This is a genomic window from Pseudomonadota bacterium (assembly GCA_023229365.1).
GTDB lineage: Bacteria > Myxococcota_A > Polyangia > JAAYKL01 > JAAYKL01 > JALNZK01.
On the sequence record JALNZK010000018.1, the window covers coordinates 8,378 to 63,343 of the forward strand.

The 54,966-nt window shown below is 70.2% G+C and carries 43 protein-coding genes; 27 read left to right on the forward strand and 16 right to left on the reverse strand.

From position 1 onward, the window contains the following. Positions 1–237: 237 nt before the first annotated feature. The 5 genes from M0R80_11000 (at position 238) to M0R80_11020 (ending at position 4,962) form a co-directional block, all read left to right on the forward strand. The gene (locus tag M0R80_11000; GenBank protein MCK9460156.1) at positions 238–1,329 is read left to right on the forward strand and encodes a hypothetical protein; all 1,092 of its coding nucleotides are present in this window, start codon (positions 238–240) and stop codon (positions 1,327–1,329) included. Positions 1,330–1,393: 64 nt separating this feature from the next. Beyond that, positions 1,394–1,864, forward strand: coding sequence for a hypothetical protein (locus tag M0R80_11005; protein ID MCK9460157.1), 471 nt, complete (start codon positions 1,394–1,396; stop codon positions 1,862–1,864). An 83-nt stretch (positions 1,865–1,947) separates the two neighbouring features. Then, positions 1,948–3,003, forward strand: a complete 1,056-nt coding sequence (locus tag M0R80_11010) for a hypothetical protein (GenBank protein ID MCK9460158.1) — start codon at positions 1,948–1,950, stop codon at positions 3,001–3,003. Positions 3,004–3,114: 111 nt separating this feature from the next. After that, a complete protein-coding gene (locus tag M0R80_11015) occupies positions 3,115–3,708 on the forward strand; it encodes a hypothetical protein (protein MCK9460159.1) in 594 nt (197 codons plus the stop codon). Positions 3,709–3,771: 63 nt separating this feature from the next. After that, the gene (locus M0R80_11020; GenBank protein ID MCK9460160.1) at positions 3,772–4,962 is read left to right on the forward strand and encodes an ATP-binding protein; all 1,191 of its coding nucleotides are present in this window, start codon (positions 3,772–3,774) and stop codon (positions 4,960–4,962) included. Between the two features lie 41 nt (positions 4,963–5,003). Here M0R80_11020 and M0R80_11025 read toward each other — a convergent pair whose 3' ends face one another. The 3 genes from M0R80_11025 to M0R80_11035 form a co-directional block, all read right to left on the reverse strand. Beyond that, positions 5,004–5,642: a hypothetical protein gene (locus M0R80_11025; GenBank protein ID MCK9460161.1), complete on the reverse strand. Its 639-nt coding sequence runs from the start codon at positions 5,640–5,642 to the stop codon at positions 5,004–5,006. 111 nt (positions 5,643–5,753) lie between these two features. Further along, positions 5,754–6,659: a hypothetical protein gene (locus M0R80_11030; protein ID MCK9460162.1), complete on the reverse strand. Its 906-nt coding sequence runs from the start codon at positions 6,657–6,659 to the stop codon at positions 5,754–5,756. A 1-nt stretch (position 6,660) separates the two neighbouring features. Then, positions 6,661–7,596, reverse strand: coding sequence for a hypothetical protein (locus M0R80_11035; protein ID MCK9460163.1), 936 nt, complete (start codon positions 7,594–7,596; stop codon positions 6,661–6,663). A gap of 59 nt (positions 7,597–7,655) precedes the next feature. Between M0R80_11035 and M0R80_11040 the strand changes: the two genes are divergently transcribed. Continuing rightward, positions 7,656–8,939: an MFS transporter gene (locus M0R80_11040; protein ID MCK9460164.1), complete on the forward strand. Its 1,284-nt coding sequence runs from the start codon at positions 7,656–7,658 to the stop codon at positions 8,937–8,939. Here the strand turns inward: M0R80_11040 and M0R80_11045 are convergent. Next, positions 8,923–11,346, reverse strand: coding sequence for a PDZ domain-containing protein (locus M0R80_11045; protein MCK9460165.1), 2,424 nt, complete (start codon positions 11,344–11,346; stop codon positions 8,923–8,925). The two genes, M0R80_11040 and M0R80_11045, sit on opposite strands and share 17 nt — an antisense overlap. Positions 11,347–11,535: 189 nt before the next feature. On the opposite strand from M0R80_11045, the gene M0R80_11050 reads away from it, so the two are divergent. From M0R80_11050 to M0R80_11065, 4 genes are all read left to right on the forward strand, one after another. After that, a complete protein-coding gene (locus M0R80_11050) occupies positions 11,536–12,924 on the forward strand; it encodes an HTH domain-containing protein (protein MCK9460166.1) in 1,389 nt (462 codons plus the stop codon). 18 nt (positions 12,925–12,942) lie between these two features. Beyond that, positions 12,943–15,480 carry a protein kinase gene (locus M0R80_11055; protein MCK9460167.1) on the forward strand — a complete coding sequence of 846 codons (2,538 nt, stop codon included), beginning with the start codon at positions 12,943–12,945 and terminating at the stop codon, positions 15,478–15,480. A 244-nt stretch (positions 15,481–15,724) separates the two neighbouring features. After that, positions 15,725–17,650, forward strand: a complete 1,926-nt coding sequence (locus tag M0R80_11060) for a hypothetical protein (GenBank protein ID MCK9460168.1) — start codon at positions 15,725–15,727, stop codon at positions 17,648–17,650. A 41-nt stretch (positions 17,651–17,691) separates the two neighbouring features. Further along, positions 17,692–21,795 (forward strand): hypothetical protein, encoded by a 4,104-nt coding sequence (locus M0R80_11065; protein ID MCK9460169.1) that lies wholly within the window; start codon positions 17,692–17,694, stop codon positions 21,793–21,795. Between the two features lie 70 nt (positions 21,796–21,865). Here the strand turns inward: M0R80_11065 and M0R80_11070 are convergent, their stop codons facing one another. After that, positions 21,866–22,819 carry an RluA family pseudouridine synthase gene (locus M0R80_11070; protein ID MCK9460170.1) on the reverse strand — a complete coding sequence of 318 codons (954 nt, stop codon included), beginning with the start codon at positions 22,817–22,819 and terminating at the stop codon, positions 21,866–21,868. 100 nt (positions 22,820–22,919) lie between these two features. Here M0R80_11070 and M0R80_11075 point away from each other — a divergent pair, with 100 nt between their 5' ends. Then, the gene (locus M0R80_11075; GenBank protein ID MCK9460171.1) at positions 22,920–24,614 is read left to right on the forward strand and encodes a hypothetical protein; all 1,695 of its coding nucleotides are present in this window, start codon (positions 22,920–22,922) and stop codon (positions 24,612–24,614) included. A 29-nt stretch (positions 24,615–24,643) separates the two neighbouring features. Next, entirely contained in the window at positions 24,644–26,377 is a 1,734-nt protein-coding gene (locus M0R80_11080; protein ID MCK9460172.1) for a hypothetical protein, read from the forward strand. 71 nt (positions 26,378–26,448) lie between these two features. Here M0R80_11080 and M0R80_11085 read toward each other — a convergent pair whose 3' ends face one another. Continuing rightward, positions 26,449–27,798, reverse strand: a complete 1,350-nt coding sequence (locus M0R80_11085; protein ID MCK9460173.1) for a hypothetical protein — start codon at positions 27,796–27,798, stop codon at positions 26,449–26,451. 147 nt (positions 27,799–27,945) lie between these two features. On the opposite strand from M0R80_11085, the gene M0R80_11090 reads away from it, so the two are divergent. Beyond that, on the forward strand, positions 27,946–28,344 hold the full coding sequence (locus M0R80_11090) for a hypothetical protein (protein ID MCK9460174.1): 399 nt from the start codon (positions 27,946–27,948) through the stop codon (positions 28,342–28,344). 4 nt (positions 28,345–28,348) lie between these two features. On the opposite strand, the gene M0R80_11095 is transcribed toward M0R80_11090, so the two are convergent. From M0R80_11095 to greA, 3 genes are read right to left on the reverse strand one after another with little or no spacing between them, the layout of a single operon-like run. Then, positions 28,349–31,363, reverse strand: coding sequence for a sulfatase-like hydrolase/transferase (locus M0R80_11095; protein ID MCK9460175.1), 3,015 nt, complete (start codon positions 31,361–31,363; stop codon positions 28,349–28,351). Next, positions 31,363–33,813 (reverse strand): ATP-dependent DNA helicase RecG, encoded by a 2,451-nt coding sequence (recG, locus tag M0R80_11100; GenBank protein MCK9460176.1) that lies wholly within the window; start codon positions 33,811–33,813, stop codon positions 31,363–31,365. The genes M0R80_11095 and recG overlap by 1 nt, the downstream gene beginning before the upstream one ends. Before the next feature lie 28 nt (positions 33,814–33,841). Further along, on the reverse strand, positions 33,842–34,312 hold the full coding sequence (gene greA / locus M0R80_11105; GenBank protein MCK9460177.1) for a transcription elongation factor GreA: 471 nt from the start codon (positions 34,310–34,312) through the stop codon (positions 33,842–33,844). Between the two features lie 139 nt (positions 34,313–34,451). On the opposite strand from greA, the gene M0R80_11110 reads away from it, so the two are divergent. The 7 genes from M0R80_11110 to M0R80_11140 all read left to right on the forward strand — a co-directional run bounded on the left by M0R80_11110 (position 34,452) and on the right by M0R80_11140 (position 43,101). After that, the gene (locus M0R80_11110) at positions 34,452–34,844 is read left to right on the forward strand and encodes a response regulator (protein MCK9460178.1); all 393 of its coding nucleotides are present in this window, start codon (positions 34,452–34,454) and stop codon (positions 34,842–34,844) included. After that, positions 34,841–35,317, forward strand: coding sequence for a hypothetical protein (locus M0R80_11115; GenBank protein ID MCK9460179.1), 477 nt, complete (start codon positions 34,841–34,843; stop codon positions 35,315–35,317). The genes M0R80_11110 and M0R80_11115 overlap by 4 nt, the downstream gene beginning before the upstream one ends. Continuing rightward, positions 35,314–36,669, forward strand: a complete 1,356-nt coding sequence (locus M0R80_11120; protein MCK9460180.1) for a M64 family metallopeptidase — start codon at positions 35,314–35,316, stop codon at positions 36,667–36,669. The genes M0R80_11115 and M0R80_11120 overlap by 4 nt, the downstream gene beginning before the upstream one ends. A gap of 17 nt (positions 36,670–36,686) precedes the next feature. After that, a complete protein-coding gene (locus tag M0R80_11125) occupies positions 36,687–38,081 on the forward strand; it encodes an FAD-dependent oxidoreductase (protein MCK9460181.1) in 1,395 nt (464 codons plus the stop codon). Positions 38,082–38,184: 103 nt separating this feature from the next. After that, a complete protein-coding gene (locus tag M0R80_11130; protein MCK9460182.1) occupies positions 38,185–40,536 on the forward strand; it encodes a DNA translocase FtsK 4TM domain-containing protein in 2,352 nt (783 codons plus the stop codon). Between the two features lie 281 nt (positions 40,537–40,817). Then, positions 40,818–41,852: a hypothetical protein gene (locus tag M0R80_11135; protein MCK9460183.1), complete on the forward strand. Its 1,035-nt coding sequence runs from the start codon at positions 40,818–40,820 to the stop codon at positions 41,850–41,852. Beyond that, positions 41,818–43,101 (forward strand): MFS transporter, encoded by a 1,284-nt coding sequence (locus M0R80_11140; protein ID MCK9460184.1) that lies wholly within the window; start codon positions 41,818–41,820, stop codon positions 43,099–43,101. The genes M0R80_11135 and M0R80_11140 overlap by 35 nt, the downstream gene beginning before the upstream one ends. A gap of 112 nt (positions 43,102–43,213) precedes the next feature. Here M0R80_11140 and M0R80_11145 read toward each other — a convergent pair whose 3' ends face one another. Then, positions 43,214–44,482: a radical SAM protein gene (locus M0R80_11145; protein MCK9460185.1), complete on the reverse strand. Its 1,269-nt coding sequence runs from the start codon at positions 44,480–44,482 to the stop codon at positions 43,214–43,216. A gap of 49 nt (positions 44,483–44,531) precedes the next feature. Between M0R80_11145 and M0R80_11150 the strand changes: the two genes are divergently transcribed. The 3 genes from M0R80_11150 to M0R80_11160 are packed head-to-tail and all read left to right on the forward strand — an operon-like array spanning position 44,532 to position 47,182. After that, positions 44,532–45,245: a hypothetical protein gene (locus M0R80_11150; protein MCK9460186.1), complete on the forward strand. Its 714-nt coding sequence runs from the start codon at positions 44,532–44,534 to the stop codon at positions 45,243–45,245. A gap of 9 nt (positions 45,246–45,254) precedes the next feature. Continuing rightward, positions 45,255–45,926 (forward strand): ABC transporter ATP-binding protein, encoded by a 672-nt coding sequence (locus M0R80_11155; protein ID MCK9460187.1) that lies wholly within the window; start codon positions 45,255–45,257, stop codon positions 45,924–45,926. Continuing rightward, positions 45,923–47,182, forward strand: coding sequence for an ABC transporter permease (locus tag M0R80_11160; protein ID MCK9460188.1), 1,260 nt, complete (start codon positions 45,923–45,925; stop codon positions 47,180–47,182). The genes M0R80_11155 and M0R80_11160 overlap by 4 nt, the downstream gene beginning before the upstream one ends. Before the next feature lie 15 nt (positions 47,183–47,197). On the opposite strand, the gene M0R80_11165 is transcribed toward M0R80_11160, so the two are convergent. Further along, positions 47,198–47,728, reverse strand: a complete 531-nt coding sequence (locus M0R80_11165) for an ORF6N domain-containing protein (GenBank protein MCK9460189.1) — start codon at positions 47,726–47,728, stop codon at positions 47,198–47,200. Positions 47,729–48,025: 297 nt separating this feature from the next. Between M0R80_11165 and M0R80_11170 the strand changes: the two genes are divergently transcribed. Both M0R80_11170 and M0R80_11175 read left to right on the forward strand, forming a co-directional pair. Further along, the gene (locus M0R80_11170) at positions 48,026–48,562 is read left to right on the forward strand and encodes a hypothetical protein (protein ID MCK9460190.1); all 537 of its coding nucleotides are present in this window, start codon (positions 48,026–48,028) and stop codon (positions 48,560–48,562) included. 97 nt (positions 48,563–48,659) lie between these two features. Continuing rightward, positions 48,660–49,961 carry a glycoside hydrolase gene (locus M0R80_11175; GenBank protein ID MCK9460191.1) on the forward strand — a complete coding sequence of 434 codons (1,302 nt, stop codon included), beginning with the start codon at positions 48,660–48,662 and terminating at the stop codon, positions 49,959–49,961. Between the two features lie 2 nt (positions 49,962–49,963). On the opposite strand, the gene M0R80_11180 is transcribed toward M0R80_11175, so the two are convergent. The 5 genes from M0R80_11180 to M0R80_11200 are packed head-to-tail and all read right to left on the reverse strand — an operon-like array spanning position 49,964 to position 53,859. Continuing rightward, complete coding sequence (locus M0R80_11180; protein ID MCK9460192.1) at positions 49,964–50,632, reverse strand: ATP-binding protein; 669 nt, start codon at positions 50,630–50,632, stop codon at positions 49,964–49,966. Next, positions 50,632–51,369 carry an ABC transporter ATP-binding protein gene (locus tag M0R80_11185; GenBank protein ID MCK9460193.1) on the reverse strand — a complete coding sequence of 246 codons (738 nt, stop codon included), beginning with the start codon at positions 51,367–51,369 and terminating at the stop codon, positions 50,632–50,634. The genes M0R80_11180 and M0R80_11185 overlap by 1 nt, the downstream gene beginning before the upstream one ends. Beyond that, on the reverse strand, positions 51,366–52,382 hold the full coding sequence (locus M0R80_11190; GenBank protein ID MCK9460194.1) for an iron ABC transporter permease: 1,017 nt from the start codon (positions 52,380–52,382) through the stop codon (positions 51,366–51,368). The genes M0R80_11185 and M0R80_11190 overlap by 4 nt, the downstream gene beginning before the upstream one ends. Continuing rightward, positions 52,379–53,332: an ABC transporter substrate-binding protein gene (locus tag M0R80_11195; GenBank protein ID MCK9460195.1), complete on the reverse strand. Its 954-nt coding sequence runs from the start codon at positions 53,330–53,332 to the stop codon at positions 52,379–52,381. Before M0R80_11195 ends, M0R80_11190 begins: the two co-directional genes overlap by 4 nt. Next, positions 53,332–53,859, reverse strand: coding sequence for a hypothetical protein (locus M0R80_11200; GenBank protein ID MCK9460196.1), 528 nt, complete (start codon positions 53,857–53,859; stop codon positions 53,332–53,334). The genes M0R80_11195 and M0R80_11200 overlap by 1 nt, the downstream gene beginning before the upstream one ends. An 87-nt stretch (positions 53,860–53,946) precedes the next feature. On the opposite strand from M0R80_11200, the gene M0R80_11205 reads away from it, so the two are divergent. Together M0R80_11205 and M0R80_11210 are read left to right on the forward strand one after the other, a co-directional pair. Continuing rightward, positions 53,947–54,498 (forward strand): DUF1648 domain-containing protein, encoded by a 552-nt coding sequence (locus M0R80_11205; protein ID MCK9460197.1) that lies wholly within the window; start codon positions 53,947–53,949, stop codon positions 54,496–54,498. A 4-nt stretch (positions 54,499–54,502) separates the two neighbouring features. Beyond that, positions 54,503–54,966, forward strand: a 464-nt coding sequence (locus M0R80_11210; GenBank protein ID MCK9460198.1) for a peptidylprolyl isomerase, incomplete at its 3' end; no start/stop codon positions are given.

A 54,966-nucleotide genomic window follows, 5' to 3' on the forward strand; every position in this document is an offset into this window, starting at 1 on the left:
GATCTCCGCGGACGCCGGCGCGGCCCGCCGGAAAACGACCCGCGGCACCGAGAACGGACACGCCTCCTCGCAGGCGCCGCACGCGTCGCAGCGCGCGGCGTCGACGGCGCACACGGCGACCTCGCGCCCAGAGACCTCTCCCTTGTCTGCAGGAGCTTTCATTGAGCACACTTTTGACCTATTTTCTTTCGAACGCAAGACGGCGCGGCGCAACAAATCGAGTGGAGGAGGCATCGCATGAAACGTACCGAATTCCGGTTGACGCTCGCGCTCCTCGCCGGCCTCGCGGCGCTCGCGCCGGCCGTCGCCTCGGCCCAGGGCGAGGCGGCGGACGCCGGGACCGAGGAGGAGGCCTACCAGGAGGAGGAGTACCAGCCCGGACCGGCCGCGGCCCCGATCCCCGCTCCTGCTCCGGAACCTTCCCCTGCCCCGGCCCCAGCCCCGGCTCCTCCGCCTCCCCCTCCTCCTCCTCCGTCCAACTGGTCCACTTCGTCCACTCCGTCCACTTCGTCCACTCCTCCCGCTCCCCCTCCCGCCCCTCCTCCGCCCGCCCAGAAGCCCCAGCCGCTCAACAAAGACGGGACGATTTCCGAGGACGGCGGGAAGGACGAGGACGAGGACGGCCCGTTCGCGTGGTTCTCGGTCGCGCCCGAGGTCGGCCTCGCGATCTATCCGGCCGCGGACATGACGATCCAGGGCATCCAGCTCACGATCAACAGGCGCATCGGCTTCGTCGGCAAGTTGCACCTCGATCTCGGCGGCGCCGGCCTGTCGGTCGATCTCGCGCCGCTGATCGAGGCCGAGGGGAGCGGCTCTTTCAAGCTCGACGGGAGCCAGGGAATCGGCGGCGGCATGGGCGGCGACTACGTCGGGTTCGGCGGCGAGCTGAGCATCCTGTACAAGTTCCGCGCCAAGAGCTTCTTCCCGCACATCGGGATCGGCTTCCACGGCACCTACCTCACGAGCGACGCGCTCGAGTACGGCTCCGAGCTGTTCGGCCGCATCCCGATCGGGTTCACGTGGTACATGGCCGAGAACATCGGCCTCGTGTTCGAGCTCGGCATCATGTACGGCGTGACCGGCATCCGGTGGAAGTTCACGGACGCCATGAAGGCGGCGCTGCAGGCCGATCTGGAGGAAGAGTACGGCATCCCAGCGGGGACCGAGCTGCCCGACGACAAGGACGAGCTCGACGCGTTCCTCGCGGAGCACGACCTGGAGGACGATCCGGACATCAAGGAGAAGCTCGTGCAGTCGATCGCCGGGAAGACCCTCCAGTTTGGCGACGGCTTCGGCTTCGACTTCATGCTCGGCCTGAGGTTCCCGTAGCTGCGGGGGGATGATTTCGCCGCGAGATGCGTTACGTTGTCAGTGCAAGAGGAAAGGGGGAATCATGAGAACCGAGCACCTTTCACGAATCGCCCTGGCCGCCGTCGTCGCGCTCGGGCTCGGCGCCTCGGCGTGCGCCGCCGGCAAGGTCAAGATCACGAAGACCGCGAAGACCATGATAGGGGACGAGGTCGTCCAGTGGGACGGCAGCAACAAGGCGGCGGCGCCGGGCGGCTACAACCAGGCCGCGCTGAAGAAGTGGCTGAAGAAGTCCGGCATCGAGCCGAAGAAGCTCGCGATCGCGATCACCCGCGACGTCCGCGCCTGCGACCTGAACGGCTCCAACGTCGAGGTCGCCGGCAGCTACGACTACGACGGGTTCAAGGCGGAGTTCGACTACATCCTGAACGAGCACCACGCCGTGCCGATCCCGATCGACACGCCCGCGAACGTCGTGAAGCGGTGCAACCAGACCGCGTCCAAGTCGCTCTCCATGGGGATTGCGCGATCGCTGCGCGACAACGAGAAGCTGTAGGTTCGCTATCGAAACGTGCGGTCCGCCCGGCTCTCGGCTATAATCGCCCCTTGCCTTTGCGCTGCCAAAGGGAGGGAAACAAGATGAAATCCTTGATGCTCGCGACGCTCGTCCTCGCGCTGGCCGCGTTCGGCTGCAACCGCGTCGGCCCGACCGCGTACGCCGCGGACGGCGGCACGGACAGCGACACCGACACCGACAACGACACGGACGTCGACACGGACGCCGACACGGACGTCGACACGGACGCCGACACGGACGTCGACACGGACGCCGATTCCGATTCCGACTCGGACGGCGATTCCGATTCCGACTCGGACGGCGATTCCGATTCCGACTCCGATTGCCCGTACGACTGCACGTGGTCCGACGAGTGCTGGGGGAGCGGCGGCTGGGTGATCGACGGCTACCACTGCGACGACCCGGATCTCTCGTGCTGCGTCTATGAGGAGATGTATTGCCCGTACGAGTGCCTCGGCGAGACGGCTTGCAACAACGCCGGCGGCGAGATCGACTGGTCGTACGATTGCGACCTCGGGTACTGCTGTTACCTCGAGGATCCGCCGCCGGACTGCCCGGAGCAGTGCCTGAGCCCGATGCAGTGCTCGAACGGCGACGGCACGCAGCTCTCCGGCTACCTTTGCCCGTACGGCGTCTGCTGCGAGCTCCCGGATCCGCTGCCCGAGTGCATCTACGACTGCGTCGATCCCGGCACGTGCGTCTCCTCGGGCGGCGTGACGCACCCCGAGTACGCCTGCGATCCCGCCGGACAGTGCTGCGACCTCCCCGACCCCGAGGAGTGCCCGTACGACTGCATGTGGTCCGACGAGTGCTACGCGAGCGGCGGCTGGGTGGTCGAGGGCTACGACTGCGGCTCGGACGAGCTCTCGTGCTGCTACCTCGAGGAGATGACCTGCCCGTACGAGTGCTACCCCGACGAGGAGTCCTGCTACGACGCGGGCGGCTTCGCGATGCCCGAGTACACCTGCGACGCCTCCACGGGGATGGGCGCGTGCTGCTACGTCGAGTGGATCCCCGAGCCGTGCCCGTACACCTGCGTCATCGACTTCCTGTGCTCGTGGTTCGGCACGACGTACTACGAGTACTCCTGCGACTCCGGCGTGTGCTGCGACTTCTGAGCCCGCGGCAAAAGACCGAGGGTCTTTCCGGGGCGTTCGTGATAGAGTGAGCCGCTCTCGCTGGAAGAGCTCTTGCCGTTTTCATCGACACAGACAGGAAGTGTGAACGATATGACGAACAGCATAGGTCCGCAGGCTCACAACGGCAGGGTCTTCCTCGATCCCGCGCACAGCATCACCGGCCTGCCCGCGCGGACGGTCGGCGACTTCTGGCAATGGGCCTACTCCGACGTCCTCTCGAACCGGAACCGCTCGATCTTCGCGGAGTACCTCGTCGGCGTCGCGCTCGAGTCGGTCGAGAGCCCCCGCGTGGAGTGGGACTCGGTCGATCTGCGCTACCGCGACGCCAAGATCGAGGTGAAGTCCGCGGCCGACGGCCCGATCTCGAACGGGGACCCGGCGAAGCTCCACTTCAGCATCCGGAAGTCGACGTCCATGGAGCCCGCGGAGGGCGAGGCCGGCGGCGAGGCCGCGCGCTTCGTCGATGTCTACGTCTTCTGCCACTACCTGGAGCACGCCGAGGAGCGGACCGACCCGCTCGACGCGGCCGCGTGGGACTTCTACGTCGTTTCGACCAAGACGCTGAACGCGAAGTTCGGCGAGGCGAAGTCGATCGCGCTCGGCTCCCTGCAGCGCCTCGCGAAGGCGTGCAAGTTCGACGCGCTCCGGGCGCGGGTCGACGCCGCGGTCACGCGGATGGATTGAGGCGGGTGATTGACATTACTCAACCTATTGAGTTATTTTACTCGATACATTGAGTAGTTTTCGATGACCGCGGTATTCAGACGCTCGATGTTCCCGGCTCTCCTCGCCCGGCTCGAGGAACCGCGTCGCTTCATCCAGGCGTTGGCCGGCGCTCGCCAGACCGGAAAGACGACGCTCATTCACCAGCTCCTCGAGGCGCACCACGGCCCCGGTCACTACGCGACCGCCGACGAGCCTGCGCTCAAGGATCGCCACTGGATCGAGCAGCAATGGGAGATCGGGCGCGCCGCGGCGCGCAAGGGTGAAGGCGCGGTGCTGGTGCTCGACGAGATCCAGAAGCTCCGGGATTGGTCCGAGACGGTCAAGCGGCTGTGGGACGCCGACACCGCGGCGAGGCTGCCGCTGCGGGTCATCGTGCTCGGATCCGCACCGCTGCTCGTACAGACAGGGCTCTCCGAGAGCCTCGCCGGGCGCTTCGAGGTGATCCGCGTCCCGCACTGGTCCTACGCCGAGATGCGGGAGGCGTTCGGCTGGTCACTCGATCAATTCGTCTTCTACGGCGGCTACCCGGGCGCGGCGCCGCTGGTCGACGAGCCGGAGCGCTGGCGGCGGTACGTGCTGGACTCGCTCATCGAGCCCACGATCTCGCGCGACGTCCTCCTGCTCTCCCGCGTGGACAAGCCGGCGCTCCTCCGCCGCGTCTTCGAGCTCGGGTGCGGCTACTCGGCGCAGGTGCTGTCGTACACGAAGATGCTCGGCCAGCTGCAGGACGCCGGCAACACCACGACCCTCGCGCACTACCTCGAGCTCCTGAAGGCCGCGTGCCTCGTCGAAGGGCTGGACAAGCACGCCGGCCAGAAGGTCCGCAGGCGCGGCTCGAGCCCGAAGCTCCAGGTACACGACAACGGGCTGGTCAGCGCGCAGCGGGAGCTCTCGTTCGAGGAGGCGAGGCGCGACGGCGCGGCGTGGGGCAGGCTCGTCGAGTCGGCGGTCGGCGCGCGGCTCGTCAACGCGTGCCTCGGGACGCAGGTCGCGGTGCGCTGGTGGGCGAGCGGCAACGCCGAGGTCGACTTCGTGCTCGTCAAGGGCGAGAAGGCGGTCGCCATCGAGGTGAAGAGCGGCCGCAGCCGCGGCAAGCTGCCCGGGATGGAGGCGTTCTCGCGGAGCTTCGACGTGCACCGCAAGCTGCTCGTGGGCGGGGACGGGATCCCGCTGGAGGAGTTCATGGAGGCGGGGGTGGAGGAGTTTTTCTGAGGGGGAAGCTGAGGAAGGGAAGCGACGTCCCCTATCTCCGCCTAGAGACCCAGATCATCCAGCGTCGCCACTCTCCGCATTCTCCCCTTGGATTCGTAGGGTTCGGGGAAGTCCTCGTCCCCTTCGTACCACTCCTCCCCGTCACCCAACGCCTCTTCGATCTGGAACTCGTCGGCGCCGATGATCGCATACTTAAAGTCGAAACTGTTGTAGTCGCTGCTGTACCACGCCTGCGCCGAGATCGTGTCGCCGTCGTAGCTCCAAGCGGGCCATTCCTCCGTGATCTCGATCTGGAATATGTCGTACGGGGGCTCGTCGATCCGGTAGCACTCGTATTGCTTACCGTCTTCCGCAAACACCACGCCATACAGGTGTTCAGGATCGCAGGGCTCTTCCGCGGTGCCCTCGGTTTCGCAGGAAAGCCAGCAGCCGTGGAGGAACGAATGATCGGCATCCGTGTCGGTATCCGTGTCCGTATCCGTATCCGTGTCCGTGTCCGTATCCGTGTCGGTGTCGGTATCGGAGTCGGAGTCCGAATCGGTGTCGGAGTCGGAGTCCGTGTCGGAATCTGAGTCCCCGTCGGAATCGGAGTCTGAACCGCCATCGTCCTGGCAACCGAACAGAACTCCAACATTCCAGAAGAAGATCAAACCCATTGCCCCCAGCTTCATGGTTTCCATCGATTCCCTCTTTCTGCCGAACCTTGAGCCCGGCTACGATGCTCTTCGACAGCCCATCAATTTGTATCAATTATTGTCTGATTGACGCAAGCGTCCTGCGGAAGCGGTCCTCTACGGAACCACGCAATACTGAATGTCGCAGTTGTCGTTCGGGCACCACTCATCATGCTGAGCGGTGTCGTAACATGAATACGTGCACAGTCCATCCGGACACGCGGCGTCGCTGAGGCCACCTACCCCGTCCACGCTGCACATCCCCACGTCGCTCGTGCAGTCGGCGCCGAAGCTGTAGTACGCGTAGCACGTCGTCATGGGCGTCCAGACGAGCGCGGGGGTGGTCGGCGTGTTGCGCGTCTCGCACGCCATGCCGTTTGCTGGTGCCGCTGCCGTGGTGCACGTGCGCAGGCACACGAAGTGCGTCGAGCCGGTCAGATCCTGGGCGCAGGCGTAGCCGGTCGGGCAATCGCCGACGGTCACGCACTCCCACGTCGGCGGGTCCGCGTCCTCGGGATCGACCCAGCACGTGCAGGTGTGGTCCGGCGTGCACACGCCGAGCGGCGATTCGCCGTCTTCGCGGCAATCCGCGTCGTCCAGACACTCGACGCACGTGCCGGCCTCGCCCGCGGTCTCGGCGTAGCAGATCGGCGCCCCCGGCAGGCACGTGTCGCACGAGTCGCCGCAGTGCTCGGCCGTGTCGCACGTCACGCATTCGTGGTCGTCGCACCACTCGCCCGCCGCCTCGCAGCCGTTCTCCTCGTCGCAGTCGAGCGGCGTGCCGCAGCCGTTGTCGTCCGTGCCGCAGTCCCAGCCGAGATAGTCGCAGTCCGGGTCGGGCTCGCACGTGTCGGTGTCCGCATCGGTGTCCGTGTCCGTGTCCGTGTCCGTGTCCGTGTCCGTGTCGGTGTCCGTGTCGGTGTCCGTGTCGGTGTCCGCGGCGCCGCCCGGCTCGACCTCGTCGAGATCGGCGAACGTGCCGCAGGAGGCGAGGAGCAGCGAAAGGAGCAACGGTCTCCGCATCCTAGAACCTCCCCTCGAGCGCGAGGCCGCCGCCGTTCGGCAGTGCAAAGGGCGCGAGCGCAACCCCCTCCCCTTGCCCTCCCCCGCCGGGGGAGGGTTGGGTGGGGGCGAAATCCGTGAAGAACCCCATGACGGTCGTGGCCGCAGCCGCCGCGATCGCGAAGCCGAGCAGCACGCGATCCGCGACCTGGAGCCTATGCGCCGCGTCCCAGTCCGCCTGGGAGCGCTCGGCCGCGCTCTCGTCCTTCAAGCCCTTGTACCGAGCGTACGTCGCGATGTCGGTCGCCGCGTACGCCACGACGAGCGCGCCCGCGACCCCCACACCGGTCCAGAAGATCGCGGGGCGGAGCGGTCGTGGAGAATCGGAGGCGCCTGGGACGGGGGCAGCCGGTGGGACGGGGGCAGCCGGTGGGACGGGGGCAGGCTGGGACTGCGGGGACAGCTGGGACGGTTGCGACCCGGCCGAGGAGTCTCCGGGCTGCGAAGCCGGCTTCTGCAACGTCAACGCCACGGTGCCGCGCACCCACTCGAGCACCACGAAGAAGCCGGCCGTGCGCTCGTCCGTCACCGCCGCGCGCCGCGCGTGGACGATCTCGACGCGGTAGCTCGTGTGCTCGTCGTCGGTCACGGAGACCGCGATCGCCTCGTCGGCGTCGAGCGCCTCGGCCACGGCCTCGAGGCACGCCCGCTCCTTCGCCGAGGCCGCGCACGCCGGGCTCCGCCTCACGGCGTCCGTCACCGCCGCGCCGCGCACGACCTCGAACCCGGCCTGGATCGCGCCCTCGGCGACCTTGTCCTCGACCTGCCGCGCGGCGTCCGCCGCCTCGCCGGGCTGGAGCTGCACGTACTCGACCGGCACGATCGCCGCCTTCGCCGCGCCCGCCGCCGCGGGCGCGAGGATCAGGATCAACCCCGCCAGGATCGCATGTCCGCGCATCGGTCCATGGGTACGTCATTTCTTGCCGTGGATCAAACATCCGCGGTTAAATGGCCGCCATGGATCAACCCTCCAGCACCCGCGCGCAGCGCGTCGCCTGGTGCTTCTACGACTTCGCGAACTCCGCGTTCCCGACCGTGATCGTGACCGCGGTGTACGTGCTCTACTTCAAGGGCGTCGTGGCCTCCGGCACGTCCGGCGAGTCGGACCGGCTCTGGGGCGCGGCGAACTCGATCGCCGCGGCGCTCGTGTTCCTCACCGCGCCGGTGCTCGGCGCCGTGGCCGACGTGTCGGGGCGCAAGCGGCTGTTCCTCGCGATCTACGCGTTCACCTGCGTCGCCGCGACCGCGCTCCTGTCGCTCACCGGGCCGGGCACCGTGGCGTTCGCGCTCGTCGCGTTCGTGATCGCCGCGGTCGGGTTCGAGGGATCGTGCGTGTTCTACAACGCGTTCCTGCCCGAGCTCGTGCCCGAGGATCGGATGGGGCGGCTGTCCGGCGCGGGCTGGGCGCTCGGCTACGTCGGCGGGCTGATCTGCCTGCTCGCGGTGCTGCCGCTCGCGGAGCGCCACACGGCGCTCGTGCCGCTCGTCGTCGCGGCGTGGTTCCTCGTCTTCTGCCTGCCGAGCCTCGCGCTCCTGCGCGACGCCCCCGTGCCGGCCCGCGATCCGGGGGGACCCTCGCTCCTCGCGCTCGGCGCGCGGCGCTTCCGTGACACGCTCCTTCGGCTGCGCGAGCACCGCCCCCTCGTGCGGTTCCTCACCGCGTACTTCCTCTTCGAGAACGCGATCGTGACGGTCATCGTGTTCACCGTGGCGTTCACGGGCGACACGCTGAAGTTCGGCATGACCGAGAACATCATCCTCATCATGGTGATGAACGCGATCGCCGCGCCCGGCGCCCTCGCCTTCGGCTTCCTCGCGGACCGCGCCGGGTGCAAGCGCACGCTGGTCGCCACGCTCGTCATGTGGCTCGCCGTCGTGGCCGGCGCCGAGATCGCCGCGTGGCCGGGGCTGTTCGGGATCGAGGGCGCCAAGTCGTTCTTCTGGGGCGTGGCGGTGCTCGCGTCGCTCTGCATCGGCGCGTCGCAGGCCACGGCGCGGACGCTCGTGGGCAAGCTCGCGCCGGCCGGCCGATCCGGCGAGTTCTACGGCTACATGGCGTTCACCGGGAAGGGCTCCGCGATCCTCGGGCCGGTCGTCTTCGGCGCCGTGTCGGCCGCGACCGGGAGCCAGCGCGCGGCCGTGCTCACGATAGGGGTGTTCTTCGTGGTGGGGCTGGTGCTGCTGCTCCGGGTGAAGGAATCCAGGGTCGACGCAAGCGTCGCCCCTACTGCGAGACTCTGACGCGCTGCACGACGACGTTGAGGTGCTCTCCCTGGTGGATCACCTCGAGCATCACGACCGTGCCGAGGCGCCCCTGGATGGCGGCCTTCGCCTGCGCGACCGACTGGACCGGCGTGCCGTCCACCGCGACGAGCCGATCCCCGACCGCGAGCCCGGCGCCCGCGACCTGCGAGCCGGGCTGCACCATCTTGACGATCACGCCGCCCGAGGGCCCGGTGCCGAGCTTGACGGGCAGCCCGCCCGGGCCGGAGGGCGAGCCCGTCACCAGGAGCTGATCGGTCTGGCCGAACTCCGGCGAGTACGACGTGCCCTCGGTCGCGGCGCCCTGCGCCGGCGCATCCTCGCTGTGGGTGATCGCGACGACGCCGAGCGGATCTCCCGACTCCTCGTCGCCCGGCTCCGCGCCCGCGTACTGCTCGCCGCCGAACGATCCGGGCTCGACGAGCGCCGGCCCCGCGGGCAGCGGCTCGATCACGAGGTCGTCGCCGGCGGGCGCCGGTGCCGCGATCGGCTCCCCGAGCACGAGCTTCACGTCCTCGGCCGCGGTCGCGCCTATCACCTGCGCGCGGATCGCGCCGTCGACCTCGGCGGTGACGTGGTAGGCGCCCCTGCCCGCGCCCTCGAGCACGAAGCTGCCGTCGCCCGCGGTGTTGCCGAGGATCACCTGCATGAGGTTCCGGCCGAGCGCGCGGGCGGTGATCGCCGCGTCCGGGACGCCGTACCCGCGCTCGTCTGTGACGCGGCCGCGCAGCGTCGACTCCGCCTCGGGCAGCGTCATCGACATCTCGAGCCGCTCGCCCGGGCGCCCGCGGATCGACGCGCCGGCCGGCACCCTGCCCTCCGCGATCGCCACGACCCGGAACGCGCCGGGCAGCCCCTTGAGCTCGGCGAACCCGTCGGTCCCGGTCTCCGCCTCGACGAGCAGATCCTCGTCGCGATCGTAGACCGACACGCGGGCGCTGCGGATCGGGTAGCCCGCCTCGTTCAGCGTCCGCAAGGAGACGGTGGTGCCGGGCTGCACGACGATCTCGGCGTCGGGCGGCTGCACCCCGGTCGAGAGGTCCAGGATCGCGGCCGTGGCCGTGACGAACTCCGGGTGCGAGGCCGAGAGGATGACCCGGCCCGCGGGCAGGCCGTCCACGGCGAAGCGGCCGTTCCCGTCGGTCGCCCGCCAGCCGCCGAGCGGCGGCGCCGGGAGATCCGGCACCGGGATCTGCGGGGGGCCCGCGAGCGCGGTGCCGTCGCGCGGCCCCGCGACGAGCCTCGGCCAGCCGCCCGCCGCGGCGGCGAGCACGTGCTCGAGGAACGCGTGCTGCCGCGAGCCCGAGATCGCTGTGCGCGCGTCGCCGAGCTCGAGCTGTGCCGCGATCGACGCCCCGGCGACGGGCACGCCGTCCCGCGTGCGGACGACGCCGCGCGCCTCGATCCCCCGCAGGAGCCGCACCGTCACCTCCTCCCCCGGGCCGATGGAGCGCGGCTCGGAGCGGACGTAGCCGGGCGCGAACGCCGCGACGACGTGATCGGGACGCAGGAGCCCGGGGATCCGCGCGCCGCCCTTCGGGTCCACCCGGGTCACGCGCTGCAGCATCGAGGCGGTCGCCGGGCCGACGGTCGCGATCGCGAGCCCGACGGGCGCGCCAGTGCCCGCGTCGAGGACGCGCAGCTTCGCGGGCGCCGACGCCGCGAGGCCGAGCACGACCTCGGCGCTCGGGCCGACCTCGACCGATATCGGCTCCTCGGCGACGTACGCGAGCGTGCCGTCCGCGGAGCGGGCCCGTACGAGGTAGAGGCCGGGCGCGAGACCGACGATCTCCAGGCGGCCGTCGTCCGCCGTGCGCGCCTCGCGCGCCGGCCACAGGCCGCTGCCGGCGAGCTGCACCTCGACCGGCCCGAACGGCCCTCCGTCCGGGCCTTCGAACCTGAGCTTGAGCCCGCCGCCCGGCTCGAGCGCGATGTCCGCGGCCGCTCCGCACGGCGTGCTCTCGAGGCTCCCCACCGCGCGCCCCTCGGCCCACGCCCAGATCTGGTAGGCGCCGTCGCGATCGACCCCGGGGAACGAGAAGCGCCCGTCCGCGCCGGTCGCGGCCGAGAGCGGCAGCTCCGCGGTGGCCCCCGGCTCGTCGAGGAACCGCAGCCGCACGATCGCGCCCTCGATGGGCGCTCCGCCCTCGTCGTGAACCGATCCCGAGTAGAGGCAGTCCCCCTCGAAAGGTCGCCGCGCGCCCGCCCCGGCGACGGAGCCGTCCGCCGCGGAAGCCGCCGTGATCGCCGCGCCGCCGTCCGGCCCGGCCGAGCCCGCGCCGCCCGGGCCGCCGCCGAGGACGCGGAACAGGATCGCCATGACGCCGGCTCCGAGCGCGATGCCCAGGGCCAGGATCACGAGCGTCCGGCGCGTCGAGGTCGACATGCCGAAAACGCTAACACGATTCCCTTCATCGAAAAGGCCATTTATTTCCGTTGATCGCCGCGCGCGGTCCATAACAGCAATGTCCCCCCTGCGCGGGGGCGTGCTATGTAGGGTTCCGCTCCCGCCGGGCGCCGCGCCCGCCGACGGAGCGCATTCATAGGATCGAACGATCTATCGGAGGATTGAAGCATGACATTCACCGAGGCGGCGCTCGCCGTGCTGGAGCGCGAGGGCCGGTCGATGCAGGTCAAGGAGATCGCGGAGAAGGCGCTCGCGTGGAACCTCCTGTCGCACGTCGGCAAGACGCCCGTGCAGACGATGTCCGCGCAGATCTCGGCGGCCGTGGCCAAGGGGCCGAGCAAGAGCCCGTTCGTCCGGGTCAAGCCGGGCGTGTTCGCGCTCGCGAGGTGGGACGGCAAGGCGCCCGGGCCGAGCAAGGCCCCGAAGGAGCCGCCGCAGCCCGCGAAGCCGCCGCAGCCCGCGAGGCCGCCGCAGCCCGCGAAGCAAGCGCAGCCCGCGAAGCAAGCGCAGCCCGCGAAGCAAGCGCAGCCCGCGAAGCAGCCGCAGCCCGCGAAGCAGCCGCAGCCTGCGAAGCAGCCGCAGGTCGCCGCCGCGCCGGAGGCGGACGGGAACGGTGAGCCCTCTGGACGGAAGAGGCGGCGCCGCAGGCGCAAGAAGCGCGGCGGGGAAGAGAGCTCCGCGGTCCCGCCGGCGCCCGCGCCGCAGCCGGAAAAGCAGGCTGCCGCGCAGGCCGAGACCGGCCCGCAACCCGCTTTGCGACCCGCTCCGCCGCCAGCGCCTCCTATCAAGCCCCGCGAGAACGGCGCGGACGAGCAGGACCTCGCGGACCGGATCGAGGCGTTCCTGCGCGGCCAGTCCCGGCCCGCATCGGTCGAGGCGATCGCCGAGCGCCTCGGCTTCCGGGGCCGCTCCGGCCGCCTGCTCGTCGAGGCGACGCTCGTCTCCGATCGGCTGGAGCAGGAGCAGCGAGGCGAGCGGCCGCGCTTCACCCAGCACCGGGGCGGGTTCTCCCTCGCCGAGCGCGAGGTGAGCGGCGAGATCATCGCCCTCGAGCAGCAGATCGCCGAGTCCGTGGCGCGGCTGCGGCGGCTCGCGGAGCAGAAGCTCGTCCGCAGGATGCGCTCGCTCGACCTCAAGTCGCTCGCCAAGCTCGTCGCGCTGTACCTCAAGCGGTTCGGCTTCGGCGAGGCGGAGCCGGTCGAGCGCGGCGGCGAGGACGAGCTGCACCTCTCGGTCCAGGACAGGCGCCGCGGCGGGCGGTTCCGCACGGCGATCGTCGTCCGGCGCGACGGTGGCCGGCCGCTCGCCGCCGACGCCGTCACCGAGCTGCGCGGCTCGCTGCACCACTACCTCTCGACGCGCGGCATGATCATCACCTCGGGCGGGATCTCGGACGAGGCGCGCGCCGAGGCGGAGGTGCAGAACCTCGCGCCGATCGCCCTCGTGGACGGCGAGTCGCTCGCCCGCGAGCTGATCCGCTTCGGCGTCGGCATCCGCGAGAGGAGCGTGCGGCTGCCGATCCTCGACGAGGCGCTGATAGGCGAGCTCGGGGGCTAGGCCAGGGCCGAGGGGGCGATGAGCGACCGCAGCGCCACGAGCAGCTTCACCTTCAGCGATCGGGAGATGCCGGTGCGCTTCGGCAGGTACCACCTGCTCAAGCGCCTGTCCGCGGATCCGGTCGGCGAGGAGTTCCTCGCCGCGTGGGGCGTCGACGAGGGCGTCGACCAGCTGCGCGTCGTGCGCTGCGTCTACCCGAAGATCGCCGAGGAGGTCGAGTTCGTCGGCCTCTTCTCGGAGGAGGCGCGCTCCCTCTCGCGGCTGTCGAGCGCGAACGTCGTGCGCGTCATGGAGGTGGGCCGCGAGGGCGACATCCCGTTCGTCGCCCGCGAGCACGTCGAGGGCGTGGCGCTCGACAGGCTCGTCTCGCTCGCGGCGGATCGCACGCTCCTGTGGCCGTGGGAGCTCGCCGCGCACGTGACCGCGGAGCTGCTGCGCGGCCTCGACTACGTCCACCGCCGCGAGGATCTCCACGGCCAGCCGATGGGGATGCGGCACGGCGACGTGCGGCCCGCGAACGTCCTCGTCTCGTTCAACGGCGAGGTGCGCCTCACGAACTTCGGCTCGAGCCTGCGGTTCATCGCGGACGAGCGGACGAACGCCCGCCTGAGCGAGCTGCGCGGCCGCTTCCTGCCGCCGGAGGGCGTCGACGAGCACTTCCCGACCGTGGCCGCGGATCTCTGGGGCGGGGCGACGATCCTCCTCGCGATGCTCGGCGGCAGGCTACCGTCCTCGCGCCCGGCGCAGTCGGACGCGCCGCTGCAGCCGTGGACCCCGCCGGCCATGTCGATGCGCGTGGAGGCGATGCCGCCGGTCATCGACTCCTTCCTGGTCCGCGCGCTGAACCCGGACCTCGAGTACCGGTACCCCACGGCGGCGGAGATGCGGGCGGCGCTCGTCGGGATCATGGGCGAGCACGTCACCGGGCACCCGCCGGACGATCTCGCCGCGTGGGTCCGCGAGATCGCCGACGCGGATCGCCGCGCCGAGGCCGAGCTCGTCCGCCGCGTGCTGCGCGCCGAGCCGAAGATCGTGCTCGACGCGGCGTCGCAGGGCGCGAGCGCCCTCGGCCCGGGGAGCGTCCTCGATCACCGCTACCACCTGATCCGGAAGCTCGGCGAGGGCGGCATGGGCGTCATCTACGAGGCCGAGCACCTCGGGCTCGGGCGCAAGGTGGCGATCAAGGTGCTGCACGAACGCGTCATTGACGACGACAACGCGCTCGAGCGGTTCCGGCGCGAGGCGCAGATCATAGGCTCGCTCGGGCACCCGAACATCGTGGCGGCGTCCGACTTCGGCGAGACGGCCGAGGGGTACCACTACCTCGCGATGGAGCTGCTCGAGGGCGTGTCCATGTCCGAGCGGATCGCGGATCGCTCGCTCTCGGCGCGCGACATCGCGCGGATCGCGGCGGAGGTGTGCGACGGCCTGCAGGCGGCCCACGAGGCGCACATCGTCCACCGCGACCTCAAGCCGGACAACATCTTCCTCACGCAGAGCGGCGCGCGCATCCCCGACTTCGGCATCGCGAAGAGCACCGGCCTCGACGCCGAGACCGAGTCGCTGACGCGCACGGGCAACATCTGCGGCACCGCGGAGTACATCGCGCCCGAGCAGATCCGCGGCCTGCACCACGATCCGCGCTCCGATCTCTACGCCGTCGGCGTGATCATCTACGAGGCGCTCACCGGCGAGACGCCGTTCCGCGGCCGGACCGTCGGCGAGACGCTGTTCAAGTCGATGAACGACAAGCTCGTCCCGCCGGGCAGGCGCTGCGGCGACAAGACGATCCCGCCGGCGCTCGAGGCGATCTGCATGAAGGCGCTCCAGAGGCGCGCGGACAAGCGGTTCGCGAGCGCGGCCGAGATGGCGGCGGCGCTGCGCGGCCTCCTCCCCGCCAAGGGCGCGGTCGCGCGGCCGGCGGCGAGGCGGCGGCGTCCTCTCGCGATCTGGATCGCCGCGGCGATCGCCGTCGTCGTCGGCACCGCGTGGGCCGTCTCGCGGATGGCGCCCGCGCCGCGCGAGCCCGTGTCTCCCGAGCCGGACCGACCCGCTCAGTCGGAATCGCCGGTCCCGCCGCCTGTCCCAGCCGTCTCGGAGGTCCCAGCTGTCCCGCCGCCTCCCTCCCAACCGTTCGTCGAGGTGATCGCCGAGGCCCCGCCGCGCGGCGCCGAGGACGCGGAGGACGGCCGCGCGCTCGCGCTCGACAGGGCGCTCAAAGGCGAGAAGGCGCTCGCGGCGATGCGGTTCGACGAGGCGCAGGAGGCGTTCGAGGAAGCGGTGCGGCTCGACACCCGCCTCGCCCGCGCGTGGATGGGGCTCGCGAAGGTCGCGTTCCAGCGCGGCGACTACGCGACCGCCCTCGCCAAGGCCGAGCGCGCCGCGCGCGGCGCCCCGGGCAACGCCACCTACCGGAACTACGCGGGCCGAATCCACCTCGCCGCCGGTCGCCGCGACGAGGCCGTCGCGACCTGGCGGGACGTGCTCGCGGCGTCCCCCGGCAACGCCGAGGCGACGCGGCTGCTCGAGAAGGCGGGAGAGAAGGTCGGGCCCTGAGGACCGCGGCCACGAGGGCCGCGGGCCGCGCCTGGTCTGACCAGGAAAACCGATCAGATCGAAGCACACACCTCCATCGCCGCCTCCATGCTGCCGTGACCGCCACGGTCCGGCTGTCGGGTCGTTTCGAATGAAAATCTTCAATATCTTGATTCCTTGTTGCGCGAAATATCGGGCGCGCTGAAACTAACAGAGCAAGATGTTCCTCTCGGGGGTAGTAAGAATGAAATTGCATGTCGGTCGTATGACGTCCTTCTGGCTGGTGGTGGCCCTGTCCGCCGTGTTCTTCTCGTGTCCCGCGTGCTCGGACGACGCGCACCATCACGGCGATCCGGACGGCGGCGACACGGACGCGGACACGGATACCGACACCGACGGCGATTCGGACGCAGACTGGTGTCCGGAGCTAGAGACGTCGTGCGGTGCGCCGACGGCGCTCGAGTCGTGCGGCGATGACACGCTGGACGCGCCACGCCTGATCTTCCCGCTCTCGGGTCGCCACATCCGCGACCGCAGGCCGGAGATCGTCTGGGAGGTTGCTGACGGCGTGACGCAGTACCGGCTCGAGATCGCGCGGGATCGGGCGTTCACGGATGTCGTGTACCGCTCAGGCGATAGTGAGCCGTATCCCGGTTACGACGATCGCCTGCACCACATCGTGGCGTGCGACCTCGACTGCGGTGTCCACTTCTTCCGCGTGGTGTCGGTAACGTCGCCAGAGTGCGAGGTCGGGAGCGCGAGCTTCACCTGGGAGATGTTCGTGGGCATGGCGCCGGGAGATTTGGACCGCGACGGCGTGCCGGACGTGGCGTTCTGGTCGTTCGCTCCGGGCGAGAGCGAATTCGATCCGAGCTACCTGCAAGCCTGGGCGTTCTTCGACCTCGATGAGAAGGGGGGGCAGGTCGTGGAGCCGGTGAAGGTGGCGGAGATCGAGGTGGACACGAAAGAGGCGGTGTTTAACTTTCATCAGCAATACACGGACGCGGTGTTTCCAGGAGACACCAACGGCGACGGATACGCCGACCTCGCGATCGTTTATTCCTACTACGACGAGGAAGGTATCGAGGAGTCGGTACGAACCAAGATCTTCGTGTTCAGCGGGCTGCGGGCGGGCGTAGTACAGAGCGGGGAGGATGCCATCCTTGCTGTTCAGAGCACGGCAGGGAAGCAGTATCAGGAAGAATCCTATGGTAGCACCGGCAACAATTTCCGTTTCTCTGACATCAATGGCGACGGGCTGACGGACCTTGCGTTTACGCTCTACGCGCCGCTTGCCTCGACCGACTTCCCGAGCGAGATGCGCGTGTTCTTCGGCAGGACCGAGCCGCAGACGGATCTGACCTTCGACGACGCGGACGCGGTGGTGCCGTGCCCGGACTGGTGCACCTCGGACTATGGATTTCGTTGGGGCTTATCCATGGGTGACGTGAACGGCGACGGTTTCGGGGATGTGGTTGGCAAGATCGAGCGAGAGGGTGAATGGTATTACTGTTTCCTTTCCGCATACGGTTCGGAAACCTTTTTTGGAAACGTGGACTTGCCTTCGAGCGTTGCGCTGCTCGAGCCCGCAGCGATCGGCCAACAATGGGGCGACTGGGCCTGGGGTCGCTCACCCGAGATCATGTACCCGATCGGTGATGTCGATGTGGACGGATACCTGGAGGTCGCAGGAGGTGTCCTAGCGACGGATGTAACCGAGCCGGACCCGGTCTCGACCGGCGGATTCTTGGTTCTGCAAGACGATCTCGCGCCGGGAGACCACGCATTCGACACTATCGGGGACTGGCTGTTCGTGGGCGGGTTCACGGTCCTCGAGGAGGAGACGACCGAGAAGCTGTCCACCATCCAGGGAGTTGGCGATCTGGACGGCGACGCCATCGACGACCTCTACTTCTTCAGCCGCTACTACGGCGGCTCGCCGCCGGGCCGGGTGTTCACGGTCGACGGCCGGCCGGCGTGGGACACCATCCACGACGTGAGCCTGGCAATGGACTTCATTACGATCGACGACTCCTGCAAGCTGGTCGGCATGATCGGGGACGTGGACGGTGACGGCATCAACGACGAACTGCACTTCGTGAACCACGGCATCGTGTTGTCGAGCACGGGGCAGTTCATTGAGATATACACGGACCTGTTCGGTTTCTTCACCTGGCCGGCGATTTACTGACGGAAGAGCGGAAACGCTCGCAACGAGAAGGGGGGAAAGCCATGCGCAATGTGGGTATCCTCGTTTTGGCGATCGCGGTCACGGCCTCGACAGGACCGGTAGCGGCGATCGCCGCCCCGACGCTCAAGCCGTTCCCGATCGACACGAGCCGTTCGCTGCTCGTGGAACCCGATGTCGATTCGATCGGGTCGAGCGATGATGCCGTTTCGTCGCTCGACGAGGTAGACGCCGAGGAGGAGGCGCTGCTCGACGGCACTTTACTCGAGGCGATGAGCGTGCCGTGCGAGCCGGGAGTTGTCAGATCGGCGAGCCGGGAGGCGCTCGAGGCGCTACTTGCAGGCACCCCGGCCGATCTGCGCGGCACCCAGTACCGCGCACCGTGGTTCCAGGCGTTCCCAGATACCCAGTCGTTCCCCGAGGCGGCCGACGCGTCCGCCGCGCTGTGGCGCTGGAGCGAGCTGGGCACGGTGGGCAAGGTGCGCTCGACGTCGCCCTGGCCGCTGTGGCAGAACCCGGGCGCGCCGCCGACCGACGACGCGGGCCGCGAGGCCGTGGCGCGCCTGTTCCTCGTGCAACAACGGCGGCTGATCCTCTACCGGCCGGCCGTGGATACGCTGGAGGTTATCAAGGTCGTCACCGGAGTGGACGGAGGGTTCACCGTCTTCTTCGGCCAGACGTACCAGCAGCTCCAAGTGCTCCAGGCCCGGGTGATGGTGCGATGCGACGTCTTGGGCGATGTCTTTTCGATGCAGAGCTTCTTCGTGCCGAACCTGGCCGTGGACACGGTGCCGACCGTGCCCGCTTCGGAGCTGTGGGAGATCGTGATGGCGAGCGGCAACCCGGTGTTGGCGGGCGGCACCTTCGACTTCTCGCGCGGCCCGGAGTTGGTCGTGATGCACACGAACCTGGACTTCTGCTCCGGCTCCCTGACGTGGGACTTCGACGTGATCGCCTCGACCGGCGAGACGTTCTCGTACCTGGTCGACGCGCACCGGGGCACAGTGCACGGGTGGGCGCCGCTCGACTTGGAGGACGCGGACCATCAGAAGCTGTTCAACCTGTACGGCAACCACCCGCGGCAGGGCGACGTGACCGACTGCTTCGACGGTACGCAGGACTGCCACTGGTTCTCGAATCTGGACGAGGCGATGACCGACGCAGACGTTCAGGCGGACTGGCCGGTTCCAGCCGTCGTGATAGCAGCCGATCCAGACTTGGGAAGATTCCGGTGTTCGCAGAAATGCTCGGAGGAAGGCGGGGCCGACTGCGCGGTGCCGCCTGACTTACTATGGACATTCCCCGATCCCGCGGCCACGGGCCGGTACAAGACCGCCTACGACTCGACGGATCCACTCGGCGACGGGGACAAGGAGTGTCCGGGCTTCGTGTCGAACGATCCGAACAACCCTTGGTCGCAGTCTGCCTGGAACAACCCGCCCAGCGGCGATCAACGCTACCACCCGTGTCGCTGGATCGTCGATGACCTCGGCGAGATCGAGGCTTGGGTCGCGGACATGAGCGCGATGCTCGGCGCGGACTCTGCGACCACGAGCAACGACCTGTTCGCGGACGTACCCGATGTCGAGGTGCTGGCGAGCGAGCCGATCCGAACGGCGACGGTGGCGGGCGATCCCAGGGCCTTCTTTTTCACGCCGTGCTCGACCGACGGGTTGGGGAACCCGATCCCCAGCTCGGGCTGGGAACCATGGCGCGACGATGACTTGGACTACGACAACGACCACGGTCTGGGCATCGGTCAGCGCCAGTACCACTTCCCGCACTTCCCGTTGGGCAGCAGCTACTTCTCGGTGGGCGGCGGTTGGGGTGGTCAGCACATCCTGCTGTCCGCACCGCGCTACGACTACCTGGACCACGCCGGCCCGGATCCGGGAAACTGTTCGATTGTCGATCCGGAGCACAGTAACCTCGGCGTGGACGACACGCTCTACCACGAGATGGGGCACTACTTGTACAACGGTGTGCCAGGCGGGCACTACATCAGCGCGGGCCTGGATTCGACCTCGCCGTTCAATTCGGCCGATCCCGCCGCGTGCGTCCTGTGGCGCGGGATCTACACCGAGACTGGCGCCGACCTGATGGCGGCGATCCTCGAGTATCGGAGGTGGAAGGCGGCACACGACTTGGACCCGAACACTCCCGATCGCCCGGACTGGATGTACGGCGAGGGGCTTCGCGGAAGCGGCCGCGACATGCAGCGCCCCGACGGAGAAGATCGCAACCCCAGACACCCCGAGTCCCTGAACGACTTCCACATCGTGACCGAACCTGGAGAGGGAGACACGTTCGCGGGCGAGCACGAGTCGGAGATCCATACGACCTCCGGAGCGATCAGCCGGTTCTACTTCCTCATGGGCAACGACATCTGCGACGTCGACAACGGCTGCGGTGCCGGCTCCGACGCGTTGAGCAACGCCGGGCACTGCTCGTGCTGGTCGGATGTTGGCGGCCCTGCGACTCAATGCGCCGACGATGCCACACCCGTCTACAACCGATCCCAGGAGAAGTGGCACACCATCAATCCGCCGGACTCGTGCAAGCACCAGCTGCCGGACACGGTTCCCGGAACGCCCGGCTTCCAGCAGTGGCACAACGGCGTGGAGGTCACGTCGCTGGATACGTCGCTGGACCCGACCCTGCCAGAGGACGGGCTGGAGCGGTTGGGCCGGATCCACGCTCGGATGCTCTACCAGGCGGACGTGGACACGTTTACCTTCACGCCGACGATGCCACAGGACTTCATGGACGCGTTCTTCTCGGCGTTAATCGAGGAGACCGGCTGGTCCTGGCCGGATCCCTTCGGCGCCGAGGAGGTGGCGTTCTACCGCGCCCGAGACGCCGTCGGCTTCTGGACGCCGATCGGCAACTACTTCGAAAACCTGGATCCCGACGTCGCCGCCGAAGGGATCACCGCAGCGATGGTGAACTGGGGACCGGACCCATCGAATCCTACCCAGGCATGGAACAGCGAGTGGCTGTTCGGCTTCAACCCGGACACCCACCGGATCGGTCTTCTGGTCCGTCCGTGCTGGAACCAGGACCACGACGGTGACGGCGACATGGACTACTGCTTCGCGTCCGCTCCGTGGACCTACCTCGTTGCGGACAAGCCGAGCGACTCCGGTTGGTTCATTCCGCTCGGCGTGCCGAGCTTGGATGTCAACGACGCGGGCGATGCGGCGTTGGACACGAACCACGGCCTCTGGATCGTCTACCGCGCCGTCGGCGGCCCGAACCCGGGGATATGCAGAAAGATGGTGCCCGTGTTCCCCAACCAGGGCTACCCGTCGACCCGCCAGTGCGACTGGACACGCGCGACGAATTTCAGACCCGGCGCCGGCCATGCGCTTGATACCGCTACCAGCACGACGCGCGAGGTCGTCGTCTTCGCCGATGCAAACGATGGCGACCAGCTGAAAAGTTTCGAGTGGGGTATCGCATCGAGTATCAGGACCATCCCGATCGCCGGTCAGTGCGCACCGATCTCCCCGTGGCGACCAGAGGTCGTCACCCACGGCGGGTTCGTATGGGCGCTTTGGACGGGTGCCATACCGGGCAGCGGACAATCGGCACTCTGCTACTCCCGCTACGTTCACGACGCCGCACCCTCGTATTGGGAGGCTCCGAAAGCGATTCCGTTCGAAGGTGAGATTACGTCTTGCGGTGACAACTCCCGCGTGCTCGCCGGGCCGCCCAGCGCCACGGTGCGCAACGGGATCGTCAATGTTGCCGTACGCGATCGAGATCTCGCCACAGGAGATATGTTCAACGGAGAGTCCTGGGTTTGGATGATCCAGCTCGCGGACATCGACCCACCTGGGTTCGCGCCTGCCAACGGCGAGTTCTGGGAATGCAACAACACGCCCGAATGCGCGGGAAGCTGCAGCGCCGACTGCGGCGGCAGAGACCTCTGGGAGGAGCGCAGCCCGTGGGTGCCGCACGCGGAGTTCGACGCGACGCTTCCGGAGATCGGCCCGCTGACCACGACCCAGCACTTGCGGAGCATGGCGACCACGAGCACCGGGCAGAGGCAGGACTACACTTTCTTCTACAACCCAACACAGATCCAGTCGCTGACAGCGGTCCTCCCCGCGGACATGTCGGTCTGGGTCAGGGAATCCTGGTAGAAACTAGAGGCGACCACGTAGTTCCATTTTTCAGAGGGCCGCGGGGTCGAGCGCCGCGAGGAGCGATTCCCTACAGCAGCCCGGCGATATCCTCCGGCAGCGGGCTGACGATGCGGATCGGCTCCTTCGTGAACGGGTGGACGAACGCGAGCTCGGCCGCGTGGAGCGCGTGGCGGCGGTGCCCGGCGCGGCGCACGAGCTCGTCCGTCGGGCCGGTCTCGATGTACTCGAGGAAGAGCGTCTCGTCCGGGCCGTACATCTTGTCGCCCACGATCGGGTGGCCGACGTGCGCGAGGTGCGCCCGGATCTGGTGCTGCCGCCCGGTGCGCGGGTGCAGCTCGACGAGCGACCGCTCCCCCCGCACCTCGATCGTGCGGTAGTCCGTGAGCGACGGCAGCCCGTCCGGATCGCGGCACCCCATCTTGACGCGGATCGCGGAGCTCGCGTCCGAGGAGAGCGGCGCTTCGATGCGGCCCGCCGGCGGATCGAGGGCGCCCGTCACCACCGCGAGGTAGGTCTTCGACATCTTCCTGTCGGCAAACATCCCCTTGATCGCCCGCTCCGCGTCGATTCCCTTGACGCACAGGACGATGCCGGAAGTCTCGCTGTCGAGCCGGTGCGCGATCATCGGGTGCGGCTTCCCGTAGCGCTCCTCGAGCAGCGCGGTCAGCGTGTTCTTGAAGTAGCGCGCGGTCGGGTGGACCGGCAGGCAGGGCGGCTTGTCCACCGCGAGCAGCCACTCGTCCTCGACCAGCACGCCGAAGCTCCTCGGCGTGTCCGGCTCTTCCGGCGGGCGCTTGTACACGGTGATCCGCTCGCCGGCGCGGAGCACGCGGTTCGGCTTGACGGCGAGCCCGGCCTCGTCGAACGCGTTCTCCTTGAGGATGCGCTGCACGCGGGTCCTCGAGAGCCGCGGGACCCTGTGGGCGATGTAGCGATCCGCGCGCCAGCCCGAGAACTCCCGCGCGACGACGAACGTCAGCTCGATGAACTCGGGGTCGACGTGCTCGGGGCGCTCCACCACGGCGACAGAGTACCAGACGGCGCGAATTCGTTAACCCGATCTTGGCGACGTGTGGCACTTAGAGACCGGGTAGGTCAGGAAACGGGGCCAGAGGACAGCCATGACAGAAACGCTCCATCTCAGGCGCATCGCCCTTTGCATCCTCTTCGCGTGCGCCGCGGCGCCGGCGTGCGACGACTCCGCGAAGGGCGCCGACCCGGACGGCGGCACGGACTCCGACACCGATGTCGACACCGACACCGATTCCGACACCGACTCGGACGCCGAGGAGAGCTGGGAGGGCGTCGAGATCGACGGCGTCACCGCGCCGACCGAGTACTCGGTGACCGTCGGCTTCACGGGCAACCCGCCCGCCGCGGAGGCCGGGAGCCTCGCGATCTACGCGCTCGACTCCGACGTCGGCGCGCTCGACGTGCTGCTGGCGAGCTACGACGAGGAGGAGCGCGTCGCGACGCTCACCACCGCCAAGCAGAAGCTCGGCGTCACCTACACGCTCACGGTCACGCCCCCCGCCGTCGGGGCGGAGGCGCTCGCGGCGGACTTCCTGTCCGCGAACACGGCGTCGTTCTGGGTGCACGACTTCGGGACGGGCGCCGAGGAGCAGATCACGGCGGCGCGCAACGAGGTCGGCGAGAGCTGCGTCATCTACGTCCAGGAGGGGTACTTCGCGTACGGCGCCATGGCGCGCCAGAACTTCGACGAGAACGTCTTCCCGCTCGAGACGGAGATGTTCATCGACGCGCCGGATCTGGACGGCAACGGGAAGATCGTCATGCTCGGCCTCGACGGCGGCGGGTACTACGGCGGCTACTTCAGCCCGGTGAACGCCTACTCGAACGAGCAGGCGATGGCGTGGTGGGGCCTGCACTCCAACGAGATGGAGATCATCCACATCAACGTCGGCTACGGCGACTTCGACTCCGGGCTCACGATCGTGCCCCACGAGTTCCAGCACCTCCTGTACCAGGAGCGCCACCCCGAGAACGACTGGGTCGACACCTACCACAACGAGGGGCTCGCCGAGTGCGCCGTGCGCGCGGTGAACGGCGACTACGACCAGGCGATCGGCTACTACTTCTCCGACCCCGAAGACGTCATCGGCGACGGGATGTCGCTCGTGGACTGGGCCTACGCGCAGTACGAGAACTACGTCGTCGCGTTCATGTTCTGGTCGTACATCGCCGGCCAGCTCGGCGGCGTCGACGCCTACTCCGACATCTTCGACCTGGACTCCGGCTCCCCGGCCCTGGTCGACGAGTTCCTCTTGGCGGCGCTCGGGACCGACTTCGGCGCGACGCAGCTCGACCAGATGATCGCCGCCTTCGTCCAGGCCGAGACCGGCGCCTACGGCTACGAGGGGCTGCTCGACCTGGGCGGGCTTCTGCCGCCGCACGTCGACGGCGGCACGACCTCGGTCAATCTCGAGCCGTTCGCGGGGAGCTACTTCCTCATCGATCAGGCGAGCGTCGACTACCCGGGCACGCAGGGCCCGAACGTCGTGTACGCCGGGATCGACGGCGAGGGCGCGGTCGATCTCGCGGCGCCGTTCGACGTCGGCGGCGGGGCGCTCGTCGTGCTGAACACGAACCTCGAGTTCGATGAGTACCCGGAGGAGCACTCCGGGCCAGACGTCGCGGCATCGGGCGGCGGCAAGGGCCCCCTGACGCTGGAGGAGGAGCTCGCGCCGGGCGTCGTCTCCCCGACCTGGACCGATCCCCCGCCTGCCGCCTTCACGCACCCCGAGCGGCTCGCGCAGTGGCGCGTGGCGAGGGAAACGCGACTCGGCCTCCGCTGATCGCGGATCGATCGATGAGAGAGGAAACCATGAAGAAATCGCTCGACATCACGAACGTCGCTCTCTGGATCCTCGCCGCGTGCGCCGCTGCGGCGGCGTGCAGCGACGACTCCATCTACGTCGTCGGGCCCGGCCCGGACACGGACACCGACACCGACACCGACGCCGACACCGACGTCGATTCGGACACCGACACCGACACCGACACGGACGAAGGCAGCTGGGAGGGGGTCGGGATCGAGGACGCCCACGCGCCGGACGAGTACACGGTGATAGTCGGCTTCACGGGCGCCCCGCCCGCCGCCGACGCCGGGAACGCGGCGATCTACGCGCTCGACTCGGACGTCGGCGCGCTCGCCGTCGAGTCGGCGACCTACGACGCGGACGGGCGCGTCGCCACGCTCGTCACGGCCCGGCAGAAGCTCGGCGTCACCTACACGCTCACGATCACGCCGCCCGAGGACGGCGCGACCCCGCTCGACGCCGACTTCCTCTCCGCGGACACGGCGACGCTCTGGGTCGTCGACTTCGCCTCCTCCAGCTACGAGGAGCGGCTCTTCGCGCGCAACGCGGTGGGCGAGAGCGCGGTGGCGTACGTCGAGGACGGCTGGTACGGGGACGGCGCCTCGGCGGTGCAGAACTTCGACGAGCACGTCTTCCCGATCGAGACCGGGCTGTTCACCCTTCCGCCGGACATGGACAGCAACGGCAAGATCGTCATGCTCGGCCTCGACGGCGGCGGCTACTACGGCGGCTACTTCGATCCCATCAACACGTACACCCAGGCCCAGCTGGACGCCTGGGGCTGGACGGAGTACGGCTACCACACCAACGAGATGGAGATCATCCACGTCGCGGTCGACTACGGCGAGTTCGACTCCGGGCGCAGCATCGTCCCGCACGAGTTCCAGCACCTCCTCTACCAGGAGCGCCACCCGGACAACGACTGGCTCGACACCTACCACAACGAGGGGCTCGCGGAGTGCGCCGTGCGCGCGGTGAACGGCGACTACGATCAGGCGATCGGCTACTACTTCGCCGACTACAGCGGGATGATCGGCGAGGGGCTGTCGCTCGTGAACTGGGGCTACGGCGTCTACGAGAACTACGTCCTCGCGTTCATGTTCTGGTCGTACATCGCGAGCCAGCTCGACGGGGTGGACACGTACGCCGAGATCTTCGATCAGGACACCGGCGCGCCGGACGAGATCGAGGAGCTCCTCGTGGCCGAGCTGGGCACCGACTTCGGCGGGACGCAGCTCAACGCGATGATCGCCGCCTGGATCCAGGCCGAGACCGGCGTCCGCGGCTACAACGGGTTCCTCGACTTGGGCGGCCAGGTGCCGCCGCACGCGGCGGGCGGCACGACCTCGCTGGACCTCGAGCCGTACGGGGGGACGTTCTTCCCGCTCGACCAGGCGAGCGTCGACTACCCGGGCACGCAGGGCGAGCACATCGTCTACGCCGGGATCGACGGGTCGGACGCCGTCGACCTCACGGCGCCGTTCTCCGTGGACGGCGGCGCGCTCGTCGTGCTGAACACGAACCTCTTCATCACCCACGACTACCCGCCGGACGAGTACCCGACCGAGCACTCCGGGCCGGACGTCGCGGCGTCGGGCGGCGGCAAGGGGATCGCGGAGGCGCTCGAGGCGGGCGTCATCTCCCCGACGTGGACCGACCCGCCGCCGGCGCTCTTCCTGCACCCGGAGCGGTTCGCAGCGTGGCGCGCGGTCCGCGAGGCGCAGATCGGCCTGCGGTAACGTCGTAGGGGCTGGGCTCGCCCTGCCCGCCGGACCCCCCCCCGACGAGGGCGCGGCGAGCGGTGCCCCTACTAAAACTGCGCGGTGGCGTCGATGAAGAAGTCCCAGATGAACGTCTTCTCCGCGCGGAACCTGTTGCCGGGCTTGTCGAGCTCTGGGCGGTGCCCCCAGTTGTAGACCGCGCAGCCGCTCCCGTCCGAGAACACCTGGTCGGAGGGGCACTGGTCGGTCTTCGTGATGAAGTGCTCGGTCTCGTGCGCGAAGTTGGACCCGACGCGGAACTTGACGTACTTGGCCGGCTGGACCGCGATGAACACCCTGCCGAAGATCGTAGCGTAGTTCTCCACGTCGGTCATGCCGGTCCAGGCGTTGCCCTCGACCGCGCTCACCTCCTCGCCGCCGTTGTTGACGCCGTCGCCGTTGAAGTCCACGTACGGCTGCTCGAGGAAGTAGGCCGACGTCCCGAGCGCGTCGAACAGCGGGGTGAACTCCCGCCCCTCGGAGTGGTACTTGCCGCCCGTGCCCACGCCGATGACGAGCTTCCGCTCCTTTTCCGGCACCTCCCACGGGATGAACTCGATGCCGATGTCGATCGTGCCCACCGCGGGCGGGCGCGTGTTGAGCTGCCCGACCGAGTTCCTGTCGATGAAGAAGTTGGCGCCGCCCTTGGAGAACCCGATCAGCGCCTCGAGCCCGAAGTACGGCTCGACGATCCCGTAGCGCCTGGACAGCCGCAAGCCGCCCGCGATCTCGTGGACGCCGCGGCTGATGCCGCCCTTGGACGAGGCCGTCGTCGCGTTGCCCTCGTTGTCGTACCCGTCGGAGCACTGGGCGTCGCTCGACCCGCACGCGGCGCTCATCTCCTCGCCGACGCTGAACCGGCCCTCCACGAAGAAGGTCCAGTTCGGCTTGGTGTCGTCGCGCCCCTGATCCAGGATGCCCCACCAGAGGCCGACGGCGAGGACGTCGATGCCGCTGCGGTCCGGCGACTTGAAGTCCGTCGAGAACAGCTGGTCGGGCGAGCCGTCGCCGTCGAAGTCGTCCGCCCACGAGAAGTCCTTGTCCCTCGAGAGCTTGCGCTGATCTTTCAGGATGAGCGGCAGCCGCGTCTTGAGCGAGATGTCGTGGAACAGGCCGATGTCGAGCTCCATGTTGAGGATGTGCGTCGTCTGCGTGTACTTGGCGACGTCGACGTAGCCGTAGTAGTCCCACTCGTGCGGCGTCGTGTCGAACGACTCGCGCCGGATGTCGCCCTGCTTGTAGAAGCGCTCGTAGCCGACCCGCAGCGTCAGGTCGAACGGGTCGCCGTTGTACCTTTGGTCCGCCGCGTCGATGACGTCCGTGAACTCTCCGGCCGCCACACGGTCCGGTGCGAGGCCGAGGACCGCAACGAACACCAGGCCAATCGCGATGTGTCTCATTCCCGTGCTCCACGCCGACGGACCGGCTGAAAAATGGCAGCTTCGCGTCGCTCGCGCTTCGATGAAAAGAAAAAGTACCAATTTGAGTCGACCGTGGCAAGATCACCGCCGCGAACAGGGTATCGACAAATTCTCCCGGAGGTTGCCATGTTCTTCGAAACGACGAGGGTCCCCGACCGGAAGTGCTCGTGCGGCGTGGAGCAGCGCGTCGCGGTGTTGCTGTCCTACCTGCTCGGCTGGATCGGCGGGCTGATCTTCTTCTTCATCGAAAAAGAGAACAAATTCGTGCGGTTCTCCGCGATGCAGTCGCTCATCCTGAGCGCGGGGTGGACGGCCGTCTGGCTGACGCTCGTGATTTTCGGGAGCGTGCTCGGCCACCTCTCACTCGCGCTCGGCTACCTGTTCACCGGGCTCAACGTGCTCGTCTTCCTGGCGTTCGCCGGGCTCGTCGCGCTCCTCACGGTGCAGGGCTGGAAGGGCAGCAAGGTCAAGCTGATGGTCATCGGGGGGCTCGCCGAGCAGTGGAGCAGGTCCGCGGACGACTGACGCCCTACCGCCTGCCCACCGCGGCGACGGCCCGGATCTCCACCTCGAGGTCGGCCGGCTCGCCGAGCGCGCGGATGAAGACGAACCCCTTCTCGTCCGGACCGCACGCCGCGAGATCGACGTGCGCCTCGGACGCGCCGCCGACCACCGGGATCTCGCCGGCGGGCGCGTTGTTGCAGGTGACGCGCAGCACCCCGCCGTCCGCCTGGGCGGTCGTCGCGACGACGACGCGCCGCACGCCGTCGAGCCGGCAGGTCAGCGCCTCGCCCGGCCTCCGCGGCGCGCGGGCGACGAGCGTCTCGGCGGTCGCCGGCAGCCGGATCGACGCGGTGCGCCGCTGCGTCACGGCCCCGAGATCCAGGAGCGCGCCGAGCGCCCCGGACGCGGGCTCCTCGCGCGCGAGCTCCGCCGCGATCGGCTCGACCGCACGCTTGTCGCGGAACGCCGCCAGCGCCGAGAGGACCGCCGCGCGCCGCTCGGGGAAGCGCTCCCGCGCGAGCCGCGCCGCCAACCCGGGCAGGGCCCGCTTCGAGCCGAGCGCCGCGAGCGCCCGCGCCGCGTCCAGCGCGAGCTGGTAGTCGCCGAGCGCCGCCTCCACCGTCCCCTCGGCGCCGGGCGTGCGGTTCGCGGCGATGGCGCGGAGCGCGCGCTGCCGGTCCTCGACGGGCGCGCCCGCGTCCCCGGCGATCGCGATCACGGCCGCCGCCGCGCCGCGATCCTCCGGCCCGGCTCCGGCGAGCGACAGCGCCGCCGCGCGCCACGCGGGGGAGCCGTCCTCGAGCCCCTCCATCGCCGCGCGCAGATCCCCCGCCGCGGAGGCGTCGCCCGCGGCGAGCCGCGCCACGGAGAGCCACACGCTCGCCTCGGGATCGTCCTTCGCCGACTCCGCGGCGAGGACGAGCGGCGGATCGACGACGCCGCGCCGCAGCCGGGCCACCAGCTCGGCGGCCTTCCGGCGCACCGGTGCCGGGTTCCCCTTCGCCACCAGCCCGAGCAGCTCGCCCACCGCGCCGGCGTCGCCCCCGAGCGCGCGCTGCAAGGGCGCGGGCCAGGAGGGGCGCCCGGGCGCGGTCTCGACCGGGCGCAGCTCGAGCGGGGCGTGCGACGCCTGGAACGCGCGGGCGAGCGCCATGAGCTCCTCCGCCGCCTCCGGCCGAAGCGACGCGATGGACGCCGTCTCCCCCGGATCGGCCGCGAGATCGTACAGGCGCACCGTGTCGGACGCCCGATCCCACACGAGCTTGAGCTCCCCGCGCACGGCCATGATCTGCTCGTGCGCCTCGGCGAACGCCGCCTGATCCACCGCCTCGCCGCCCGCGAGGAGCGGGGCGACATCGCGCGACCGCACCCGCGCGGGCACCGGCAGATCGAGCAGCGACAAGAGCGTACCGAACAGGTCCACGAGGCTCACGGGAGCGCGCACGGTGCGCGGCGCCACGCCCGGCACGCGGATCGCGAGCGGCACGCGTATCTGCTCGTCGTAGAGCGTCGTGCCGTGGTACCGGCCGCCGTGGTCGCCGAACTCCTCGCCGTGATCCGCCCCGACGACGACGATCGCGTCGGGGTAGCTCGCGTCGAGGTACTCGAACAGCGCGCCGAGCGCCTCGTCGACCGTCGCGATCTCGCAGTCGTAGCGGGCGACGTCCGTGTCGCCGAAGCGCGTGCATCCCGGATCGTACGGCTCGTGCGGCTCGAAGAAGTGGGTCCAGGAGAGCGCGAGCCGCCCCGCGGCGCGCTGCTCGTCGAGGAAGGAGATCGTCTGCGCGACGCGCTCCACGGCGGTGGTCTCGTACTCGATCTTCACGAAGTCGAACCCGTACCCGGCGCGCAGGTACGGCTCGAACCGCGCGCGGTCGATGAAGAACACGGCCTTCGTGAAGAAGCCCGCACTGCGGTAGCGGAACCGCCGGAGCACCTCGGGCAAAGTCTCGTGGGTCTCGGGAACGCCCGGAACATTTTTGAGCGCGTGGACGTACTTGCCCGTCAGGAGCGAGGTGATCGCGTACGAGGTGTGCGGGATCGCGGTGTAGGCCCGGTCGAACACCACCGCCTTCGAGAAGAACGCGTCGAGGTTGGGCGCGATCGGCCGCGCCGCGGCGCGGGCGCCCACCCTGTCGTACCGCATCGCGTCCACCGTGACGATCACGACCGGCGCGCCGGGCCGCGTGATCCTCTTCGACGCGTCGCTCGCGGCGCCGCCGAGCGACCCGAGCGCCGCCACGGGCCCGCCGCGCCCGCGCGCGACGAACCCCGGCACCCGCCGCGCGACGGCGAGGACGTCCGCCGCGGCCGCGGTCCGCTCCCCGATGACGAAGCGCGGGTTCATGTGCGCGCGGGTCTCCCACAGCGCGAAGCCGAACGCGACGAGCGCGCCGATCGCGACGAGGGCGGCCGCCACCGCGGCGTTCCGGCCCGGTCGAGCGGGCGCGATCAGGCGGAAGCCGAGCGTCAGGATCCCGGCCGCCGCGATGGTGAGACCGACGTGGAACACGGGGTAGAGCCGCACGAGGACGCGCTCGTCGATCGCGTGGAGCCCGAGCGCCGCGCCGAGGCAGGCGACCGCCGCGGCGAGGCGCCTCGTCCTCGACCGCCACGCGAACCGCAGGCCGATCAGAGTCCCCGCGACCGCGAGGAGCGCGCCGCCCGCGGAGGAGGCGGCGACCAAGGCGGCGCGCAGCGGGATCCCGCTCGCCCTCGGGCCGCTCGTGAGCCGCCACAGCGCGAAGAAGAGGATCGCGGCGAGCGGCAGCGCCCACGCCCACACGAAGCGCCGCGGGATCCGCGGGGCCGAGATCGCCCCGGCGCGCCGGCCGGCGATCTCGATCGCGGCGCCGAGGGTCACCGCGATCAAGGCGGCGGCGCCCGCGCACAACCCGATCGCCGCGGCCGCGGTGCGCATCGCCTCCGCGCGGTCGAAGAACATCTCCCGCGCGCCCCACGCCACGGCGTAGGCGTCGACGAGGCCGAGGATCGCGCCGGCGAGCGCGCCGCACGCGCCGAGCACCGGGATCGCGCGCATCACCCCGCCTCCTCCCCGACCGGGCCGTCGCCCGCCTCGATCCGCCGCGCGAGCTCCTCGCGCAGGGCGCGGTGCCCGTCCCGCTCGAGCGCCGGGTCCGCGGCGAGCAGGCCGAGCGCGTCGTCGCGCGCCCACGCGAGCAGCTCCGCGTCCCTGCGCAGGTCGCCGAACCGGAACCCCGGCAGGCCGGACTGGCGCCGCCCGTAGATCTCGCCAGGACCGCGCAGCCGGAGATCCGCCTCGGCGATGGCGAACCCGTCGAGCGTGCCGGCGATCGCCTCGAGCCGCGCGGCGGCCTCCTTTGAGGTCGTGTCGGCGATCAGGTGGCACTCCGAGGGCCGCGCGCCCCTCCCCACACGCCCGCGCAGCTGGTGCAGCTGCGCGAGGCCGAAGCGGTGCGCGTCCTCGACGACCATCATCGTCGCGTTCGCCACGTCGACCCCGACCTCGATGACCGTCGTCGTCACGAGCACCGCCACCCCGCCGGCGACGAAGGCCTCCATGACCGCGTCGCGCCGCTCCGGCGGGAGCCGGCCGTGGAGGAGCCCCGTGCGCGCCGCGCCGAAGCGCTCCGAAAGCGCCGCGAAGACCCCCTCCGCAGCGCGCGCCTCGAGCCGCTCCGACTCCTCGATGATCGGGCAGACGACGTACGCCTGCTCGCCGCGATCGATCGCGGCCTGGACCCTGTCGAGGACTCGCTCGCGCTCGTCGGCGCGCCAGAGCGCGGTGGCGATGGGCGTGCGGCCCGGCGGCAGCTCGTCGAGCACCGAGAAGTCGAGGTCCCCGTGGAGCGTGAGCGCGAGGGTGCGCGGGATCGGCGTCGCGGTCATGACGAGCAGGTGCGGCGACGTGCCGTCCTTCCCCTTGCCGACGAGACCGAGCCGCTGCGAGACGCCGAAGCGGTGCTGCTCGTCCACGATCGCGAGCCCGAGCCGCGCGAACCGCACGGACTCCTGGATCAGGGCGTGCGTGCCGATGGCGACGTCCGCCGTTCCCGCCTCGATCGCCGCGAGCGCCTTCTTGCGCGACGACGACCGCGCCTCGCCGATGTGGAGCACGGCGCGCAGGCGCAGGCGCCGGAGCACCGGCTCGAGGTTGCGCATGTGCTGCTCGGCGAGGATCTCCGTGGGCGCCATGAGCGCGACCTGGCACCCGGCGCGCGCCGCGGCGAGCGCGGCGGCGAGCGCGACCATCGTCTTGCCGGAGCCGACGTCGCCCTGCAGGAGGCGCCGCATCGGCTCTCCCCGCGCGAGATCCGCGGCGATCTCGGCGACGACGCGCCGCTGGGCCGTCGTCGGGGCGAAGCCGAGCAGCCCGCCGGCGTCGTCCGCGAGATCGGCGGGCGCGAGGATGGGCGGCGCCGGCGTGCGGAGCTCCTGCCCGCGCCGGAGCCCCAGCGCGAGCTGGACGAAGAAGAACTCGTCGTACGCGAGGCGGCGGTGCGCCGGGGAGCTGCCGTCGAGCCACGCCGCGAGCGCCTCCACCTCGACGTCGTCGGGCGGGGCGTGCGCGAGCGAGAGCGACCGGGCGAGGGGCTCGAGCCCGCGGCGCGCGAGGAGGTCGACCGGCACGGGATCGCGGACGATCTCGCCGGCGCGCCTCGCGGCCGCGCCGATCGCCTTCTCCACGACGCGGCCTGCGACGCCGGGCACCTCGGCGTACACGGGGACGACGCGCCCGATGCGATCGCGGCCCTCGCCGGTGACCACTATGGGGTGCGCGATCTGCAGCTTGCCCTTGTACAGGCTCACGAGCCCCGCGATCGTGAGCTCGTCCCCCGGCGCGAACCTGTCGGATCGCGGCCTGCGGTTCGAGAACCACGTCGCCGAGATCGCGTCCTCGCCGTCGCGCAGCGCGATCTCCATCATCCGTCGCCAGCGCGGCCCGAACACGCGAACCCGCTCCACCGCGCCCCGCGTGACGGCGCGCGCGCCTGGCCGCAGCTCACGGATCGGCGTGACGCTCCGCCGATCGTCGTAGCGGCGCGGGAGCCAGTAGAGGAGATCCAGGGGAGACGCGAGGCCCCGGCTCGCGAGGCGCGACGCCGTCTTCGGCCCCACGCCGTCGAGCTCGAGCAGCCCGGCGTCGAACGGCGTGACCGGCGCGGGCCTCGGCTCGGACGCGACCCGATCGTCCTCGCGCTCCGCGCCGCCCGACGCGTCCTCGAGCGCCATCGCGAGCGCGAGCAGCAGGCGCTGGCCGCGCGCGAGCACGACCTTCCGGTTCACGCCCGGCACAGACCCCGGATCCTCGACTGCGGCCGCGAACGCCTCGATCTTCGCCGCGTCGGCCCAGTCGTCGCCGCCTGCGCCGCGCAGGTTCGCGAGATCCGCGAGCGCCTCCGGGCTCTCGCTCGGATCGTCGCCGCCCGCGAGCGCCGTCGAGAGCACCGCGCGCAGGCGTCGTATCGCCGCCGCCGTCCCTGTGAGCTCTGCTCTCGATCGCGTCACGCTTCCGCCTGGCCGAGCGCCGCGATCTTCAGAACGCGACCTCGGAGATCTCGTACCGCCTGGGGCCGGCCGGCGTCCGGATGGTGACCTGATCGCCGGCCTCGCGCCGGATCAGGCCGCGGGCGATGGGCGACGTCACCGAGATCGTCCCGTCGTCGATGCTCGCTTCGTCCTCTCCGACGATGCGATAGGTGACGATCTCGCCGGTCTCCAGGTTCTCGAGGACGACCTTGGCCCCGAACAGGACGCGATCGCCCTTGAGCCGAGCCGGATCTATCACGTCGGCGCGGGAGATTCGGTCCTCGAGGTACTCGATGCGCCCCGCGATGATCGACTGCTGCTCCTTCGCGAACTTGTACTCGGCGTTCTCCGAGAGATCGCCGTGCGCCCGCGCGTCCTCGATCGCCTTCACGTTCTCCGGGCGATCGATCTCTCTGAGTCTCCTGAGCTCGGCCTGCAGCCGACCATGGCCTTCCGGCGTCATCGGGTACTTGTCCATTTCGTCGTCCTCTCCGCGTGAGCCCGCGGCGTGTATACCACGGAAAGAGCGCGCCACCCAATGCGTTGACAACCCTGTTGTTTTCACGCAGCCTCGAACGTGTGAACGGCGCGCCGCGCGGCGCAGAAACGACGGAGCCATGGTGGAGAAGAAGAGGCAGCTGCTCCTGCTCGCGGACGACGATCCCGAACTCATCGGCATCCTGGTCAAGCGGCTCCAGGTGCTCGAATGCGACATCATCACGGCGAGCAACGGCGCGGAGGCGCTCGCACTGGTCAAGGAGAAGCGTCCCGACGCCGTGATCCTCGACGTCATGATGCCGCAGATGAACGGGTGGGAGGTCTGCAAGAGCATCCGCTCCGACCAGACGCTGCGCCACACCCCCGTGATGATGCTGACCGGCATCGGCGAGAGCCTGAACGAGATCACGTCGCCGCTGTACGGCGCCGACGACCACGTCGACAAGCCGTTCAACTTCTCCGAGCTCCTGTTCAAGATCCGCCGCCTCCTGGCGGGGCAGCCGGGCCGATGACCCGCTCGCTCTGCATCGTCGCGCTCCTGTGCGCGGCGTGCGCGCCGGGCGCCGCCGGGGATCCGCAGATCGCGCCGGCCGCGGCGGCCGCGACCCCCGGCGCCGCGAGCGCGGACGCGCAGGCGGACGGCTCGACGCGGCTCACGATCCGGCTCGCGCCGGGCGGCCCGGAGGTCCTGAGCCGGGCGGACTCGGACGAGAGCGTGCAGCGCCGGGACCCGTACCGGAACGAGCCGACCTTCTTCCGCGTGGTCGACGGCGCCGGCCGCGTGCTCGCGGAGCGCGGCTTCCGGCTCGAGGACGAGCTGCGCTCGGAGGCGCCGGCCGCGGACGGCACGCTCTCGGGCGAGCACGTGCCGCTCGAGGCGCCGATCGTCTCGCTCCAGATCCCGCGGTTCGCGGGCGCGGCGGCGGTGCGGCTGTACCGGCGGGGCGCGAACGGGCCCGAGCTGCTCGCCGAGGTGACGCCGTGAGATCCGTCCCGGCGCTCGCAGGCTGCGCCGTCCTCCTCGTCGCGCTCCCGGCCACCGCGCAGAGCGTCCTCGAGGAGCACGAGATCAACGGCGCGTCCGACAACCGCATCGATCTCCTCATCATGGGCGACGGCTACGCGGCCGCGGAGCAGGACGCTCTCGCCGCCGACGCGGAGACGATGATCGACGCGATCTTCGCGATGACGCCGTTCGAGCCGTACCGGCCGTTCTTCAACTTCTACGTCATCGAGACGATCTCCGCCGAGTCGGGCGCGGACAACCCGTCCGAGGGCCTCGCCGTCGACACCGCGTTCGGGTGCGGCTTCGACTGCATGGGGATAGATCGGCTGATCTGCTGCGACGACACGGCCGTTTTCGGCGTGGCCGACTCCCTGCTCCCGGCGCACGACGCGATCGTCCTCATGGTCAACGACTCGGAGTACGGCGGCTCCGGCGGGATCTACGCCGTCGCCTCCATGAACACGTGGGCCGCCGAGGTGGTCACGCACGAGTTCGGGCACAGCCTCGGCCGCCTCGGCGACGAGTACGAGGACCCCTACCCCGGGTACGTCTTCACGGACATCTTCCCGAACGTCTCGCCGACCGCGGACAGAGAGGCGCTCAAGTGGACCGAGTGGGTCGACGAGGAGACGCCGCTGCCCACGCCCGAGTCGTCGGCCACGGGACCGCTCGCGCCGGCCGGCGCGTACGAGGGGGCGTGCTACGAGTCCGAGGGGCCCTTCCGCCCCGTCTCCCCGTGCTTCATGCGCGCGATCGACAGCGGCTTCTGTTCCGTTTGCGCCGAGGCGCTCGTGCTCTCCTACTACGGCTACGTCGAGATCATCGACGCGAGCGCGCCGGCCGCGAGCGCGCTGTCCGGCGCCGTGGGCGAGACGCTCGAGCTCTCCGTCGACGCCGTGGAGCCATCGCCGAGCGCGGTCGCGTACAGGTGGCGGCTCGACGACACGTGGATCGACAACCCCGCGGCGACGCTCTCGCTCCCTATCGAGTGCCTCACGCAGGGCGAGCACCCGCTCACCGCCGAGGTGCGCGACGAGACCGGCCTCGTGATCAACGATCCGGAGTCGCTGCTCGTGGGGACGCGCGCGTGGACCGTGACGCGGACCGACGACGGCGCGGTCGTCGAGGACTGCTTCGAAGAGGAGCCGATCGACACCGACTCCGACACCGGCGGCGACACGGACTCGGACACGGACTCCGACACCGATTCCGACACCGACTCCGACGCGGACGCCGGCCCGTCGGGCAAGGGCGACGACGGCTGCGGCTGCGACGCGATCGGCGATGGTCCGTCGCCCCGGTCCCTCCTCCACGCCCTGCTCGGCGCGTAGAGCCCGAAAGGTTCGAGATGACGACGATCAAGACCTGGCAGTGCTCCGTCTGCGGTTACGTGCACAAGGGCGACGCGCCGCCGCGGCAGTGCCCGGTGTGCGGCGTGGACGAGGATCTGTTCTCCGAGATGGCCTCGGTCGCGGTGCCGGTCGCGGCCTCGGCAGCGCCGTCGATGATCGCCGAGTGCGACACCGGGGCCGACTTCCGCGGCTCGATCCTGATAGTCGGCGCCGGCGTGGCCGGGATCGAGGCCGCCGAGGCGGCGCGGGAGACGGCGCCCGGCGCGCGGATCACGGTCGTGTCGAAGGAGCTCGGCAAGCCGTACCTCCGGCTCAACCTGACGCGGTTCCTGGCGGGCGAGGTCGACGAGCCGAGCCTCGCGATGAAGCCGCCGTCGTGGTTCGCGGAGAGCCGGATCGAGCTCGCCCACGGCGACGTCGTCGAGCTCGGCCTCGCGGATCGCAGCGCGCTGCTCCGGGACGGCCGCGCCCTCCCCTGGGATCGCCTCGTGCTCGCGTCCGGCGCGCACCCGTTCGTCCCGCCGTTCCCCGGCGCGACTCGGCGCGGCGTGCACGTGCTGCGCACGCTCGCCGACGCGCACGCGATCCTCGCTCGGGCCGGGAGCGGCACCCGCGTCGTCTGCGTGGGCGGCGGGCTGCTCGGGCTCGAGGCCGCGGGCGCCCTCTCCCGCCGCGGCGCGCGCGTGACGGTGCTCGAGGGGTGGGGGTGGCTTTTGCCGCGGCAGCTCCCGGAGCGCGCCGGGCTCTTGCTCGCGGAGGCACTCGGCGCAACGGGGATCAGCGTGGTCCATGGCGCGAAGGTCAAGGAGATCTCGGGCGACGAGGACGCGCACGGCGTGGTGCTCGAGGGCGGCGAGGAGCACCCGGCCGAGCTGGTCCTGCTCGCGACGGGCGTGCGGCCGAACAGCTACCTCGCGCGCCGCGGCGGCATCAAGGTCGACTCGGGCGCGGTCGTCGACGACGGGATGCGCACGTCGCACGCGGGGGTGTTCGCGGCCGGGGACGCGGCGGAGCACAGGGGCCTCGTGTACGGGATCTGGCCGGCGGCGTACGCCATGGGACGCGTGGCCGGGATCAACGCGGCCGGCGGCGCGGCCGAGATGGCGCGGATGCCGCTGTCGAACCGCATCAAGGTGCTCGGCGTGGATCTGTTCAGCATCGGCGCCGTGAGCCCGACGGACGGGAGCGCGGCGATCTTCGACGAGGAGCCCGCGCCCGGCGTCTTCCGCCGCCTCGTCACCCGCGACGGGAAGCTGATCGGCGCCGCGCTGTACGGCGACACGGCGCAGGCGCAGCTCGTGCAGGCCGCGATCGAGACCGGCGCCCAGCTCGCGGACTCCTCCGCCCTGCTCACGGCGCTACCCGCGTTCGCGCGATCCCTGGGGCTCTGAGCGGGGCCGATCCGCGCCCGATTTCTCCTACCGGTCCGAGCCAGGTATTTGACATACATGGACATACCTTGTAGTTTAAGGTGTGTACATGTAGGAGAATATCATGGCAAAAGACACCACGGCGAATCCGGTCACGGGCGAGATCGAACTCCCGTCCGGCAGGGCTCCTGTCGACGTCCCGTCCCGCAAGCACGAGGTGCTCGGCATCCTGTCGTTCATCGCGGCGCTCGCGCTGATCCTGGCGTTCGGCTCGTACGACGGGGTCGCGCCCGAAGGCGGGCCCGTCACGTCGGGCAACCTGATAGGGCCGGTCGGGATGTGGATCGCCCACGGCGCGTTCGTGGGGATCGGCCTCGCGGCGTACATCATCGACGTCTGCCTCTGGGTGTTCGGCTGGATGCTGTTCACCGGCCGCTCCGACGGCGTGCGGGTGCGGAGCCTGCTCGGCGTGATCGCGATCGTGATCCTCTCCTCGATCTTCCTGCACACGTTCATGGCGGGCGCGACGGTGCTCGGCGGGCACGACGCGGGCGGCGCGGTCGGCCTCGTGCTCGGCGAGCTCCTCCACGGCGCGGTCTCGACCGTCGGGACGTACATCGTCACGGTCGGCGGCGTGGCGCTGCTCGTCGTCCTGATCACGGACCTCTCGCTCTACCTCGTCAGCCGCACGGCCGGCTTCCTCGCGCTCCGCGGCGCGCGCGCGGCGGGCGGCCTCGGAACCCGGATCGTCCAGGCCTGGCGCGAGCCCCCGGACGCGAACGCCGTGCGCCCGCCCGAGCCGCTCATCGTCGTGTCGAGTGCGTTCGACGACGGGGCGATCGACGATCCCGCGCCGTGCGAGCCCGTCATCGTCACCAAGGCGAAGGCGAAGAAGAAGGCCAAGGCGAAGCCGGCCGAGGAGCGGATCGCGATCTTCCGCGAGGAGCCGGACGCGCCCACGGCGTTCTCCATCCCGCCCCTCTCCCTGCTCGATCCGCCGGCGCCGTCCGCGGCGCGCGTCGATCGCGGCTACCTCGTCGAGATGACCGAGCGGCTCGTGAAGGTGCTCGCCGACTTCGGCGTGCTCGGCGAGGTGCGCGAGATCCACCCCGGGCCGGTGGTGACGATGTTCGAGTTCCAGCCGCGCTCGGGCACGAAGCTATCGAAGATCGGCTCCCTGTCGAACGAGATCGCGATGGCGCTGGAGATGACGCGCGTCCGCGTCGTCGCGCCGATCCCGGGCAAGAACGCCGTCGGCTTCGAGCTCCCGAACAAGGAGCGCGAGACCGTGCGGCTGCGCGAGATCCTCGAGGACGACGCCTACGCTGCCAACCGCAAGGTGAAGCTGCCGCTCGCGCTCGGCAAGGACATCACCGGCACGCCCTACATCATCGACCTCGCGAAGATGCCGCACCTCCTCATGGCGGGCACGACCGGATCGGGCAAGTCGGTCTCCGTGAACACGATGCTGCTCAGCCTGCTCTACCGCTACACGCCGGACGACCTGCGGCTCCTGCTCGTCGATCCCAAGATGATCGAGTTCCAACCGTACAACCACATCCCGCACCTGCTCCTGCCGGTCGTCACCGACATGAGCCAGGCGTGCCTCGCGCTGAAGTGGGCGGTCGACGAGATGGAGCGCCGCTACCAGCTGTTCGCGGACTTGGGATCGCGCAACCTCGAGTCGTACAACACGAAGGTGGAGAAGATCCGCGCCGTCGCGGAGGGGCGCCAGGGCACGCCGCTCGTCGAGGCCGAGACGATCGTCACGGACGCGGGCGAGGTCGTGGAGCTCGGCGCGATCCCGCGGCCGGAGGAGAAGCTCCCCGAGAAGTTGCCGCTCGTCGTGATCTGCATCGACGAGTTCGCGGATCTCATGATGGTCGCCGCGAAGGACGTCGAGACCTCGATCGCCCGCCTGTCGCAGAAGGCGCGCGCGGCCGGCATCCACCTCATCGTCGCGACGCAGCGGCCGTCCACGGACGTCGTGACCGGCCTCATCAAGGCGAACTTCCCGGCGCGCCTCTCCTGCCAGGTCTCGTCCGGCATCGACTCGCGCACCATCCTCGGCACGAACGGCGCGGAGAGCCTGCTCGGCAACGGCGACATGCTCGTGCTGCCGCCCGGCACCTCGGACCTCGTGCGCGTGCAGGGCGCGTTCGTGAGCGACGAGGAGATCAACGCGGTGGTCGAGTTCCTCAAGGCGCAGGGGCTCCCCTCCTACGACGAGGACATCCTGAAGCCGCGCGATGGCGACGGCGGCGCCGGCATCGACGAGTCCGAGAAGGACGAGATCTACGACCAGGCGGTCGCCATCGTCGCCGAGACCCAGGCGTGCTCGATCTCCATGATCCAAAGGCGGCTGCGCATCGGCTACAACCGGGCGGCGCGCATCGTCGAGATCATGGAGAAGGAGGGCGTCGTCGGGCCGGCGAACGGCGTCAACAGGCGCGACGTCCTCATCGGGCCGCAGTAGCCTCGTTCCTGCCCTTCTCCGAGAGCCCTCATCCCTGCCCTTCTCCCGGGGGGAGAAGGGTAACCTCACCCTCTTTCTCCCTCTCCCACCGGGAGAGGGTCGGGGTGAGGGCCGGGCCGGGGTGAGGGCCGGCCCCGGGGTGAGGGCTCGAAGTGAGAGGACCCTCTTCCCGAATCGGACGTTCGGGCGAGAAGTTGCCGGAAATCGCATACGGGTTGTCTTTTTCCCCGCGCCGGGCGAACGTGTCCGCACTGGGTCCCCTCTCTCAAAGGAGCTGGTCGATGAAAGCCAAGACGCGAATCCTCCTCTCGGCGTCCTTCGTCGTCTGCATGATCGCCGCGGCGTGCGGCGAGAAGAAGACCGATGAGCCGAAGGGCGCGGTGGCGCCCGCGGTGAAGGACGCCGCAGCCGCCCCCGCGGCGAAGGCGCCGGAACCGCCGAAGGCGCTCACGCTCGCCGAGAAGTGCGCGCTGTTCGAGCCGCCGTGGAAGGGCGGCAGCTGGGTCGAGTGGGGGCAGAAGAACCCGGAGGCGGGCGAGGAGTGGTACGACACGATCGAGGAGAAGATGAAGAACGCCGATCTCTCGGTGCTCCCGCAGTGCACGGAGCTCGAGCACGTCTTCGTCGGCTTCAGCGCGCTCCCGGATCTCGCGCCGCTCGCCGGGCTCGGGAAGATCAGGCGGCTCGACCTGCGCATGATGCCGCAGATCAAGGACCTGGCCCCCCTGCGCGCGCTCCAGAGCCTCGAGTACCTCAACATCACCGGCACGGGCGTGGAGGATCTGACGCCGCTCGCCGACGTCGCGAGCCTCGTCGAACTCGAGGCGCGGATGCTGACGGCCAAGGACCTCACGCCCCTCGGCGCCCTGCCCAACCTCGTGACCGTCGACTTCCTGAAGTGCCCGGTCACCGACGTCCAGCCGCTCGCGACGGCGCCCAAGCTCGAGAAGGCGCTCCTGTGCAACACCGACGTGGCCGACATCGCGCCGCTCGAGAAGGCCGCGGATCGCCTCAAGGCGCTCGATCTGTGCGACAGCCGGTTCCGCGACTTCAAGAAGCTGAAGGCGTTCAAGAACCTCACGTTCCTCCGGCTGTGGGGGCTCCCGATCGAGGATCTTTCCGTGCTCTCGGGGATGACGGAGATGGACGACCTCGATCTCTCGAAGACGCCCGTGAAGGACCTCACGCCGTTGCACGGCATGAAGAAGCTGAAGACCCTGCGCCTTTTGATGGTGGAGATCGATCCACAGCAGATCGAGGCGATGCGCGCGGCGGTGCCCGGTGTCGATATCATCCAGAAGATCACCGCCAATTAGCGCCGCCAACGGCGGGCGGGACGAGCCGGCCCCTCGCTCGCGGCGCCTGAACCTCGCGCTCCTGTGGCAGGGACAGCTCGTCTCGTCGCTCGGCGACGCCCTGTATCGGATCGCGCTCGGCTTCTGGATCCTCGCCGAGACGGGCTCCACCGCGATCGCCGGCGGGGTGATCGCCGCCTCGACGCTGCCGCGCGTCCTCCTCTCTCCCCTCGCGGGCGCCGCCGCCGACAGGCTCCCGAGAAAATGGATCCTCGTCGCCGCGGATCTCTCGTGCGGAGCCGCGGTGCTCTGGATCGGCGTCGCCGCGCGGGGCGAGTCCCTCGAGTTGTGGATGGTCGTCGCCGCCTCGCTCGCGGTGGGCGCCGGCGCCGCGTTCTTCAACCCGACGCTCGAGGCGGTGCTCCCGGATCTCGTCGCCCGCGGGAACGTCGTGCGCGCCAACGCGGCGTTCGCGCTCGCCGGAACCGGCGCCGCGCTGATCGGCAGCTCGATCGGGGGCTTCGCCTACGCCGCCGCCGGCGCGTCGCTCCTGTTCGTCCTCAACGGGCTGTCGTTCGTCTTCTCGGCCCTCACCGAGCTGCCCTTGAAGCTCCCCCCGCCGCCCCGCTCCTCGCGCCCGCCGGGAGGGCTCCGCGGCCAGCTCCGCGCCGGAGCCGCGGCAGTCCGGGCCGTCGCCGGCCTCGGCTGGCTGTTCTCCGCTTCGATTTTCGCGAGCTTCCTGATGGCCGGGCTCTTCTTCCTCCTGATGGCGCTCTGCCAACGGCGCGCGGATCTCGGCTCCACCGCGTACGGCCTGCTCATGGGCGGGCTGTCGGCAGGAGCGATCGCGGGCTACCTGCTCACGAGCGCGAGCTCCGCGCCGCCGCGGGCTCGCGCGGCGGTGTTCTGCTCGGGCGGCGTCGCGTCCGGCGCCGCGCTCGCGGTCGTCCCGGCGATCCCCGGGACCGCGGGGATGGTCCCGCTCCTGGCGATCGCCGGCCTCGGCATCTCGTTGAGCGCGCCTCTCTTCACCACCGCGGTCCAGCTGTCGGTGCCGGACGCCGACCGCGGGACGGTGCTCGGGCTGCGGTTCGCGTTGATGACGGGGGCGACGCCGCTCGGCGTGGCGGCCGCGGGCCTCGCGTCGGAGGTCGTCGATCCGGCCCACCTCATCGCGTTCGCGGGATCGGGGATCGCGGCGGCCTACCTCGCCACCTCAGCGGTGAGATCGGCTCGCGCGGTGCTCGGGGTCGAGCCGGGCCGGCGCTAGCAGAACTTCTGGCCCGCGCATCCCGCGCAGCTGTTCGGGCGGTCGTTCTTGTCGCGCTTCGCCGACTTGAGGATCTTCGGCTTCGCCTTCTTCGTTTCCTTCTTCATCTCGTTCACTGCTCCTCGTTCGAACCGTCTACACCTACTTCTACCACCTGCGCTTGAAGACAGTCAAACGAGCAGTGATCGCGGACCGACAGTCCCTCGGCGTGCGCGAAGCCCGCGCAGCGGTTGCACGACCGCCGGAGCTCGCACGTGGGACAACCCTCCAGGTCGGCCACGGTGATCCGCCGGAGCCGCTCCAACACCTCGGCGCGCGCCCAGATCTCGGCGAGCGGCGCCTCTCGGATCGAGCCCGCGGGAGTCCGCAGCTGCAGGCATGGGTGCACCGTTCCGTACGGGTCGATCGACACCGCGCTCGCGCCGGCGCCGCACGGCCTGTCGCCGGGCCCGCGGTCCCGCATGCGCGGCGACGCCCCGGGCGGGAACGCGGCGAACGCGCGCCGGATCCCCTCGGCGTCGACCGCGAGCGCCTGCGGATCCTTCGCGCCGTCGCGCCGCGGCGCCATGTGGAGCCCGAGCGCGGCAGGGATCCGCTCGCGCACCAGGAGCGCCCGCATCCCCTCGATCCCGTCGACGGTCCCCGCCATCGGCGTCACCGCGGCCCGGACCCGCACGCCGAGATCGCGCAGCGCCCGCAGGCAGGCGAGCGCGTCGGCGAAGGAGCCCGCCTCCCCGGTCACGCCGTCGTGCACCGCGGCGCTCGGCCCGTAGAGCGAGACCTGGGCGGTGTCGATCCCCCGCCGCGCGAGCCTCTCGAGCAGCGCCCGATCGAGCCCCCACCCCGACGTGATGAAGGAGACGGCGAACCTGCGATCCCGGGCCGCCGAGAAGATCTCCTCGAAGTCGCGGCGCAGGAACGGCTCGCCGCCGGTCAGCAGGAGGAAGAGGCCGCCGAGGCGCCGCAGATCGTCGAGGAAGCCGACGATCTCCGCGGTCGAGAGCTCCTCGCGCGGATCGCCGCCGCAGTGGCCGAGGTAGCAGTGACGGCAGCGCAGCCCGCACCGGTACGTGAGCTCGACCTGGCAGTGGAGCGGGACGAGGCTGTCCGCGGCCCAGCGGTTGAGCTCCTCGAGCAGATCCTCCCCCTCCCCTTCGTCCCCTGCCTCCCGTGATTCCCCTTGCCGGGTTCTGCCGATCTCGGCGAGGAACTCCTCCTCGTCGTCCGAGAACGCGTCGTCACCTCTATCGAGGCGCTCGAGCAGCTCGCCGCCCTCGGCGTTCAGGAGGTGCAGATCGCCGGTCGCGTGATCGACGAGCGCGGCCCGGTCGCCGAACGACCGGAAGGAGACGAGCGGAGACAGCCTGGGGCGCGCGCGCACGTTCAAACTCCTTGTCGATACGACCACATCTTATATTGTAGGCGACGACATGGCACGACCTACCATGAGCCGGGCGAAGCGGTTCCTGTTGACCCTCGGCGTCGTCACCGCGGTCGTGATCGCGCTGATCATCCTGAAGCCGGGGGGGCGTCCCGGGCAGAGCGTCCAGCCCTTCGAGCGTCCGGCGGAGCCCGTCACGGCCGCCGCGCCCGCGCGAGAACCCGCGCAGGCGAGCGCAGAGGCGCCCGCCCGGCCCCCGGCCCCGCAGCACGGCGCCGACGCGGTGGTGCGCTCCGGCGAGGAGATCGATCCGAAGCCCAAGGCGGCGCGGCCGCTCGCGACCCCGGTCTGGAGCGCGCCCGTGGATCTCACGTTCTCGTCGTTCAAGGCGCTGCGCCGGGGCTACCGGGCGACCCACGACTTCTCGTCCGAGGAGGTCGCGCGCCTCCACGGCGCCGCGGCGAGGGTCAAGGGCGCGCTCATGCCGATCGATCCGGTGCCCAAGTCGGGCGAGATGAGGCGCTTCTGGCTCGCGAACCCGGTCGTCGTCATGGCCGGGTGCATCTTCTGCAACCCGCCCACCCTGGGCGATCTCGTGTACGTCACGACGGCCGGCGACGCCCCGCTCGTCGTGGATCGCGAGCGGCTCTATAGGAGCGTCGTCTACGCGAAGCTGCTCGGCCGCCTCGAGCTCGGGCCCGGGAAGAGCGACGATGGCGTGGAGTACCTGTTCTCCCTGAGGATGCGGGAGCGACTGGAGTAGGATGGCGTCATGGCGGGCGGGATCGAAATCAGGTCGGTCGACAAGGGCTATCTCGATCGCTCCGGGGCGCGGCAGCGTGTGCTCCGGGCGATCTCCCTCTCGGTCGAGGGCGGCGGGACGGCGATCCTCTCGGGCCCGTCCGGCAGCGGCAAGTCGACCCTGCTCAACCTGATAGCGGGGCTCCACCTTCCCGACGCCGGCGAGATCTCGGTCGACGGCACGGCCGTGAGCGCGCTCGGCGAGTCGGCGCGCGACGCCTTCCGGGCGGCGCGGATCGGCTACGTCTTCCAGACGTTCAACCTCGTCTCGCCGCTCACCGCGCTCGAGAACCTCCTCGTCCCGGCGGCGCTCTGCGGCGAGGCGCCGGACGAGAGCGCGGCGCGCGCCGTCCTCGGCGAGCTCGGCCTGGCCGGGCACCTCGACAAGCGGCCGTACGAGCTGTCCGTGGGCCAGCGCCAGCGGGTCGCCGTCGCGCGGGCCGTCCTCCGCGGGCCCGCGGTGCTCCTGGCCGACGAGCCCACGGCGAACCTCGACGAGGAGTCGACCGGCGCGGTGATCGGAGCGATGCGGCGCATCCTCGACGGCGGGGCGACCTTGGTGCTCGCGACCCACGATCCGCTGCTCGCCGAGGCGTTCCCGGGCGTCGTCCTGGACGTCGTCACCGGGGAGGTGCGGCCATGATCCGCTCGAAGCCCTCCGCGGTCGTCACCCTGGCGCTGCGGTACCTCGCCGAGCGCCGCTTCGCGACGTGGGTGTCGGTGCTCGCGATCGCGCTCTCCGTGATGCTCGTCGTGGCCGTGGGCAACGTCAACTTCGCGGTCAAGAAGACCGCCGTCGAGGGATCGATCCGCTACCCGCTCCTCGTGGGGCCGGAGGGCGCGTCGTCGACGCAGCTCGTGTTCTCGACGATCTTCCACGTGGACAAGCCGACCGGCACGATCCCGTTCGAGGTCTACGAGAGCCTGCGGCGCGATCCGCGCGTGATCGCCGCCTACCCGCTCGCGGTGGCCGACTCGGTGGGGAGCTACCCGATCGTCGGCACCGACGCCGCGATGCTCGCCGATCTCGGGGTCGGAGCGGCCGCAGGCGCGCTGGAGCTCGGCGCGGTCGGGGACGCCGTGCTCGGGAGCGAGGTCGCCGCGCGGACCGAGCTGGGCGTCGGCGACTCCTTCCACGGCACCCACGGGATGGTGGGCGGCGAGGAGGCGCACGAGCACGCCGAGATCGCGTACCGCGTCGTCGGGATCCTGAACCGCACGGACGGCCCGGAGGACGGCGCCGCGTACACCTCCTACGCGACGGTCTGGAAGATGCACGGCGCCGAGCGGCACGGGGCCGGTCGCGAGGAGGAGGACGGACACGCCGGGGCGAAGGACAAGTACCACCTCGGCGAGGGCCGCCTGACCGCGGTGCTCGTGCGCACCGCGAACCCCGGTTTCACGGCGGCGCTCGAGCGCGAGGCGACCCTGACCGCCGGCACGCAGGGCGTCGACACGGGGCGCGCGATCCGCCGCATGGTCGGGTACCTCAACAAGGGCGAGCGCGCGGTGGAGCTGTTCGGCGCCCTCGCGCTCTCCGTGGCGGTCGCCATGATCCTGGTGACGCTCGTCATGAGCCTGAGCGCGCGGCGCAAGGAGCTCGCGCTCCTGCGCAGCCTCGGGGTCGGCCGGCTCACGATCGCGTCGATCATCATGGTCGAGGCGCTCGTCATCACCGTGTCCGGCGCGGCGCTCGGCGTATTGCTCGGTCACTTCGGCGTCTGGTGGTCCGAGCACCTCATAAAGGACGCCATGGGCGTGGCCGTGGAGCCGTGGGTCTGGACGTCGATGGAGACCACGGCGGCCGTCACGGCACTCGTCGCGGGCCAGCTGCTCGGGCTCGTCAGCCTCCTGTGGACCTACAGGATGAACCTCGTGGAAGAGGTCTCGCGGGACTGAGGGCAATGCCGTCCGCTATCGGTCTTCTTTCCTGAAACCAATCCGGTGGGCGGACTTGGCCGGTGGCGCCATCAACGCTCGCATAGCGCCGAGCAAGTCGATGATCTGTTCATCATGAGTCTCGAGCTTTCGCTCGAGCTCCGCCAGTTTGTCGGCCAGATCCTGATGCGCGTCGACGAAACGCTTGAGCTTGGTGAACGCGCGGACCACGAAAATGCTTATTTCTATGGCACGGGACGAGTTCAGAACTGAAGCGGCCATGAGCGCGCCGTGTTCCGTGAACGCGAACGGTGAGCTGCGCCGCCCACCTCTGCCCTCGTTTGATATCGCAAATTGCGATATCAAACTTTCGTGCTCTTCAGGAGTGAGCTGAAACATGAAATCGGCTGGAAATCGGACCAGGTTGCGCTTCACCTGCTCGTTCAGCCTGTGCGTCTTGACGCCATAGAGCTCCGCGAGATCCGCATCGAGCATCACCTTTACCCCGCGCAGAGTGAAGATCGTGCGCTCGATGGGATCCAACGGGCCAGTGATAAGTTTCTTCACAGGGACATCTCCCGCGCGCACTTCGCGTCGATCGGTCGCTTCCCCCTGAATCGGACGTTCTGGGGAAAAGTTGCGGAAAATCGACCAGCGCGACCTTCGGGACACCTATAATTGGTTTCAGAGGTAGCGCTTATGAACACGAGGGTAGCTCTTGGACAATCGGCTCTCCGCTCGCTCGGGATCACCGCGCTGACGTCCCTTCTCTTGGCGATCCCACGATTTGCGGGGGCAGGTGACAACCCTTCCTGCTATGGGTCGTTCGGCGAGTTCCCGAGCGAGGACGATACTGATGTTCCGTTGAACCCGATCTTCTTCTCCCAAGATTTCAGCTACGTCCAGGACTTCGCGGGGGAAATCGCCTCCTTCCTCTTGCGCCGAGCCGACGGGAGCGGTGGCTCGATCCCCGCGTCGGAATTCGTTACTCTCGAAGAGTACCCCGTGTGCCTCTTCGTCGCCTATAAGCCCGACATCGAGCTGGAGCCGCAGACCGCCTATGTCATCGAATGGGATTATCACGATGTCGAGTTCACCACCGGTACCGCCAGCGACCACGACCCACCAGTCCTGGAGACTGACCCGCACGATCCTTGCGAGATCACGTACGGCGCCGACGAGCGTCTGGTGCTCATGGTGTATTATGGTCAGTACAGCTTGTATATCGTTGCGCCCGAAGGCGGAAGCGTACCGGGATGCGGAAGCCCGAGGACGGTGTACGACGCGGCGGGAAACTCGGTGGAGGTCGGGGGCAACGACGCCCCGGACGGCGGCTGCGACGCGTCCGCCGCGGGCTCACCGCTGGGACACGGCGGCGGGTTGCTGCGCGCGCTGCTCTGAAGTGCATCGACGTGATCACCGAAATCCACATCCAAAAACGCGCGTGGCGTACCCTCTTTCAATGAAGACGTACCATCACCGAACGGAGAACCGACCCATGAAGAGAGCCGCTCTCGTGTTATCGATTCTGACGCTCGCCGCGCCGGTCGCGCACGCGTCGTGGACGATGCAGCAGTGCAACGGCGACCAGAACACGACCTACCTCTCGATCGGCGCCGGGAGCACGTCCGTCGCGGCGGCGATGGGCTACATCAACTCGGGCTCCAGCACGCAGGTCCTGTACTCCCACACCGCGGACGGCGACTCCTGGGTCGAGGGCGGCTTCGCGCTTTACGGGAGCGCGGTCGGCTTCGCGGACGCGTCCGTGGGCTACATGGGCGGCCTGATCGGCAAGGTCTGGCGGACGATCGACGGCGGCGCGTCCTGGGCCGAGATCCCCGAGGCCGCGCTCGGCGCCGGGACGATGATGGACGGCGACGCGGCGGTGGACGTCGTGGTGTCGGACGACGGTGCGACGGTGTGGATCGTCGGAGCGGCCGGCCGCTGCTCCCACTCGGAGGACGGCGGCACGACCTGGACCAAGATCGACGTGACGCTGCCGGCGGGTGAGGAGCTCGCCGTGACAGGGGGCGCGATCCGCGGCGAGACGATCTGGCTCGTGGGCGGCCTTTTGATGACCGCGCCGACCGAGGCGACCGACACGGAGGAGGCGACCCCGGGCAACCCGGCGTCGAGCGGCTTCGTGCTCCGCTCCGACGACGGCGGCACGAGCTTCGAGACGATCGCGTCCGACCTCGACTACTCGCTCGACGGCGTGTCGTTCGTCAACCCGGAGGAAGGCTGGGCCGCCGCGGCGAAGTACACCGAGGACGGCGGCGCGATCGGGATCACGTCGGACGGCGGCGAGACGTGGGACTTCGTTGCCCCGCCGGATCTCCCGGACGACGAGGTCGTCGGGCTCGCGATGGGCGCCTCGAAGGTGATCGCCGGGTGCGGCGACGTGCGGTTCTTCGGCCGGCTCGTCGGCGTCGCGTCGTGCACGACGAGGACCTACGAGTACGACGGCTCCAACGGTCTCTACCTCTCGACGGACGGCGGCGAGACGTGGGCCGTCCAGACCGGGTACAAGGCGGCGTTTCCGAACCAGTTCGCGGCCGCGAGCGCGATCCTCGACGCCGCGATGCCCGACTGCAACCGCGTCTGGCTCACCGGCGAGGGCAAGGTGATCGCGCGCTGGGACAACGACGACACCTCCTTGGACTGCGAGGAAGGCGGCGCGCCGAGCGACGAGGCTCCGGCCGACGACGACGCGGCCGGCTCGGGCGGCGGCGGGTGCGGCTGCGCGGCGGCTGGGGCCACGTCGGAGCCCGCACCTTCCTTGTTCGCCCTTTTCTTCTGAGCTCAGCGCAACGAGAAGCTCTGGTAGACCAGCGACGCCCGCTCGACCTGGCGGCCGGCGACGAGGCGGAGCTTGCTCCGGAACATCGGTCCCGCCGTGACGCACGTATGGAACTCGCCGTTCTCTCCGCACGGATCGACGCCGCGCGGGAGGGCTGCGATCAGCTCGGCGTCCCACCTCCGGCCGAGGAAAGAGCGATCGAAGACGCGCGTGTCGACACAGGACACGTGCGACTCGATCCCGGCGTCGATCATCTCCTTCGCGAGCGCCGCCGGGCCCTTGCCCCACAGCGGGAACTCCGCGGCGATGCCGGTACCCTCGAGGTTGCGCTCGCGGCTCGACCTCACGCCCTCGAGCGCGATGTCGCCGAACGCGATCACGTCGATGCGCTGCGATCGGGCGCGGCGCATCTCCTCGGCCATGATCGCCGCGTACACCTCGTCGGTCCAGCCCGGGGGCAGCCAGATCTTGTGGAGCGCCGTGCGCGCGGCGACGGCCTGGGCTTCGAGGATCCCCTCGTTCGCGGCGTGCAGGAGGGAGCACCGCGTCTCGGCGCTCATCGTGGTGAACAGCCCGACGACCGAGAGATCCGCGCGGCGCCTCAGCAGGTGGAGGGCGTACGCCGCGTCCTTGCCGCCCGACCAGGCCAGCAGCGCGCGCCGGCGCTTCATCAGAGCACCCACTCCTCCGGGACGCCCGCCGCCTCGACCATCGCGGCGCGCGCCGCGCCGGGCGACGCCGGATCGAGGGCGCCGGCCTTCCCGTCCCGGACGAGGACGATGCCGTCGCCGAAACGCTCGGCGTCGGCGATCGAGTGCGAGACTATCAGGAACGCGGTCCCGCGGCGCGCGCGCATGTCGGCGAGGACGCCGTGCAGGGCGAACCGCTGGGCGACGTCGAGGTGGCTTGTCGGCTCGTCGAGCAGGACGAGCGGCGCCTCTTCGGCGAGCACCATCGCGAGGCGCGCCCGCTGGCGCTCTCCGCCGCTGAGCTCCCCGAGCCGGGCGTCCCGGAGCTCTCGGACGCGGCACAGCTCCATCGCCGCCTCGACCTCGCGCACGTCCCCGGGGCCGAGGTGCCCGAAGCGGCCCAGGTACGGCGTGCGCCCGAGCCGCACGAGCTCCGCGACGGTGAGCCCGGGATCGATCTCCTGCTGCTGCGGCAGGAACGCGACGAGCTTCGCCCGCTCCCGCGGCGAGAGCGACGGCACGCTCCGTCCGGAGACGATCACCTCGCCCAGGAGCGGCGGGAGCTGGCCGCAGATCGTCCGCAGCACGGTGCTCTTGCCCGCGCCGTTCAGCCCGATGATCGAGACGGACTCCCCCACCCCGAGGCGCAACGCGCCTGCGTCGACGACGGCGCGCGCGCCGTAGCCGCAGACGAGCCCGCGCGTCTCGAGCGGCGTCACGCGCCCCTCCGCATCTCGCGCCGGATCAGGGCGAACAGGATCGGCGTCCCGATGAGCGCGGTCAGGACGCCGACCGGCAGCTCGGCGGGCGAGATCACCGATCGCGCCGCGGCGTCCCCGATCACGAGGATCAGCGCCCCGCTCGCGGCCGCGAGCGGCACGTTCGCGCGGAAGTCGCCGCCGACGAGGAGGCGGACCGCGTGGGGCACGATCAGCCCCACGTACCCGACCATCCCGGAGAGCGACACCGCGAGGCCGGTCAGGAGGCTCGCCGCCCACGCGGACTCCCGCAGTGTCCGGCGCGTGTCGACGCCGACGAGCCCCGCGCCCTCCTCGCCGAGCGCGAAGGCGTTGATCGCCCCGCCCCGCGTCCACGCGAAGGTCGACGCGAGAGCGACGCCCGCGGCGGCGACGTAGATCTGCCCCCACTCCGCCGAGCTGACGCCGCCGGCGAGCCAGAACGAGGCGAACCGGAGCCGCAGCGGCTCGAGCGACACGAGGAGCACGGTCATGATCGCCGCGCAGAACGCGTTCACGACGATGCCGCCCAGGATCAGCCCGAGCACGGTGACCCTCCCCCGCGGCCCGCGGGAGAGCGTGAGCACGAGCGCCGTGGCCGCCTGCGCCCCCGCGAACGCGGCGACGGGCACGACCCACCAGCCGAGCGCGGGGATCGCGTGCGGGATGGCGTAGAGCGCGACCACCGCGACGCCCGCGCCGCCGGACACGCCGAGGAGGAACGGATCGGCGAGCGGGTTGCGGCTCACGCCCTGCAGGAGGAGCCCGGCGACCGCGAGCGCCGCCCCCGTGAGCGCGGCCGCCACGACGCGCGGCACGCGGAGCTCGGCGATCACCGCCGCGAGCCCCCGATCCGCGCCGGAGATCAGCCGGATGGGCCAGTCGAGCTCGAGCGTCAGCTCCCCGCCCCTGCTGCCGAGCGCCGCGGCGGCGTACGCGGCCGCCGCGAGGAGCGCGACGGCGCAGAGCGTCACCGGTGCGACCCTGAGCCTCACGGCGCGCCCCCGTCCACCGGCGCCCTCTCGCGCAGCGCCGCCGCCAGCGCGCGCAGGCCGTCCGCGAGCCTCGGCCCGGGGCGCGACAGGAGATCGCCGTCGATCTCCGCTATCACGCGCCCCGCGGACGCGGCGGCGAGCGAGGACCACCCGGGCCGGCCCATGATCTCCGCGGCGGCGTCCTTCCCCGCGAGCCCGTTGTGCGCGACGAGCACGACCTCCGGCGCCGCGCGGATGATCGCCTCGGCCGAGATCTGGACGTACGGCTTGGTCACGCCGCTCGCGGCGTTACGTCCGCCCGCGAGCTCCACGAGCTCGGCGACGAAAGAACCCGGTCCTGCCGTCCATGGCCGGGTCGGGTCGGCCGCGTCGATCTCGACGTACACCGACGGCCGCGGCGCCGCCCCGATCCCGCGCGCGACCTCTTCCCGGACGGCGAGCATCTCCTCGGCCTCCCTCCGCGCTTCGGCCTCCCTGCCACAGAGCGCGCCGAGCTTGACGAGATCCGCGGCGACCTCTTCGTAGTTATCCGGGTGCAGCACGGCGACCTTTAGCCCGACGCGCTCGAATGTGTCGGCGTTCCTGCCGTCGTCGGCGAACAGGAGCACGATATCCGGCGAGAAGCCGGCGACGTTCCGCACCGAGACCTGCACGCCGTCGACCTTCGGGATGGCGTCCACGCCGGGCGACGGGTGGTCGGACCACGTGTCGCGCAGGATCACGCACCCGCCGCAGCCGATCGCGAACAGCGACTCGACGAAGCACGGCGCGAGCGCCGCGATCCGCGTCGCCGGCCTCTCGATCGCGACCTCGCGGCCGAGATCGTCGGTGATCCGGATCGCCGGCCTCCTCGCCTCCACGGGCGCGGCGACCTCCTCCGCCGCGTTGCAGGAGGCCGTCGCGGCGAGCGCCGCGAGGGCGACGAGGAGCCCTGTGTCCGTGCGAGCCATCAGCGCAGCATGACGATCATGGCGGCGATGCGCCCGGCGATGTCGTCCATCACCTCGCGCTGGGTGCGGGAGCCCGCGTACGACTCGCCCGCGGCCGAGCCGGACGCGATGCTGCGGCCGTCGCCCGAGAACCGGGTGGGGGGGATGATCCGCTCGCCTTCCGCCCCGTCGAGGCTGATCATCACCTCGACGCGCCACACCGTGTCGCACGGCAGGAGCACGCCGCCGCTGCGCATCGTCATGCCGGTCTCGTCGCCGATCGCCGCGATGACCATGCTCAACACCGGGGCGCCCGCACCCTCGGCGACCACCTCGATCCCGAGCGCGGCGAGCTGGCGGCGCACCTCCTCGGTGAACGGCGCCGCGACCCCGCCGAACGAGCTCTCGTTCTTCGCGACCGGCACCGCGACCTTCGTGATGGCGTCCGGATCCTTCGCCTCCCCGGCGAGCGGCCTGTACCCGCACGCCGCGAGCAGGCCGAGCGCCAGCGCGAGCGCCGGAGGGAGGGTGATTCGCGGCTTGGGCATCGCGCCAATCTAATCTTTTTCGTTGCCTCGTCGCAAGGCCGGGCGTCAAACTCCCAGCGAATGACAGACGCCCGGCAGGAGGCCCTCGTGAGCCCGTTGCAGTTGCGCCCCGTGGTCTGGGCGGCGCGGCTCCTCGCGGGCGTCGTGATCGTGCACGGCGCCCTCGCGGCGCTGATCTTCAACGAGCTCCCCGCGCGCATCCCCGTGCACTTCGGCTCGGGCGGGGCGCCGGACGCGTTCGCGAGCCCGGGGCTCTCGAGCTGGTTCTTCATGGTGATCGTCTCCGCGATCCTGGCCCTCGTCGTCGGCTCGGCCTCGCTCGCGATCTTCCGCATCCCCCCGAGGTGGCTGAGCCTCCCGCGGAAGGCGGCGTTCCTCGCGCTCCCGGAGCCGGATCGCCGGGCCGTGCTCGGCGTGGTGTCGGCGTTCACGATGCTCCTCGGCGCGACCGTGTGCGCCGGGCTGCTGGCGATCCACGTCGTCGTGGCGCTCGCCGCGCTCGGCGTGATCGAGGCGTTCCCGATCGCCGCGCCGTTCGTCATCACGGGCGCCGTGTTCATCCTGCTCGTCGCGATGTTCATCCGCGTGTCCGCGGCCGTCGAGTCGGCGACCGCGCGGCGCGTGCAAAACAGGAGGTGATCTCATGGCTCGGACATTTTGGCTCGCCGTTCTCCTCGCGTCGGCCCTCTTCCCGCTCGGGTGCGGCGACGACGACTCGATAGGCGGCGAGGGGGAAACGGACTCCGATTCGGACACGGATTCGGATGGAGATTCGGACACGGACTCCGACTCCGACACGGACACGGACTCCGACACGGACACCGACTCGGACACGGATCCGGAAACGATCACGGCGCAGGTCGAGTTCCAGACGTCGATGGGCGACTTCGTGATCGGGCTCTACGGCAACGAGATGCCGATCACGGTCGAGAACTTCCTCGCGTACGTGAACGACGGGTTCTACGACGGGTTCATCTTCCACCGCGTCATCGCGGACTTCATGATCCAGGGCGGCGGCTTCGACGAGGAGCTGATGGCGCAACCGACAGACCCGGCCATCGAGCTCGAGATCTCCGACTGGATATCCCACCAGCCAGGCGTGATCGG

Bases quoted from the DNA above. Each gene is read 5' to 3' on its own strand.
- greA (MCK9460177.1), bottom strand. From the start codon at position 34,312: ATGGACAAGTACCCGATGACGCCGGAAGGCCATGGTCGGCTGCAGGCC.
- M0R80_11040 (MCK9460164.1), top strand. From the start codon at position 7,656: ATGGATCAACCCTCCAGCACCCGCGCGCAGCGCGTCGCCTGGTGCTTC.
- M0R80_11200 (MCK9460196.1), bottom strand. From the start codon at position 53,859: ATGCCCAAGCCGCGAATCACCCTCCCTCCGGCGCTCGCGCTGGCGCTC.
- M0R80_11175 (MCK9460191.1), top strand. From the start codon at position 48,660: ATGAAGAGAGCCGCTCTCGTGTTATCGATTCTGACGCTCGCCGCGCCG.
- M0R80_11180 (MCK9460192.1), bottom strand. From the start codon at position 50,632: ATGAAGCGCCGGCGCGCGCTGCTGGCCTGGTCGGGCGGCAAGGACGCG.
- M0R80_11090 (MCK9460174.1), top strand. From the start codon at position 27,946: ATGTTCTTCGAAACGACGAGGGTCCCCGACCGGAAGTGCTCGTGCGGC.
- M0R80_11080 (MCK9460172.1), top strand. From the start codon at position 24,644: ATGAAGAAATCGCTCGACATCACGAACGTCGCTCTCTGGATCCTCGCC.
- M0R80_11050 (MCK9460166.1), top strand. From the start codon at position 11,536: ATGACATTCACCGAGGCGGCGCTCGCCGTGCTGGAGCGCGAGGGCCGG.
- M0R80_11160 (MCK9460188.1), top strand. From the start codon at position 45,923: ATGATCCGCTCGAAGCCCTCCGCGGTCGTCACCCTGGCGCTGCGGTAC.
- M0R80_11125 (MCK9460181.1), top strand. From the start codon at position 36,687: ATGACGACGATCAAGACCTGGCAGTGCTCCGTCTGCGGTTACGTGCAC.
- M0R80_11005 (MCK9460157.1), top strand. From the start codon at position 1,394: ATGAGAACCGAGCACCTTTCACGAATCGCCCTGGCCGCCGTCGTCGCG.
- M0R80_11155 (MCK9460187.1), top strand. From the start codon at position 45,255: ATGGCGGGCGGGATCGAAATCAGGTCGGTCGACAAGGGCTATCTCGAT.
- M0R80_11115 (MCK9460179.1), top strand. From the start codon at position 34,841: ATGACCCGCTCGCTCTGCATCGTCGCGCTCCTGTGCGCGGCGTGCGCG.
- M0R80_11020 (MCK9460160.1), top strand. From the start codon at position 3,772: ATGACCGCGGTATTCAGACGCTCGATGTTCCCGGCTCTCCTCGCCCGG.
- M0R80_11030 (MCK9460162.1), bottom strand. From the start codon at position 6,659: ATGCGGAGACCGTTGCTCCTTTCGCTGCTCCTCGCCTCCTGCGGCACG.
- M0R80_11095 (MCK9460175.1), bottom strand. From the start codon at position 31,363: ATGCGCGCGATCCCGGTGCTCGGCGCGTGCGGCGCGCTCGCCGGCGCG.
- M0R80_11085 (MCK9460173.1), bottom strand. From the start codon at position 27,798: ATGAGACACATCGCGATTGGCCTGGTGTTCGTTGCGGTCCTCGGCCTC.
- M0R80_11065 (MCK9460169.1), top strand. From the start codon at position 17,692: ATGCGCAATGTGGGTATCCTCGTTTTGGCGATCGCGGTCACGGCCTCG.
- M0R80_11025 (MCK9460161.1), bottom strand. From the start codon at position 5,642: ATGGAAACCATGAAGCTGGGGGCAATGGGTTTGATCTTCTTCTGGAAT.
- M0R80_11075 (MCK9460171.1), top strand. From the start codon at position 22,920: ATGACAGAAACGCTCCATCTCAGGCGCATCGCCCTTTGCATCCTCTTC.
- M0R80_11150 (MCK9460186.1), top strand. From the start codon at position 44,532: ATGGCACGACCTACCATGAGCCGGGCGAAGCGGTTCCTGTTGACCCTC.
- M0R80_11045 (MCK9460165.1), bottom strand. From the start codon at position 11,346: ATGTCGACCTCGACGCGCCGGACGCTCGTGATCCTGGCCCTGGGCATC.
- M0R80_11055 (MCK9460167.1), top strand. From the start codon at position 12,943: ATGAGCGACCGCAGCGCCACGAGCAGCTTCACCTTCAGCGATCGGGAG.
- M0R80_11110 (MCK9460178.1), top strand. From the start codon at position 34,452: ATGGTGGAGAAGAAGAGGCAGCTGCTCCTGCTCGCGGACGACGATCCC.
- M0R80_11035 (MCK9460163.1), bottom strand. From the start codon at position 7,596: ATGCGCGGACATGCGATCCTGGCGGGGTTGATCCTGATCCTCGCGCCC.
- M0R80_11060 (MCK9460168.1), top strand. From the start codon at position 15,725: ATGACGTCCTTCTGGCTGGTGGTGGCCCTGTCCGCCGTGTTCTTCTCG.
- M0R80_11000 (MCK9460156.1), top strand. From the start codon at position 238: ATGAAACGTACCGAATTCCGGTTGACGCTCGCGCTCCTCGCCGGCCTC.
- M0R80_11015 (MCK9460159.1), top strand. From the start codon at position 3,115: ATGACGAACAGCATAGGTCCGCAGGCTCACAACGGCAGGGTCTTCCTC.
- M0R80_11010 (MCK9460158.1), top strand. From the start codon at position 1,948: ATGAAATCCTTGATGCTCGCGACGCTCGTCCTCGCGCTGGCCGCGTTC.
- M0R80_11135 (MCK9460183.1), top strand. From the start codon at position 40,818: ATGAAAGCCAAGACGCGAATCCTCCTCTCGGCGTCCTTCGTCGTCTGC.
- M0R80_11195 (MCK9460195.1), bottom strand. From the start codon at position 53,332: ATGGCTCGCACGGACACAGGGCTCCTCGTCGCCCTCGCGGCGCTCGCC.
- M0R80_11130 (MCK9460182.1), top strand. From the start codon at position 38,185: ATGGCAAAAGACACCACGGCGAATCCGGTCACGGGCGAGATCGAACTC.